Genomic DNA, 47,993 nt, shown 5'->3' with positions numbered 1-47,993 from the left:
TTCCGCGCGGAGCCGAGGCGTTTATCCTGGCCGTAAGTAATGGTTCAGTAATGGTTTGGTTGCTGCTGGGAGTAATAATTTGAAATATTGGTCGGTTTTCCGGTTTATGAAGATTGTCATATTCGGTAGGCGGAGAAGCGGTTATCGTTGAGGTGGCCTTAGCCCAAGCCAAAACTCGGCTTTCCCAAAGCTCAAATTGCGGGTCCTTGCCGGGATTTTTTGGCTCCGGGCCGCGGGGATCGTCTTTGTCAACATAATAAAGAAGGCAGTGGTCTTGTTTATAAATTTTTTCTTCAAGGAAGCTTTCCGGCGTGTAGACGGTGGCCAGCAGTCCGGAAGCCAGATCAATTTTTATTTTTTCCCCAATTTCTATTTCTCCGTCCAAAACCGGTTTTCCGGTTTTTACTATTTCCGGGCCCCTGAATTCTTCTACGGGCGTATCCCCCAAAACCTTTTTCATGAAATTATGCCAGATGGGCGCGGCCACCACGCTTCCGTCCGCGCCCCTTTTCATGGCCGCATTGTCGCTATTGCCCACCCAGACGCCAGTTACAATCGAGGGGGTGTAGCCGACCGTCCAGGCATCATGATAATCATTGGTGGTGCCGGTTTTGGCCCCTACTGGACGCGAACCAAGAGTAAGCCAGCTATTCTCGCCGAAAATATATGACCGGGCTCCATTGTCAGATAAAATATTATTGATCATCCTGGCGATTTTCGGGTCCAAAACTCTTTTTTCTTTTGGTTCTCCCAATTCTTCAATCACGTTTCCGTTTTTATCCTCTATTCTTAGGATAGCCGCAATCGGGTTAAATAGGCCTTCTCGGGCAAAAACACCATAAGCGTTTACATGTTCAAGTAGTTTTACTTCCCCTCCCCCCAAAACCAGAGAAAGGCCGAAGCGATCGCGGTCCGACAAAGAAGTATAGCCAAAATCGGCAGCTAAACTCAAAACATTATCTATGCCGGCCAAATAAATAGTTTTTACCGCCGGAATATTAAGGGATCCGGCTAAAGCTTTCCTTATTGTTACCGGCCCGTGTTCCCGGCTGTCATAGTTGCGGGGTTCATAAGGATTGGACGGATCAATTGAAAAATTAGTTACGACATCGTAAAGAATTGTGTCTGGCGTATAGCCCCTTAAGAAGGCGGCGGCGTAAACCAGGGGTTTTAGCGAGGAGCCGGGTTGGCGCAGGCTGGTGGCGACATTAACTTGGCCGTGAATTTCATCGTTGAAAAAATCGCGGGAACCGACCATGGCCAGAACCTGGCCCGTCTTGGGGTCCAAAGAAACCAAAGCGGCGTTGGCGGCATTGTAATTTTTTTCATTTTTTTCCGCCTGGGCGGTTACAACCTCTTCGGCTATTTTTTGTTTGTACAAATCAAGGGTGGTATAGATTTTTAAGCCTTCCTGTTCAATCATTTTTTCTCCATATTTTTCAGAAAGCATCTCCTTGATATACATAACGAAGTGGGGGGCTATTATGTTTTCTGTTTGTTTTTTAAATTCCAAAGAGAATCGTTTGGCGGCCTCGGCCTTAGCTTCGGGAATATAACCCTGTTCCTTCATTAAATCCAGGATATAGTGCTGGCGGTTTATTAAGAGGTTTAAATTGGAGCCATAGGGAGAATAGCGGCTGGGAGCTTGGGGAAGGGCGGCTAAAATCGCCGCTTCAGCTAAATTGATATCCCTTACGCTTTTGCCAAAATAGCGCTGGCTAGCCGCTTCCACGCCGTAGGCGGTTGAACCGTAGGGAATTTCATTAAAATACATTTGCAGAATTTCGTCCTTGGTGAATTTTTTTTCAATTCCATAAGAGAGAATCCACTCTCTTATTTTTCGCGTAACCGTCCTTTCCGAGGTGAGAATGGCATTTTTAACGAATTGTTGGGTCAAGGTTGATCCCCCTTGGGCCCGTTTTCCCCGCAAAGTCTGCCAAATCACGCCGCGGAAAATCCCCCAGATGCTGATGCCCCCGTGTTTATAAAAGTTTTTATCTTCAATGGCGATGGTGGCCCATTTTACATAGTCGGGAATTTCTTCCAGATTTACCATGGTCCTTTTTTCGTCGCCATGGATTTCGTAAAGGATAGTTTCGCCGGTGCGGTCATAAATTTTTGTGCTTTGCGCCACCTGCCTTTCCATTAGTTTATTTGGATCAGGCAGACCCCGCGAAATCCAGGCGACAAAAATCAATCCAAAAACCGCGATGGCCAGGAAAGAAACAACAAAAAATTTTAAAACCCGTTTATTCAAAAAGAAAGCCCAAAAAATTTCCCCAAAGCTTTTGCCCTTAAAGTTGAACTCTGGCTTTTTGTTGATTGAACCGATTTTAAAACCGCTCCCCCTTTTGGGGGAGATATAATACCTTTTTTTCTGGTTGCGCCATGACGGCCTATTTTTATTTGGGCGGGAGAGATGAGGAATGGGCATAGCTTAGTAAACCCCGCAAAAAAATGTGTTGCCCGTTCTGCGTCTATTGGAGAAAGTGTCTCGAATTTCAATAAGCGCGGGGCCGCGACAATTTATTACATCTCCGATTTTGTCAGAGATTTTTTTGCGCGAGGTAAAAAATTAAAAAGTTTAAAGTTCATAAAGTTATTGTTTTTATGTTGTTTACTTTATAACTTTATAAACTTTTAACTCCTTAGATATTTAGCGGCAGTTTCCGGAGAAACGGAGTTTATGACAATTCCGGAGCCAAGTTCCACACCGGCCCAGACACTATCTCGTGGCTGTATTTTCAAATAAAGATGCTGATTTTTATCAGGGGTGACATTATGAAGAAAATAATTGAAAGATAATCCAAGTCTCTGCATTTTAGTTAAGATTTTTTTAAGGATTTTGGCAAAGGATTTTAATTCATCGGGGTTCAGCAAAGCAATGTTGTCCAGGTGCCTTTTGGGGAAAATCCAGGCTTCATAGTGGTATTCGCTGGCATAAGGAGCGAAAGCGGCGATATGTTTATCGGCAAAAATTTTTCTTTTTCCCCTCATTTCCTTTTTAATAATATCGCAATAGGCGCAACGTCCGGTCTTGGTTTGGTAATTTTTTACGGCTTTTTCTTCTTCGGTTAATTCCGGCGGAATTATGGCTGTAGAAAAAATTTGCGAGTGGGCATGGACGATTGAAGCTCCCGCTTTTGAACCTTGATTTTTAAAGCATAAAATATATTTGATTTTTTTATTTTTTGCCATTGCTTTTGTGCGCCGTATATACATCTCAAAGACTTTTCCGATCTGGGCCTCGGTTAAGTCAGCCAATTCCTTTGCGTGGATCGGAGTTTCTATTATTACTTCTTGGGCGCCATAGGCTTTTTTGTTTTTTAATTCTACGGCCGGAAAGGCGTTTTTTACCGTTAAAACTTGCCAATTTTCGCTGCTGTTATTTGTCGGCAGCCAGTCGGTAATATTGGCTTGATTGATATTTTTTGGGCAAAAAGGACAGGATTCCATTTTTTTTATTACGGTTTTTTCTTTTATGTCTCGCGGCCTGCCGGCCCGGCCGGGAGTAATGATTACGTACTTATTTAATAAATAGGATTTCCTGATTTCCGATTTTGTTTTTATCATAGACTTAAAATAATTATTTATATTATCCATTATATCAAAAAAAGAAGATAATTTAAAGGTTCTTTTTTATTAAGGGAGGTTGCCAAAACGACAAACAGGGAATAGTTTTTAGCCCTTGCCTTTTTGTTTTTTTTCTGTTATATTATTATAGAGCTTTTAGCAGAGAGCTTTTTCTTGTTTTTTGGCGAAAATGTTATATTGATATTAGAAGTCGCGGGCGCATAATTTTTGCTCGCCAGGCGCCTACCATTGAATTAATGGCGGGTTGGCGATTGGCCAGAGCGCGTCCCTAGCTTGCCTACCAAAGCATGGGCAATTAGCTCAGTTGGTTAGAGCGCATCGCTGATAACGATGAGGTCGGAGGTTCGACTCCTCCATTGCCCACTATTCAGGCGGCGGGTCAGGCGGGATGAGGATCTGCGCATGCCCGCTAATTGGCAAATAACAAATAACTTCATAATTTTTATAACCGGCCAGTTCGACAGCAAGAGCCGGGGTTAATTGACGCGGGGTAGAGCAGCTGGCAGCTCGCCAGGCCCATAACCTGGAGGTCGTTGGTTCGAATCCAACCCCCGCAACAAACTTAGTTTATAAAGTTAGAAGTTAAAAAGTTTATAAAGATGGCTTGATGCGCTATTTTTGAATTTATGAACTTTTTAATTTTATAAACTGTGTGCGCCTGGGTAGCTCAGTGGTAGAGCAAAGGACTGAAAATCCTTGTGTCGTGAGTTCAATTCTCACCCCAGGCACCAGTATGAGGCTTTTTAGCTTTAAAAACGGAATTATAATTTTTACGGTTGCCATTATCACCATCCTTTGTTTTTATTGGTGCGATGGTTATAATAAGGCAAAAATTCAGGACGAAACCATTGGCTTCGGAGAATACGTGAAGTCCGATGTTGTAAAAATAAAAGAAGCCATAAAAGAAATACCCGATATTTTAAAAGAAAGCGCTGAAAGCGGGGATAAAGTAAAAATTGGTTCAATCAACAAGCTGGCTGAAGCCTTGGAAATTTACAACATGGAGCAGGGGCAATATCCAGGGGCGATAGAAGAAATTATAGGCGTCTATATAAACAGCGGGATTATTAAAGAAGAAAGCTTTTATTACAAACCTGAATTCGGGAATAGCGGCTACACGATGGGAATTGAACTGGGCAATGGCGAGACATATGAAGTGAGAAACTAAAACGGGGCGCTATGCCCGCCATTTACGGGGATTAGCGTAGTTGGTTATCGCGCATGCTTTGGGAGCATGAGGCCGCCAGTTCGAATCTGGCATCCCCGACAGGCTTTGGCAGGCGGGAGACACGAGATTGTGGGCTTAAATTTCATTTCCCGGCTTACCACATTAATTTTTTATTTTTTAATATTTTTATGCCAAACATTAAATCAGCCAAAAAAGAATTGCGCAAAAGCGGGAAAAAATCATCTTTCAACAAGAAAATTAAAGAAAATTTAAAAAGTTTGATCAAAAAAAGCCGTAAGGCGATAGAGGCTAAAGACGGTCAAGCTAAAGATTTTGTCTTTCAAGCCATGAAAGCTCTTGACAAAGCCGAGCAGAAAGGTATAATAAAGAAAAATACCTGCAATCGGAAGAAATCAAGATTAAACAAGCTGTTCAATCAAAAGATAAAATAGATTTTATCCATAACAAAAAATTAGGAATAACTTTTATCCCTAATTTTTTGTTTTTCAGTTGATTTTTTTTGTTCTTTTTTTAAAAAACTATAAGTAGTTTTGGAATCCCCCGCAAGGGGGATTTCTTTTTGCCTATATTTTTTGAATAAATAAATTAAGCAAGGTCTGGGTTTCGCCTTGGCCGGTTTTTACCAGATATTCTATTTCCACTAATTTGTTTAGGGCGCTTTTTAAGCTGATTAAATTGAAATTACGCACCTGGTTTATGCTTTTTTGCGCGACAAACGGATGGAGTTTGAGGGCTGTAATAATTTTTCGGCTGGAAAGCCTTGAATCCAGAGCCTGCCTTACTTGAAGTAAAATTTTGAATTGCCTGGTAATCATGTTTAGAAGATAACCGCTGGATAAACCCGCCTCATATTGCTCGTTGAGAAGCTGGCTGGCCAATTTTCGGTTACGATTGCTTAAGGCGTCTGTCAAAGCAAAAATATTTTCGTCAAATTTCCCCCTGACTAATTGTTTTATGGATTGTTCGCTGATTGTTTTTGGCTTTTTTTCTTGGCCCCGGGCCAGCAAGTTTATTTTTTGGCCCGCTTCAAAATTTACAAGTTTATCAATCTCATTGTTTATCTGCCATAAATTATTGCCGGTTAGGCTGATTAAAGTTTGGGCCGCTTGGTTCGTTATTACGGCGTTGCGGGCCTCCAATTCTTTTTTTATCCAGGCGGCTGTTTCCATATTGGAAAGAGGCTTGAATTCCTGAGCGTAGGGTTGCTTGGACAAAAAAACAAAAAGAGGCTCCAGAGTTTTGGGCAAGGGCTTTTCTTTTCCGGAGGGATCAAGCAAGAAAGTATTTTTTTTATTGTTGGCGGTTTTGGTTTTTACCGCCTCCTCCCAAAAGATGATAATATTGTCGTCTTTTTCCGCTTTTATTTTTTTGAGATAATCAGAAATTTCCTTCGGCGCAGTTCCGTTTTTATTCAGAAATAAATTTTCTATAATGGCCATTCGTTTTTTGGCCAGAAGCGAACGGGCGCCGAAGCAGTCAATAATTTCTCTGGCTTTGGCGGTTTTTCCGTCAAGGACCGCCAAACTGCTTTGGCTCGGGTCAATTTCGCGGATAAATTTGCCCTTTAGTTCTTTTAGTTTTTTTCGGCTCCTGAAAGTGTCTTCGCCGTAAATAAATATGATCATAGTCAAAATAATAAAATAATTTGAAAATAAAATAATATAAAAAATGGATTTACTTTTATCTTTATATTATTTTGTTATTTTATTTTTATGTTATTTTATTTACTTCTTTTTTAAATAATTCTCCACGCTCTTTGTAGTTTTTGAACATTCCGAAACTGGCGCAGGCCGGGGAAAGAAGAATGGTATCCCCTCTCTTCGCTTGGGTTTGGGCGATTTTTATCGCTCCTGCCATGCTTTTGGCCGGTTTTATTTTTTTTCGGGAAAATCCTAGTTTTAGCAAATTTTTTTTCAGCCGGGGAGTAGCCTGGCCGGAAAATAGGATTATAAATTTTACCTTCTTTTTTATAACTTTGGCCAAATTTTTAAAATCAGAACCCTTATCCGCCCCGCCGGCAAGAAGTATGAGGGGTTGGGAAAAGGACTTCAGGGCGGCGAGCGTGTTTTCCGGAGTCGTGGCAAAGCTGTCATTATAGAAGCTGACGCCCCCTATTTTTTTGACAAATTCCAGTCGGTGCGGCAGACCCTTGAATTTTGCCACCGCCTTTTTTATGGATTTTTCGTCTAAGCCGATAATTTTAGCCACGGCTATGGCGGCGGCAACATTTTCTTTGTTGTGTTCGCCCAATAGTCGGCTTTTCCAATTAGATTTGGCAAAATAGACAACTTTGCTTTTTAGCCGGTATTTTTTTATTTTTGTTTTCAATTTTTTATTGACCACCAGTTTATTGCCCATTTTTTGGTGTTTAAAAATATTGGCTTTGGCATTCCAATAAGAAGGCAAATTTTTGTGAAAATTAGGATTGGCCGGATCAACTGGCTTTAAATGTTCTTTGTAAAAATTGGTGATAACCGCTATTTTGGGGCTTGCCTCCGAGTCTTCCAGCTGAAAACTGGAAAGTTCCAGAATTATCCAGTCGTTTTTTTTGATTTTTTCCAGAAAAGAAAACATTGGCACGCCAATATTCCCCCCAAACCAGACTTGTCCGGACGCCCGCCTCAAGATGGCTTCTATCAGGCTGGCAGTTGTGCCTTTGCCCTTGGTGCCGGTTACGGCAATAATATTCTTGCTCGGGCAAGAGTCAAAAAATAATTTTACCGGGCTGGAAACTATCACGCCGGCTTTTTTCGCTTTTTTAATGGCCGGAGAAGACAGGGGATAGCCGGCAATGCGGGAAATTATGTCAAATTGGGAAAGGTTCTTATCGTAATTTTTGCCGAGATGCCAGGAGATATTGGGGGTTCGAACCCCAATTGAGGGTCGAACCCCCTGGTTGGCGTCGCAGATAGTAATGCGACAAGGAATTTTTTTCTTAATTAGAAGTTTAACCAGGGCTTGGTTTTCAATGCCATAGCCCAGGACGCAAATTTTTTTATTTCGCAGTTCTTTTAAATTCATAAGGATGTTTCGCTAGGGCCTGCTTTTGTAAATCCGCCAGGGGCGGACAGGCGCCAGCAAACAATCTGCCTGCTGGCAGGCAGGAGGTTTCGGGGACCTCCCGCCGCCACTGGCGCTTTGGCGGACAATCAATTCTCAAGCTATAAAAGGTTTTTTCTAAATTTTTAACTTTATAAACTTTCAACTTTCAACTTATTCATCTCTCCCCAATTATCCCCGGCGCTGGCTTCTACCAAAATCGGCACTTTTAGTTTCAAGACATTTTCCATAATATCTTTGATTTGGGGAACTATTTTTCTAATTTCTTTTTCCTCTATTTCAAAAATCAACTCATCATGGACCTGAAGAAGCATCTTAACATTTTCTTTTCCAGCGATCAAGTTATGGATTTTTATCATAGCAGCCTTTATCAAATCCGCGGCCGTACCCTGCAAGGGCGCGTTAATAGCCATTCGTTCCGCTCCTTTTTTGACCGGGATGACAGAAGAATTTATTTCCGGCAGATAACGCCGTCGGCCGAATAGAGTTTCCACATACCCGTTTTTTCTGGCGTTTTCAATGGTTTTGTCTATAAATTTTTGTATTTCTTTGTGGGCAATAAAATATTGGTCAATAAAATCTTTGGCTTGGCCATAGGGAATGCCGGCTGACTGGGAAAGTCCATGCGGGCCTTGGCCGTAAAGAATGCCGAAATTTATAGCCTTGGCTTCGCGGCGCATATTTTTGGTAACCGTTTCCGGGTTAACCCGGTTAATTTCCGCGGCTGTGGCCGTATGGATATCCGCCCCGTCCTTGAAGGCTTTAATCATTCTTTTGTCCCCAGACATGTGGGCGGCCAGGCGCAATTCAATTTGGGAATAATCAAAACTTACAATTTTTCCCCCCTTGTCCGCTATAAACGCTTTCCGGATTTCCCTGCCCAATTCCGTACGCACAGGGATATTTTGCAGATTTGGTTCCGTTGAAGAGAGACGGCCGGTAGCCGTGATCGTTTGGTTAAAACTCGTGTGCAGACGCCCGGTTTTTTTATTAATTAGGTTCGGTAAAGCATCTATGTAGGTTGTGGTTAATTTTGTAAGTTCACGGTATTCCTGGATTAAAGCGATAATCGGATGCAGGTCCTTCATTTTGTCAAGTTCATCCGCGGCCGTAGACAAGCCGGTTTTGTTTTTTTTAATGTTATCAATCGGAATAGCTAATTTGGAAAAAAGAATTTCGCGCAGCTGTTGGGTGGAATTAACGTTAAACTTGGCGCCGGCTTGTTTGTAGATTTTTTTCTCCAATTCTTCCAGTTTTTGCGAAACTTTTTCGCTCATTTTATTAAGCAAGTTTTTATCAATTAAGATTCCGTTATTTTCCATTTCCGCCAAAACGTCTATCAGGGGCATTTCAATTTTTTTGAAAAGGTCATCCAGCTTCTGTTTTTTGAGTTGCGTCCGCAGTTTGTTGACTAGGCGGTTGGTAAAATCCGCGTCTTCGCAGGAATAAATGGCCAGCTTTTCTTCCCCCACCTCCGAAAAAGTAATTTTTTCCCGACCGCGTCCCAAAAGATCGTCTTTGCTGATTTTTTCAAAACCTAATTCGGAAAAAGTTAAAGCGTCCAGATTGTGTTGGCGCGTTCCCGGGTTAAGAAGATAAGAAGCAACCATAGTATCAAAAGCTATGCCCCCTGTTTTTATTCCCTGGGCTTCAATGACTCGGGTATCAAATTTTATATTATGGCCATATTTTTTTATTTTATAATCGGCAAAAACTGGGGCAAGTTTGGTTAGCCAAGGATGGAGAGAGGTGTTGGGTGTTGGGTTATAGTTAAATAAATTTGTCTTTTTGTTATCTTGATTTTGTAAACTTCTAGTGCTGATGAAGCAGGACTCGCCTTCTTTCCAAGAAAAACTGACGCCCAAGAGCCGGGCGGTTAAGGGATCGAAAGAAGAAGTTTCGGTGTCAAAAGTGAAATATTTCTGTTTTTTTAGCTCTCTAAAAAATTTTTCAAAGCCTTTTTCTTCTTTAACTAAAATATATTTGAATTTTTTTCGGTTTCGTTCAAATTTATCCAAGATTTTTTCTTCCTTAACCTCTTTGGTTTCTTCGCTTTGGCCGGCCAAAGCGTGCAATCTGGGAAGTAAAGATTTAAACTCCAACTCACTGAAAAGTTTAACGACCCTTTCCTGGTCAAAGCCGGCAAAGCGGGTTTTTTCAAGGTCAAAATTCAGGTTAACGTCGCATTTTATCGTGGCTAAATTTTTTGATAAGTAGGCTTGTTTTTTTTGCTCTTTTAATAAACTTCTTGTCCGATCTTTAATTTTTTTTGATTCAATATTTTCGTAAACGCCGTCCAGGGTTTTGAAATTAGCCAAAAGTTCAATCGCGCCTTTTTCGCCTATGCCCCGTACTCCCGGGATATTGTCGCTCGGGTCGCCGCGCAAAGCCTTGAAGTCAATCATCTGTTCCGGCGTCAAGCCAAAGCGCGTTTTGACCGCCTCGGCATCGTAAATTACGCTGTCTGACAGGCCGCGGCTCATGGTATAGACCTTGGTGAGGCTATTAACCAGCTGTAAAGTGTCCATATCTCCGGTGACGATTATTTTTTCAACCCCGCCGTTAATTTTTTTAGCAATCGTGCCGATTAAATCATCGGCTTCAAATCCGTCTTTCTCAAAAATAGGAATGGAAAAACTCTCGGCGATTTCTTTAACCCGCGGTATCTGGGCGTAAAGATCGTCCGGGGCCTTAATCCGCGTGGCCTTGTATTCTTTGAATTGTTCGTGCCTGAAAGTTGGAGCTTTTCTATCCAAAGTCAAGACCACATACCGGGGTTTAAATTCCCGAATCGCTTTCAGGAGAACTGCGGTAAAGCCATAAACCGCATTAACTATTTCTCCGGCTTTGGTGGACATAGTTGGCGGCAAGGCGTGAAAACTGCGGTGGATAAGCGCATTGCCGTCTATAATTAATAATTTTGGATTAGCTTTTGCCATACTAATATTACACCATAGAAAACGGGGAAAATCAATTAAAAAAACGCCTTATCCCAAAGACAAAGCGTTTTGTCTGTTTTTTGTTTACCGCATTATTTTTTGGTTTTTAATAAATGATTTGCACTCTTCCGACTTCGCCGGTTTCCAGGCGCGCCTTTATTCCGCGAGGGTGGTTGGGAGAATTGGTTAAAATATCGGCCACAATGCCTTCGGTTAATTTTCCGCTTTGTTGGTCTTGCTTTTGCACGATAGCAACACGCAAACCCGGCTTAATATTGTTTCTGATAGTTCCGTCCATATTTGTTATTTTTTATCTTCTCTTGCGCCCATAATTACGGCGCCAACAGCAAGAATGACGAATATTACAATTATTATAATAATAGCCAAGTTTATCATAATTATTTCTTTTTCTTTATTATTTTTTTTGCCCCGATAGCTCCGGCGATCAAAGCGACGGCGCCGAGAAGGCCGGTCGTTATTTGTTTTTTGGTTTTGTCGTCTAGTTTGCCGTACCTCTTTTGCGCCCGACCGATAGTTTCTGTTAATTTGCCATAGGCTTGTTTTAATTCGTCTTTTACTGTTTCCGCAGTTTGTTTGCTTTCGTTTTTTTTCATAAAATTATAATTAAAATTTATTAGATAGAAGTGGACTGTAAGGGACTTGAACCCTTAACCTCCTGTATGCAAAACAGGTGCTCTAGCCAGTTGAGCTAACAGCCCGGATATTAACAGCTAATTTTTGATATTTAACAATTAACAAGAGTTTTTTTGTCAGAAGTTAACTGTTATCGCGGTTGACTGTATTTCAAGAGGGGCGACAGGAGCCACATCATAAAACCGCCAATCATGTTAGTCATAATAAGCAGCCCGATAAAGATTGTCAAGATGCCGATGATTTTATATCCCAGGCGCGAACCGCCTTCTAAACCAAGGTGTTTTTCAAAAAATCCGATGCGGCCGAAAGCGGAAAGAAAGGCCTCGGATTTTATAACGAGAGAGGCGCCAACGGCAATAATAACAGCGCCAAAAATAAAATGGCCCATAATATTATAAATTACAAATTACAAATTACAAATTTCAAATAAAATCTAAAATCTAAATGTTCAAAACTAGACCACTCTTATAGTTATTGAGATTTGGACATTATTTGGAATTTGGCGCTTCGGATTTGGAATTTTTGATTTAATCAGACCGCCCCTGGCCCCTTCTTATCTAAGGGGGGGGAACTGGGGCGGCAGGATTATCTAATGTAATTGAGCGGGTTATATTTGCGGTCGTTTATTATGACTTCAAAATGCAAATGCGATCCGGTTGACCAGCCGGTTGAACCCATGGCGGCGACTGATTCTCCTTTATCAACTTTTTGCCCTTTTTCAATATAGAATTTTGACAAATGACCATACAAGGTTTTTTTACCGCCGCCGTGATTAATAATAATCGTATTGCCGTAGCCGGTTTTCCATCCGGCGAATTCAATCGTTCCGGCATCAGCCGCATAAATCGGGGTGCCAAGCTTGTTGGCGATATCAACGCCGTAGTGGCGCCAGGAATAATATTGGGTGATTCGGGAGCCAACCGTAGGCCAGTTCATCATGTTGGCGGCCGGAGCCGCTGCCGGCGGAACAATCAAATCTTTGATAGCGGACAAACCAGAGTAAGTTGAAGCCGTGGAAACAGCATAAGTAATCTGGCGGCCGCCGGGAATAATCAATTTTTGGCCAGCAGCTAATTTATCAAGGCTGGCCAGGCTGTTAGCCTCCAAAATTTTAGTTTCTTCTATCCCGTATTTTTTGGCAATGGCTCCCAGATTTTCTCCTCTGGCGACTTTGTGGGTAACGCCGGTGGTTGGAAGAATCGCCAGGTTTTGGCCCGGTCGGATCAAAGAATAAGCGCTTAAATTATTTTCCCAAAGAATCGTATTTACGCTGATATCAAAATCCTCCGCGATAGTGGAGACGGAATCGCCAGGTTTGACGGCATAATAAATAATTTCAGAACGGGGTTTTTTGCTCCTCGCCGTGGAAGCCATTTCCGGCTTTATCAAAGCGGAGCCCTCCCGGGTGAGGGAAGAAATGTTTTCTTCCCGCTCGATTTCGTCTGGCGCTTTCATCATAGCCTGCGGTTCGCTTTTTAAAACAGCGGAACTGTCAATATAAGACTGTCCAATAGTTTCGGACGCTCCAATTTCATCGGCAAATTCTTCAATTAACTCCTCCGCCTCCAAGTCCCCAAATTCGCTTTGCACCAGGGAGGCCATAATGGTTTTACGGGCTTTTTCCGTCATTGCTCCGGCTTTAGTATGGCCGGCCAAGTTGATAAAAATGATTGTTAAAACTAACCCGGTTGTAAAAATTTGAGCAAGTTTTTTTGGCAAAAAAACCGCAAAAAAATTCTGGCCGCGTTTTGTCCAGCCCAATCTTTTCCCCAAAGAGAGATAAAAGCTGTAGATTCTCACTAAAACCTGATAGAAGACAAAACGGAGGATAGCTCGGGTTGGTTTGAAGGCAATAATAAAAAAAGCGGTTATCAACCTCTTTAGAAAGATCAGGAATTTAATGAGGAAGATCAGTAAATCCACTGATATTTTTTTTGCTTTTATCCCGTTTTTTCTGCGAATATGTTTTAGTTTTTAACTTAGCTAATTGCTTGCAATTTTTTTAGCATCTAAAATTATATTAACATTTTTGACTATTTTAGTCAATTGGATTGACTCCTTTTGAGATTATATTATAATGTAATTAGAAAAAGTTTATTTTTAAAGAAATAATATGGAAGGGACAATTCAAGAAATTTTAAATTTGGTAAAGAAGAAAATGAAAGAGCAGGGCGCTTATGACCGCGAGGCTTATAAGCAATTCATTGAAGAGACGATTGATTATTTTGAGGAAAAAGGCAAACTTACCGATGATGATAATTTAGAGTTTATAGAAGACCAATTATTGGATATGTGGGAGGAGGTAGAAGAAAAATTTGTTTCTTAAGTCAGAATTGATTTTAAATAAAAAAGACAGGAAATTCGCCCGTCTTTTTTATTTGAAGAAGAATTCTCCCGGCCTTTTTTGCCGGAAAGAAAGAGTGAGCCCCGCAAAAAAATGTGTCGCCTGCCCCGCATCTATCGGAGGGAGTATCTCGGATTTCAATAAGCGCGGGGCCTGTCGGCGGCATTAGGCCACCGACCGCGACAATTTATTACACCTCCGATTTCGTTCACCCTGTTAGATAATAGCTATTGGTTATCTAACGGGGTGAAGAGGCTTTTTTGTGCGGGGTAAATTAAACTTTTATTATTACGGGCAGGACCATGGGGCGGCGCTTGGTCTGGCTAAAGAGAAACTGGCTTATATCATTTCTGATTTTATTTTTTATGTATTCATCATTGGCCGGGGTGCGGCGATCATGGTCTTTGACCAGTTTTTTTACTTTCATTCGGGTTTTTTCTATAAGTTCGCGGTTTTCTTTCATGTAGACGAAGCCGCGGGAGATTATGTCCGGGTTTCCGATCGTATCGCCGGTTTTCGAGTCAATGGTGGCGATGACCACAATCATGCCATCAGCAGCCATCATGCGCCGGTCGCGCAGAACAATATTGGAAACATCGCCTACGCCCAAGCCGTCAACCATAACATAATCAGTCGGCACTTTTTCTTTGGTTAAAGTTCCCCGGATTTCCCCGCCTTCTTTTTTGAATTCCACAACCTGCCCGTTATCAGCCACCAGGATGTTGTTTTTGGCAAGACCCACTTGTTCGGCCAGTTGGGCATGGGCCTTTAACATATAATGGTTGCCCTCGATCGGCATGAGGTATTTCGGCTTTAAGAGCCGCATCATCAGCTTTAAATCTTCCTGTTTGGCATGGCCGCCGGCATGAATATCCATCATTTCGTAATTAATGACATTAGCTCCCTGTCTTACCATCATATCCCGCAGGTTCTGAATGGTTCTTTCATTCCCCGGAATAACCGAAGAAGAAAAAATTACCGTATCCCCCGACTTTAAACTGATAATCCGGTGCTCGCCGTTTACTACCCGAGAGAGAAAAGCATTACTCTCTCCTTGGGCGCCGGTGCCGATAATCAAAATTTTATTGTCAGGCAGATTTTTTAAATCTTTGTCGTTAATCAGGATTTTGGGGTTGAATTTAAGGTAGCCGATCTGGTGGGCAATTTCTACATTGTTGTTCATAGACCGCCCTTGCAGATAGATTTTTCGGTCATATTTTTCCGCCAGATCAAATATTTTTTGGACCCGGCTTAATTGTGAGGCAAAAGTGCCGATAATAATCCGGCCGCCAATTTTTTCAAAAATTTTACCCATTTCATCGCCGATTGAAGATTCTGACACCTGATAACCGGGGTGGGTTGAGTCAGTCGAATCTGACAGCAGGAGCAGGACGCCGCGTCCGCCTATTTGGGCGATTCTGTTTAAGTCCGCCGGCTTATCATTGACCGGGGAATAATCAATCTTGAAGTCTCCGGTATGGATAATAGCTCCCAATCGGGTCTCAACAATGACCGCAAAACAGTCGGGAATAGAATGGTTTATGCGCAGAAATTTGGCCCCGAATTCTTTGCCCAATTTTATTTCCGAATTTTCATTAATTCGGACGATGTTAAGTTTTGGCGCTTGGCGGAATTCTTCCTGGCGCTTGTTTATCAGGCCGGCAGTTAAGGCGCCGGTATAAATCGGCGGGTTACCCAGTTTTGCCATAAGATGGGGAATGGCGCCGATATGGTCATAGTGGCCATGGGTAATAATAATTCCCCTGATTTTGTCCTTTTTGCCTTCCAAATAGGAAATATTCGGGATAATATAATCTATTCCCGGCATATCTTCTTCCGGAAACTGCAAACCCATGTCAATAATAATGATGTCATTTCCGCTTTCCAGGACGGTCATATTCCGGCCGACTTCTTCCAGGCCGCCCAAGACTATGATTCTTAATTTTTCTTTTAAGCCCATTGGCCTGGCTTTGGCAAACCCGGGCTTAAATTTAACCAGGCCGCCAGACGGCGGAGTTTTTTTTCTCCTTGCTTCCCGCAGTTGGGACGTGGAAGAGAGATTTGATTTGTATTTTGTGATCATAATATTAATTAATTTTTTCCGCCCAAGGCGAATCCGCCCCTGGCGGAAATTTTGTAATTTAATTTTTAAACAATTTTAAATTACTAAATTTCTAGTTAGTTAATTTGTTAATTATAAAGAGAGGTTATATTTTATTGAGATCTAAAATTCCTGCCCGTCAATTTTAAATCTTTTAGCTAAAGGCTTCGTGCCAGAGGCAGACAGGCTCTCATACGCTCGGCAAACTTGCGATGGTGGGGATGGGGAGAGTCGAACTCCCACGATATCGCTACCACTAGCTCCTGAAGCTAGCGCGTCTACCAATTCCGCCACATCCCCGGATAAAAAATTGCTTTGTTGTAAAAAGGGGCGGGGCGAATCTACCAGTTCTCTGCCTACCGGCAGGCAGGCACCACTTCGGCCTTAAAAATTTAAAATTAAAAATGAATAATAAACAATGATTGAAAAAATTATTCATTTTTAGTTATTCATCATTAATTTGAGCGAGTTACCAAATCAGGCGTTTGCCGGTTTTTATGTACCAGTCGAAAATATTGGCGAAACGATGTCCGGGGATTGAGATATTTTTTACTTCAAACCCTTTTATTTTTTTGCTTTGGACATAAGTATAGTAAGGCGAATATAAGAATATGGCCGGGATATCTTCCGCTATAATCTCCTGGAATTTTTTGTATTTTTCAATTCTTTGCTCCCGATCCGAAGTAAGACGGGCGTCTTCCAGCAGCTGATCCACTTCCTTGTTTGTATAATTAGCTATATTCAGTCCTCCCTCGCCTATTTGCAGAGAATTCCAAAAAGCATAAACATCAGGGTCATCGCCGACAACCTGGCCATAAAGAAGGGCTTCAAAATTTTTCGGTTTTATAATCCCGGCCTGAATTTGGCTTATCGGGATTATGTTCAGGCTAGTTTTTATCCCAGCTTCTTCCCAGAAATTTTTTATTTTTTCGGCAATTTGAACATTATCTTCTTTTTCTACCGTGGTTAAAGTTATGGTCAGATAGGCGTTGTCCTTTTTGCGCCAGCTGCCGGCGCCCATGCTTAGCTTGGTTTCTACTTCCCTCCTCATTTTTTCATCGGTTTCTTCTTCATTGATTTCGGCCGCCGTTATTTCCTCCATGGTTATATCAGCCCTTGCCCAGCCGGCTTCGTCAAGAAGTTTATTGGCTTCCTCCGAATTATATTTGTATTTTTTCATTTCCTGGTGGTAAGCGAAATTATTCGGCAAAATCGGGCCGTCTATTATATAGGCGTCCTCTCCAAAAACAGAGGAAACAATTTCGTTTTTTTCCAAGGCCAAGCTAAGGGCCTGCCGGATTTTTTTATCAGCCAGGGCTTGGTTATTTTTTTGGTTAAAAAAGACGGCGGTAATATGCGGTTGGTTTAGCTTATGAAAATCCAGGGAGTCTTTGGAAATTATATTTGATTTCAGGTGGGCCGGCAGGTAGCTTAAGCCGTTTAAGCTGTTTTCATTTAAAGCCGCGATCGCTTCTTCAAAACTAGGGAAAAATTTAAAAGTTAAATTTTCTACATGAGGTTCGGGCCCGTAATAATCATTATTTACCGTTAAATTATAATTTCTAATGTTGCCTGACTTATCTTTTGTCAAAGATTTAAATTTGTAGGGACCGGAACCGATTGGCTTAATGTTGAGTTCGGCCAAAGCTGCTGCTTCCGGAGAAATCGGCAACCAGAGGTTTTGTGGAATAATGCCGAAAGTTAAAAGCTCCAAAAAGGCGGCATAGGGTTCGGCCAGAACGAACTTTATGGTTTTTTCATCTATTTTTTCCAGCTTGACTCCGGAAAAACCCGCTCGCAGGGGAGATTTATAGCTCAAATCGCTGATGGCATTGAAAGTGAAAATAATATCATCAACCGTGATTTTATCGCCATTGTGCCATTTCCCATCATCCCTGATGGTTAAAGAGTAAGTCCTGCCGTCTTCGCTCAAAGCGTATTCGGTTGCCAGGTCGTTAACCAACTCTCCGTTTTTATCGCGTCTGAAAAGAGAAGAAAAAACCAGCTGGCCAATGTCGCTGTCTACGTCATTGGCGCTGGCGTAGAGGGGATTGATATGTTTTGGCGCGCCCACCAAACCTTCTATATACTCACCGCCGGCAACCGGCACCAATTTGACGTGGCTTTTGTAATAATTATGCCCAAGGATGAAAAAATTAATAATAATAACAACCAAACAGAACCTCATCAGGAGGCGTTCTCGGCGGCTAAGAAATTTTTTTAAATATTTTATCTGCCTTAAGTTGGGGATTTTTGATTTAGACAGAGAGTAAATAAGTTTTTTATCAAGCTGGGTTTGCTTAGAGACAAAACCATTGCCATTTTTAGTTTTGAAGGAAAAACGAAAATTAGCTAGAAGAGTTTTAGCTTTTTGAAAATAATGGTTAATTTTATTTTTTTCTGAGTCCACTTATTTAAAGGTTTAGGAGATGGAGATAGCTAGAGGATTATAGCCAGAAGAGAGATCGCTAAGAATATTATGGAAATAATTATGGTAGCGATAAATAATTTTTTTTCAAAACCCCGTTTTGTCAGATAAACGTTGCCGCTTCCCCCGAAGACTCCCGAAAGACCCGCGCCCCGATTTTGCAGCAGGATCACGGCCATCAGGGCCACTGCGATAATAATTTGGATAATTTTCATCCTGTCCATAGGTTTATTTTAACTCTTTTATGATTTTTCCCAAAATTTTCGGGTTATTCTCCGCCAGGTCAGCCAAAATTTTTCGGTCCAACTCTATTTTGCCAGCCTTCAGTTTATTGATAAATTTTGAGTAAGACAGGTCTTGAATCCTGGTTGCGGAGTTTATTTTTATTTGCCACAGGCTTCGGCGGACCCTTTTTTCTTTTTTCCGGCCAATATAAGAATGAACTCCGGCTTTGGTAGCGGCAGTTTTGGCCAGGCGGAGCCAGTTTTTTCTTCCCCACTTGTATCCTTTTACTTTTTTCTTTAAGGTTTGGCGCTTTTTTACATGGCCGACACCTCTTTTTACTCTCGGCATATCTTAGTTAAAAGTTGTAAAGTTTTAAAGTTTATAAAGTCTGGATGTTTATAGCCCTGTTTTATCTGTATGGCAACAGTTTTTTAATGGTTTTAACATTAGTTAAATCGGCGGCAATATCCCGGCGTTTGTTCCTCTTGGTATTGCCCCTTTCCCGGGCATTAAAATGGTCTTGCCCGGCCTTTCTCCTTTTTATCTTATTTTTCGTTATTATAAAGCGTTTAGCGGTAGCTTTATGGGTTTTAATTTTCGGCATATAAATTAAGAGGGACAGGGGGCTCTGGAAGGCGCTTGGGGGAGATGATAAAATTTTCCGATCTACCCCGTCGCCCTTTTCCGCCTTCTTTCCCTTCTAACCTAAAATAAAAAACAGGTTTAATTAGCCTGATTTACGCTTTTAGTTATTTTTATTGACTAGTATTATATTAAACCTTCCGCCCTGTTTTGTCAAGCCCTGTTCGGCAAATACATTCAGCCCTTCTGTTTCTTCCAGTTTTTTCACAAAATCCATTATAACCTCTCGGGCTTTTTCCGGATGCTGTTTTTCCCGTCCTTTTAGCACCAAATCAATTTTTAGTTTATCGCCTTTGCCTAAAAATTTTTTGGCCTGGGCGAGGCGAAAGTCAAAATCATGCTGGCTGATTCTTATTGACAGCCTAATACCCTTGGTATCTATCTTTTTTTGCATAATTTTTTGTTTGTGTTCTTTTTTTTCCACCTCATATTTGAGCTGGCCCAAGTCCACAATTTTGGCCACCGGCGGGCTTAGCTTCGGGTTGACTTCAACTAAATCCAAACCGGCTTCCTCGGCCATGGCCAAAGCTTTGGCCGTGGAAACATTGCCAACGGTTTCGCCGTTTTCATCAATCAAAAAAACTTCCGGCACCCTGATTTGTCGATTGGCCCAGAATTTCTTTTTATCTTCTTTTGGTTTGGCTCTCTGCCATTTTCTGCGCATATTATAATCAATTATCAATTAACAATTATCCTGCCTCGCCGGTAGGCGGGCAATTACGAATTAATCTAAAATTAACAGGAAGTATAAAAATTGGCAAGCGTTATTTATGCATTAGAGTCAAACTCTCGGTACATTTCTTTAACAACATTTGTTAAAATTTCACGCAACGCCTGTCTTATTTTTTTCTGATAATCTAAAAATTCTTGTTTTTTATCTTCATCCTGCTGATGAATTTCTTTGCTTCTCGCCCAATTTTCCAGATCGGGATTAGCGTCGATAGATTCGGTGTAAAGTCCGCCGTATATGATTTTACTCGGTTTTAGATCGGGATGGGTTTCAAAATAATTTTCCCAATATTGTCTGCTTGAGATAGTTTTCTCCGGTTTTTTGAATTCACCTTTTTCGTCAATTACTGGCTTTCCATTTTTAATCACATATTGAGAACCGGTTTCCGGGTCAACTTGGGCATCCCCCGTAATACATAGGATTCCCGCATTGATTGGCACGCCTTCGCCAAAATTAAATATTTCAAAGTCGTTATATCGCTGCTCTATTCCTCCTCTATTGCGGTAATATCCTTGGCCGATAGTTATCTGGCTTTCTCTTGTGGAATGATAAAAATCATTTTGCAAAATATATTCCGCCGGATAGTAAAAATAAAATTTATAATTGTCTTCTCCGCCGTACATGCGGTTGAGATCTCTGCCATAAGAGAAATGGGTCGATTCCCTGTCTAAAAAATAAGGCGTGTCATAGGTTGCCATAAATTTTTCGACTACTTCGCCCGCAGATTTGCCTTTTTCTTTTTCTTCTCGCACGGTTTCTTCGTCCACAACAGAACGGGCGAATTCTCTGTTTGATATTATAGTCGCTGCGCAAGATTTTATACGGCCATCTTCAAGAAGCGGGGTAAAGCTATCCATAAATTCGCTTTTGCCTGTTTCATGCTCAAAAAATGTGTTTTCCCGTACGCCGTATCTCGTTACATGGTAAAAGGCCTCCCCGGACAATCTTTTTAAAAGAATAAGATAATCGTCCAAATTCATTTTTTCCATCGCTTCGGTGGACAAATATTTTTCTCTTTCTTCCGGAGTCAGGGGACAGTTTTTTAAAATTTTATTAAACTTTCTTTGGTAATCTTCTCTGGCCGTTTTAATATCATGCTTTTTTGCCGACTCTAATATTTCCATTAAAAGCAATTCTTTCTCGCGAAAACTTTCGGTTTTAAAAATTTTCCCAAAGATATTTCTTTTGATTTCTTCAATCCTTTCCCTTATATGTGGCGCTTCATACTCGGGAGGCATATTTTTTTCTTCTTGCAAATCTTTAAGCGTAGCGGGCCTTTTTCTGATCTCCCGCAGTCTATCGGCAGTTTCTTTTCTTAAACCTCCGGCCAATTCTTTTTCAAATTTTTTTTCTAAACTCATAAAATCGCTCAAAAATTGAAAAAATTTATAATCTAAGGTCCACAATCTAAAATTAGGATGGAACAGGCAACCCGCTTTCTCCGCCTGCTGGCGGATTCGGCGGGACAGGCGGGAATCTGAAACAATTTTACAATCTACAATCTGAAATTATTTGGGAGCGGGTAACGGGAATCGAACCCGTATCTCTACCTTGGCAAGGTAATATAATAACCATTATACGATACCCGCGCGTGATTTTAGATTTTAGATTGACGATGGCTGATTGCAGCATTTGGGTTTTTAGATTTAAATATACAATCTACAATCTTAAGTCTGAAATTATCAGGGGTGCCCGGGGCGGGACTCGCCCTCCTCTTTTACTGCTTAAAAGGGCGGGTTGCTCGCTCACACGCTCGCAAAACCCCACAAGCTCTTCAGATATTTTAACAACTTTTTATTAAGTCCCAATGTGCCCGGGGCGGGACTCGCCCTCCTCTTTTACTGCTTAAAAGGGCGGGTTGCTCGCTCACACGCTCGCAAAACCCTACAAGCTCTTCAGATATTTTAACAACTTTTTATTAAGTCCCAATGTGCCCGGGGCGGGACTCGAACCCGCACGGAGTATGAATCCAAGGGATTTTAAGTCCCTCGTGTATACCAGTTTCACCACCCGGGCGTGTCGGATGTCGGATTTCGGACTTCAGATATCGGATTTCGGATTCCTTGATTTGAAATAATAATTGAGATACAGCGATTAATTTGCTTTGATTCAATTTTGTAGTATTTAATCAGCGCTTCGCAAGTTTCTTTCTTAATATTGGGGAAATTAATAATCTCAATTTCCCTTAAATGCGTTATTACTTCGTCGCTTGAACCCAGGGCCATTAATAAAAATCTTTTAAATTCATTTTGCGATCTCTTTTTAGCAAACCCTTCGGCGATTAGGGGAGCGATTGATTTCTCTGCTTCCCAGGTCTGGCTTCTTAATTTAAATTCTTTTTCGGGTAATAAATTAACCAATCTATATATTGGTTTTAACAAATTCAAAGCGTTTTTATAAATAATTAAATCGCTGACATCTCGCATAAATTTATTATACCAAATAATCCGACATCCGAAATCCGGTCTGTGGAGATGGTGGGAATCGAACCCACGTCTAATAAGTTCTTCTTTGGTACTTTACGGAAGTAGCTTAATTTATTTATTCATTATTATTGTAAAAATTAAGCAAAATCAATAATAATTAGTTTTCTTTAATTTTAGTTTATAAGCGAAAACAATTTATAAACCTATCTTCATAAATGACACCCGGTACCAGCTATGAAGACTCGTCTGGCCGGATGGCTGTCGCTAAAATTAAGCAACAGCGGGAGCAAAAGCCAAATTGGCAAAAGCCGTTTTGACTTTGCTTACAAATGTATTGACATTTGATGTTTGCGGACCAGTTTTGCGTGAATAGCCCGCGGCCACGTCCCGAATACTAAAGAAAGAATTCTTATTATCGATGCCTGGCATCCCCGTTGTCTGTGGGATTCTTCGGACTCTTGGGATCTTTAGGATTTTTGGGATATTTACGAATCCCCAAAAATCATCATCCCAAGAATCTTAAGAATCGCCATAATCCCAAGAATCTTACCGTCTACCGTCGTTTTGTTAAAGTGCGGATTTTGCGGTCTACCTCTCTTTTCTTGATTGTCTCGCGTTTGTCGTACTTCTTTTTGCCCCTGCCTAAGCCGAATTCCAGTTTTACAAAACTATGTTTAGTATATATTTTTAAAGGCACTAATGTCAATCCTTGCTCCTGCCGCTTGCCAACGAGATGTTTTATTTCTTTTTTGTTAAGCAAGAGCTGGCGCGGCCGGGTCGAGTCATAATCAGCGATAGTTCCGGCGTGCTTGTATAAAGGGATATGGGCGTTAATCAGGTATACCTGCGGCTGTTTGTTTTTTTGCGTTTGTTTTAAAGTAACATAGCTTCCCTTTAAGCTTATATGCCCGGTTTTTACTGATTTTACTTCATGTCCAGCTAAAATTATTCCGGCTTCGTACTTGTCGCCGATATTATAGTCAAAGCTGGCTCGTTTGTTTACCGCTAAAATAGGCATAATGATAATCCGAATCTACGAATAATCCGAATGCTCCGAATTATCAGAAAAGGCATTCGGAGCATTCGGATAAAAATTCGGATTAATTCGGATTATTATATTATTTCTCCGTATTCCACTCTTTCAGTTTTTCCACCACTTTGTTGTTAATCAAGGAATTGTGAAGGTAGAGTCTGTAATTTGGTTCTTTAACCCGTTCCTCAACTTTTTCGTAGCCCTTGTATTGCCTTAGGAGCTCTTCGATTTTTTCATCAATTTCTTTTTCGCTCACAGTAAATTTTTCTTCAACCGCAATTTGCCTGATGGCCAAAGCGCTTTTTACTCTTTTAACGGCATTGGGCAGGAGATCAAGTATAAGCTGGTCCCGGGTTTTTCCTAAACTGGAAAGATAATCGGAAAATTTTCCGCCGCGGCTTTCTATGGTGTGCTCCAACTCATGAAGCATGGCTTCGGTTTCGTGGTTAATTAAAATTTCCGGAATGTCGCCAAACTTGGTTTTTTCTAAAATTTTATCAATAATTTTTATTTCCAATTCCTGCTCGGCTTCCCGCTTTCTTTCCTCTTCCAAATTATGCCTGATATTTTTTTCCAATTCTTCAACCGACTTGGCGCCAAAAGCCTTGGCTGTCTCGTTATTTATTTCCGGCACCTGCCGCTCAAAGATTTCTTTTGCCTTGACTTTGAACTGGACTAATTTTCCGGCCAGATTTTTGTCATAATGGTCAGCCGGATAAGGCAGGTCAAATTCTCTTGCCTCATCTTTTTTTATTCCGACTAATTTCGCGTCAAAGCCCGGAATAAGATAATCCTTACCCAAAATAACAGCTGTGCCTTTGCCTTGGCCGGCTTCCAGGGGCACGTTATCCCGAAACATTTCCAAATCAACAATAACCTTATCGCCTTCTTTGGCGGCTCGCTCAACGATTACTTCTTTGGCGCGCATTTCCCTTAGATTATCCAATATTTTTTTTACTTCCTCGTTTTTTACCTCTTTCTTTCCTCTTTTTACTTTGGCGTTTTTATAATCAAACAGCTTTACTTCCGGCAGGGCTGACAAGGTAATTTTAAAAACCAAAGGATTTTCCGGGGCCAGTTTTATGATATCAACCCGGGGCTGGCCGATTATTTGCTTATCCGTGTTTTCTTCCAAGATTTTTGGAAGCGTTTTATTAATGGCAATATTGGCCGCTTCTTCCAAAATCGTCATTTCCCCGATTTTTTGCTTTAAAACAGCAAACGGGACTTTGCCCGGCCGAAAGCCCTCAATCTTAACTTCCTCGCTTACCTTTTTCACGCCTTTTTCTATGTAGGGCTTAAATTCGGCCAAAGATAATTCCACCGTCAGTTCAATTTGCGATTTGACTAAGTCTTTTTTGGTGATGTCCATAATATAATTGTTACAAATTATAAGTTTTTTTGCCGTCGCCTCTGTTAATGACTGCAACTGAAATTTATATAATTACAATCGCAGGTTTCATCCAAACACGACCTCCGGCTTTTTTCTTTCCGGCGCTTCGGGAAAACTATCGGTTTTGCCAAGACAAAAAGAAAGAAAAATTTTCCAATCAGCCGGAATGCCCAATTCTTTTTTTACTTCTGGCATATCTTCTAACATAGTAGCTTGCCCAACCGCAACTGTTCCTAAGTTTAATTCGCGGGCTTGGAGCAGGCAGTTCTGGCAGGCAAAAGCGACGTCGGCTAAATTATACCTATTTTTTGGTTCGCTAATGCAGAGAAAAATTACAACCGGTGCTTGGTAGAAAAGCGGGTCTGGAAGTTCTGCCCGCCAAAGACTTTGTCCGGCTTTCAATCTTGCCTCCTTTATCTTATCCGAGGCCAGTTTTATTTTTTCCGGGTCTTCTAAAACAAAAAACTTTACGGGCTGGAGATTCATAGCGCTGGGCGCCCAGATGCCGGCTTCTATTATTTTTTTAATCTGCTCTCTGGGAATTTTCTCTTGCTTGTACTGCCTGACGCTGCGCCTAGATTTTGCTAAAGCTAAGAAGCCTTTCATATTTTTTAATCCCCCTCGCCCTCTTTATCAAGGGGGTATTTTGTTATTGCACTCCTTTTTTTGTCATTCCCGCGAAAGCGGGAATCCAGGATTAGTCCGTAGGAAGTTTGGTCTATTAAAATTATGGAGAAATAAAATGTTCGTGCCACTGCACCCTGGATCCCGGGTCAAGCCCGGGATGACAAAAAGAGAGGAGGCCGAAATGACAAAAGAGGAAATGGGCTTGCGATGACAGGAAAAATCCTCCGCCCCCTTAATCCCCCTTAGTCCCCCTTTAACGAAAGGGGGTTAAAAGGGAATTACAGAATTAAGAGCGGAGCGATGATAAGGGAGACTATGGACATTAACTTGATCAAGATATTTAAGCTCGGGCCGGAGGTATCCTTGAACGGATCGCCGACCGTGTCGCCCACGACCGCGGCCTTGTGAGTGTCCGAACCCTTGCCTTCCAGATTGCCGGCTTCAATGTATTTTTTGGCATTATCCCAGGCCCCGCCGGCATTAGCCATTATAACGGCGAGCAAGAAACCGACGACCAAAGCGCCGGCCAGAAGTCCGACTAAGGCTTCGGGTCCTAAAATAAAACCGACCACGACCGGAGCGGCCACGGTTATCAAGCCCGGAGCAATCATTTTTTTCAGGGCGGCTTCGGTTGAGATATCAATGCAGCGCTTGTAATCCGGCTTGCCGGTTCCTTCCATAATTCCCGGAATTTCTTTGAATTGGCGCCTTACTTCTGCGACCATATCGGCCGCGGCTTCGCCCACAGCTTTCATGGAAAGGGAAGAGAAAATACAAGGCAATAAGCCGCCGATGAATAAGCCGATTAAAACTTTTTCATCAAGTAAATTGACTATTTGCAGATTAACGGCTTGGCCAAAACTTACGAGCAGAACCAACGCGGTTAAAGCGGCCGAGCCAATGGCAAAACCTTTGCCGATGGCGGCCGTGGTGTTGCCGACCGCGTCCAGTTCTTCCGCCCTTTTTCTGGCTTCCGGGCCCATGCCCGCCATTTCCGCAATACCGGCGGCATTATCCGCAACCGGACCGTAAGTGTCGGTGGCCAGAGTAATGCCCAGAGTAGAAAGCATGCCGACCGCGGCAATGGCAATGCCGAACAGTCCGGCCAGTTTAAAGGATAAAAAGATAGCCAGGCAAACAACCAAGACCGGCACAATCGTGCTCATCATACCCAGCGCCAGGCCGGCGATAATATTGGTGGCGGCTCCGCTTTTGGCCGCATTGGCCACGCCTTGGGCCGGTTTGTTTTTATCCGAAGTGTAGTATTCCGTTATTAAGCCGATAGCGATGCCGGAAATTAAACCGGTAAGAAGCGCCCAATAAACGCCTATTTTTCCCACAGTATAAAAAATTACCGGATAAGCGCCGATAGCCATCAAGATCGCGGCCGAGAAAATTCCCCGGTTTAGAACCGCTTGCGGCTTGCTGTTTTTGGATAATTTGACGATGAAGTTTCCCAAAATAGCCGCAATGATTCCGGTAGCGGCCAGTAGCAAGGGCAGAACCACGGCTTTGGGCCCGAAAGTGGCGACAGTCAAAACTCCAAAGGCCATGGCCGCGATAATGGAATCAACATAACTTTCAAAAAGGTCAGCGCCCATGCCGGCTACGTCGCCGACATTATCACCGACATTGTCGGCGATTGTGGCCGGATTTCTCGGATCATCTTCCGGAATGCCGGCCTCAACTTTTCCGACCAGGTCCGCGCCCACATCCGCGGCCTTGGTATAAATGCCGCCGCCAACGCGGGCAAAAAGCGCGACTGAAGAAGCGCCGAAACCGAAACCGTAAATTACGTTTGGATCCCGAAAAATATAATAAGCCAAACTCACGCCTAAAAGCCCCAGGCCGACCACGGTTAAACCCATAACGCTGCCGGAAGAAAAGGCCACTCCCAAGCCCTTGTCCAAACTCTCTTTGGCCGCTTCAGCTGTTTTTACGTTGGCGGTCGTGGCGATGCGCATGCCGATATTGCCGGCCAGGATTGAAAGAATCGCTCCGGCCAAAAAACAGATGGCGGTTTGGTAGCTTAGGCCCGGAGTAAACCAAATGATAGCAGCTACCACGATGACAAAAATGCCCAAAATCTTGTATTCCTTATTAAGGAAAGCCATGGCGCCTTCGTGAATATAACCGGAAATTTCTCCGGCTTTTTCATCAGAAACAGCCTGCTTTTTAAGCTGGTGAGCCAGCCAACCGGCAAAGGCCAGGCCGGCTAGAGCGATAATCGCGGTTAAAAGTTCTAGTTGCATAGGTTTTTTGTTTTTTAAATTATTAAATTAATCCTAATTAATCCGAATTATTATCCGAATGCTCCGAATGCTGTGATTTAAAAATTCGGAGCATTCGGATTAATTCGTAGATTCGGATTATTACATTTTTTCTTCTATTGCCTTTTCTTTTTCTGTTTCTGCTTTTTTTTCTTTTTTCTCAATTTTTTCCTTGGTTTCTTTTTTCTCCTTGTCTTTCTTATCTTCTTTTTCTTCACCCTCTTCTGCCTTTTTATCCTTAGTTTCGTCTTTTGTTTTCTTCGTTTTCTTTTTATTATTTTTCTCATTTTTCTTTTCGCCGTTTTTCTCCGCTTTTTTCCCTTCTCCTCCCTCTTTGCCCTCTTCTGCCTTTTCGGTTTTTTCAATTTTGGCTTCGCCAATGTCTATTTTCCAGCCGGTCAAACGGGCGGCCAGGCGCGCGTTCTGGCCGTTTTTTCCAATTGCCAAAGACAACTGTTCAGCCACAACTTTTACAAAAGCCTTCTTTTCTTTTTCATCTAATTTTATGGAAACAATTTTGGCAGGAGACAGAGCGTTGGCAATGAACTTGGAAGGATTTTCATCATACTGGATGATATCAATTTTTTCTCCGCCCAGTTCGGAAATTATAGTCTGGATGCGGGAGCCGCGTTGGCCCACGCAGGATCCTATCGGGTCAACGTTTTCCGAATCGGTCGAAACAGCCACTTTTGCGCGCGAACCGGCTTCCCGGGCGACGGCTTTTAAATCCACCAAGCCATTGGAAATTTCCGGAATTTCCAGATAAAAAACTTTTTTCAATATTTCCTCGGATGTCCGGGACAAAATGATTTCCGGACCCTTAGAGCCCAATCGCACTTCTTTAATATAAACTTTTATTCTTTCGCCCGGATTATAGTTTTCCCCGAAAATTTGCTCCTCGGTCGGCAGATAGCCCACGGTTTTGCCCAGGTCAACCAAGACAAACCGGCCTTCCCGCCTTTGGACCATGCCGCTAACGACCTCTTTTTCTTTATCCTTGAATTCGCCAAAAACCATTTCTCTCTCCGCTTCCCGCAGCCGTTGGACTATAACCTGTTTGGCGGTTTGGGCTGCCATTCGTCCGTAAGCGGCTGGCACCTCCAATTTTGTTTTTATTTCGTCTCCGACCTTGGCGGTTTTTTTGATTAGCTTGGCGTCGCTTATTTGAATTTCGGTTTTGGGGTTAAATTTTTTTTCTTCCACAACGGGGGTTTCCTCTTCGGACTGGCCAGTTGTCCCCACATCAGATGTCTCTGCATCAGACGCAAGATTTTGCGTCTCTACGTCCTTTTTTTTGGTCTTTTTCGTTTTTTTTGGCGCATCAATAGGGGACGCAAGATTTTCAGACGCAAGATTTTGCGTCTCTACGTTCTCTTCGATTTCTTCTGGCGGCAGATCTTCAACTACGGTTTTCACGTCAAAAACCTTTGACTTGCCGGTTTCCGTGTCAAATTCCACTTTTATGTTCTGGTTTTTTTCGCCAAAATCTTTGCGATAAGCCGCGGCCAAAGCCGATTCAATCGTAGCGACAACCGACTTCTCATCCAGGCCTTTTTCCTCGCAGATTTGTTTGATGGCGTTTGATAGTTCGGACATATATTTTTGTAATTAGTAATTAGTAAATAGAAATTAGGATTACAAATACACAAATATCATCACGAATAACACAAATAAAAACAAGATGTTTATATAAAATTTGTGAATTTGTGTTTTGATTTGTGAATTTGTAATATTTAGTAAAGAAAAAGGCTAATTGTCATATTGAACAACTAGCCTTTATATAAGGAATGATAGCATAAAGGTGATTGCGTGTCAAACAAGGCGAAAGGAGTTAGCTATTTTACTAGCAGAGCCGCGCCGATGGCGCCGGCATTTTGGCCGAGTTTGCCCTTGAGGATTTTAATTTTTTTGGCTTCCGGATGCATAATGTAGCCGCGCATGATTTTTTTGATTTTGGAAAAAAACAGCTCGCTTGACTCAGCAACGCTGCCTCCGACAATAATTACTTCCGGGTCAATCAAATTAACAATATTGGCGAAAGCTATCCCTAGGCAGTGGCCAACTTCTTCATAAGCTTTTTTGGCCAAAGTGTCGCCGCGAAAAGCTTCCTCCGCCAAATTGGCCGGGTTGTTTTGCGTCAATTTTTGGTAGGCTTTTTCCAGCTCTATATTATTTTCCAAATCAATAATCATTTGGCCTGGTTCGCCGGCCCCGCGGTGGCTGCCCTGATAAATTTCATCATTTATCCACCAAGCGCCGCCAATGCCGGTGCCGATGATAATTCCGTAAACATTTTTATATTTTTTTCCGGCGCCCAACTTTATTTCGGCGCGCAAAAAGCAATTGGTGTCGTTATCTATTGAAATCGGTAATCCGGTCTTTTTTTCCAGGGAGTTATTCAGCTTTATGCCGTTTAGAATCGTTATATTGGGCGAGTCTATTATTTTTTTATCTTTATCATCCATAATGCCGGCTACCCCCAATCCGATGCCTTTAACTTTTGCTTTGTCTTGTTTCGCCTTTTTTAATAGCGGTTCGGCCAAAGCGTAAAGCATGATGATAAAGTGGCTCAAGTTGTCTTTTGGAGTGGCCAGGAGATAATCGGCAATGACTTTTTCTCCGTCAAAAAGCACGGCTTTCATATTGGTGCCGCCGATGTCAATGCCGATCGTGTATGCTTTTTCTGTTTTGTCCATATATGGTTATAAATTCTAAGCACTAAATCCTAAACTCTAAACAAATCCAAAATTCAAATTATCAAAATTCAAAACGTTAGTTTAAAACATTTGGGTTTAGTTAATTTGGGTTTGTTTAGGATTTAGATATTAGGATTTAGAATTTAATTAAAATATTTTTTACCCTTTAATATTGACGAGAGAATAGTCTTTTCGCCTCGTTCCAGAGCGCCGGGTTGTTATTGGCCTCTTTTTCCCAATACCACCATTCTCCTCCCCAGAGATAAAATTCCCTAAAGCCGGCGAGGCGGCCGAATTCCAGAATCTCCCTGAATTTTTGCAGATCCATGGTTTTGCTTTTTTCTTCTTCAACCATTTCCTGATAAGGAACCGGTCCCCAGGGTTCGGCCTGAAGTTCAATCACTATCCAGTCTTTGGGACGGGCAAAGAGACGGACGATGTTTTTTTTGAAATGAAAAAATCCCGGGTTGATCGGATAATGGATATATCTATCTAAAAATTTAGAGTAAGTATCGCGATAAAGGGTGGTGCCGAAAATATCCGCCCGCCGGGCCGCTCCCAGCCAAAGAGACAGTTCGCCGGAATCGGTTATTATAACCGGCCGGTCGTCAAGTTGCCTGACCAAAGCGATTTCGGCATCCAAAAATTTTTTATCCAATTTCGGGCAGTCCCCGAAGTGGGAAAGGAAAGGCTCGTTTTCCACCTGCCAAGCGATAATTTTTTCGTTGTCCTTGTACCTGTTTACAACTTTTCTTATATATTCTAATATTTTTTCATCCCTTTCTTTCTTTGGGAGATCGTCTGCCCAGTCCGGAAAATGGCATTCGGGCCAGCGAGGCAGGCGGCCGCCAACCGCGATAATAATTTCCGCTTCTCTTTTAGTTGTTTCCTCAACCAGCCAATCCATTTCTTCCCATCGGAATTCGTTATCGCTGGTTTCAATTTCATTCCAATAAGCCGGCAGTCTCAATTTTTTTACGCCCAGGTCATCTAGAATTGAAAGATAAACCAGTCGCCAGTCAAAACCCAAGCTTTCCGCTTGCTTTTTTGAAAAAGTCAGTCCGTATTCCAGCTCATTTTTATTATAATTTCGCCCCTGGCTCAAGACGATCAGTAGAAATAAAAAAATTATTAAAATGAAAAGAATTTTTTTTGTTCTTTTTATAATTCTAAACATAGAGAAAATAACCGCAAAACCAAGTTTTAGTAAGTATAATCTCTATTGCACATCCAGACAGAGTCTCTTCCTCGGTTAGTTATTTCAAAGACGCAGTCAGTAAGGTAAGAAGTGACAGCGTAGGAAGTGAGGATTATTATCAGGCCGATTACGCCGGTTTTAATTTGGTTTAGGGCTTCGGTTATTTTTTCCTCATTGCCCGCAGACGTCATGTATTTAAAGCCGGCCGAGATTATCAGAACCAAAAAAATTATTCCCAAAAATCCCAGAAAAACTTTTATGATTAAAACGGCTATTTCCCTCACGTCTTTCGGAGTTTCGCTGCCAAAAGCTTGGCTGCCGATTTGGCCTATTCCGGATTGTTTTTGCATATTCCACAATTTGCTTTCCGCAGCCTGCGCCATCGGCATGGAAGAAAATTGGGCCAGGATTACCTGGAATAGAAGGATGGCGGATAATAAAAGAGCGGAGAAAAAGCATTTTTTAATTTTAGTGATTTTCATATAGTTTGTGTTATAATTTAAATATCTACAAATTACAAATCTTTTACAAATTTACAAATACTAAATAGATTATTTATTATATTTAAATTATACCTAAAAATACGAAATTATTCAATTATATTCACCCCGTTAGAAATTTCTAGAAACAAGGGATTGGAAGCGGGGCTTAAGATTTATGCAGGGTTTTACGAAAATTCCTAACGGAGTAAATTTATCAGCTAAGGTTTTTTACAATACCATAATTCAGATAATAAGCAAGGTTATCGCCACGATTTTCGGTTTGGCGGCAGTAGCGATTATAACCCGTTATTTAGGGACAGTAGGTTTTGGCGAATATACCACCATCATCACTTTTTTATCGGTTTTTGGAATCTTGTCCGATCTGGGCCTGACTTTAGTCACGACGCAGATGATCAGCCAGCCCGGAGCGGATGAAGAAAAAATTTTAAATAATCTCTTTACTTTGCGTTTGATTTCAGCCTTGTTTTTTTTGGCCCTGGCTCCGCTCACCATATTTTTTTTCCCTTATAGCCGGGACGTAAAAATAGGAGTGGCTGTGGCGGTTTTTTCTTTTCTTTTCGTGGCTTTAAACCAAATTTTTGTCGGTTTGTTCCAAAAAAAGCTAAGAATGGACAAGGTTTCCATAGCGGAAATTCTGGGTCGGTTAGTTCTGGTTATCGGCGCTATTTTGGCGGTTAAGCTTAATCTCGGCCTTTTGGGAGTTATTTTTATTACGGTTCTGGCCTCGGCGGTTAACTTTTTGGTTTTATTTATATTTTCCTCGGGATTTTTTCGCTTAAAAATCAGATTTGACTACCCGGTTTGGAAAGAAATTATCGCCAAAACCTGGCCGTTGGCTATTACTATCGCCTTTAATCTGATTTACCTTAAAGCCGACACTTTGATCTTATCCCTGATAAAGGAGCCGGCCGAAGTCGGAATTTACGGCGCCGCCTACAAGGTGATTGACGTTTTAATTACCATTCCTTTTATGTTTGCCGGAATCATTCTGCCTATTTTAACTATGAACTGGGCGGAAAGGAATATTGAGGCTTTCAAAAGGGTTTTACAAAAATCTTTTGATTTTATGATGATTTTAGGCGTGCCTTTGGCGGTGGGGGCCCAATTTTTGGCCAAAGAAATTATGGTTGTCGTCGCCGGGGGGGATTTTGCGGCCGCCGGTTCCGTTCTTAAAATTTTAGTTCTGGCCTCCTTGGCCATATTCTTCGGCTGTATTTTTTCCCACGCTATCATCGCCCTGGATAAGCAGAAAAAAATCATAGGCGCTTATTTTTTTACGAGCTTTACGGCTCTGGCCGGTTATCTTATTTTCATTCCCCGTTTTTCTTATTTGGGCGCGGCCTGGGTAACGGTTTACAGCGAATTTTTTATCGCCTTGGTCGCCTTCTATCTTGTTCACAAATACGCCGGCTTCTTTTTTAATATTAGAATTTTATTCAAATCGGTTTTGGCATCAGCCGTTATGGCCGCCTTTCTCTTTTTTCTTCCCGGTTGGTATTATGGGAGCGCGGGCGGTTTGTTTTTAACTTTAGTTTTTTCCGCCGGAATTTATTTTGCGGCCCTGTATCTTTTTAAGGGTGTAACAAAAAAAGAAATTTTGGTCTTGCTAAATAAAGGTTAGAGTTAAATATTCAGCATAAAGAGATGGTTACAAAATTATTTCTACTACAATTTGTTATTTTCAGCCGATACTTCGTCAAGCTGGCGCCCCGCAAATGCGGGGCTGGCTTTCCTAATCTCGGCTGAAAATATCTAAATTTAGTCACAAAATAGTTTTGTAACCATCTCAAAGTATTTAGGATTTTTAAACATTTTTAATATGGCAAACATAGCAGTCGCCAATTCTTTGAAAGAAATTCCTTCGTTTTTTTTAGACCTTTTTGATGAACTTGAAAAAAGGGGACATTTTTTTTATTTTCTTTCGACGTGCCTTAATTCAGGGCCAAAGGACTGCGGGAAAGCGAGAAAAGCGTATTTTGGCCCGGAGGCTAGAAGTAATTTAAGTTTTGCCTTTTTTCTTTTGGCTTATCCGTTTTTGTTTTTTTTCTTTTCTTTTTCTTTTGTTTTTTTGAAATATAATAAAAACGTGAAAACCTTTGTCTGTTTGGGCGGGAACGAAAAAATTATTCTCACCCCCTTAGCGTCTTTATTGAGAATAAAAGTTGTTTGGTTGGAATTGCCGGAGATTGATTATCGGAAAATGCCGGCCGGTTTTTTGTTTTTGTACCGTTTTTATTCCCGTCGGGCGATTTTAGTTTCCTCTATCAGCTTGACAGAGGCGCGCCTTGGGAGTTTTGGCATTACGGCTGATCGGATAAAAAAAATTTCTCCCGGCATCAAGCCAAATCAGCCCGGCCGCCAGCAAAACATTTTTTCCAATTTAGCCAAGGCGGAGAAATCAAATTTTTCCCGCAAGTATTTCACTTTGGGCGTGATAACCGATTTTTCCCAGCCTCACCAAATTGAAAATTTATTTCAGGCGGTTAAAATCTGTTTGGCGGTTATTCCCAACTTGCAGCTTATCATTGTCGGCGAATGCCGAGTGGGGCCAAAAGACGAAGGCGAGAAAAAATTGTCCTGGCTCGCCAAGAAATTAGGGATTGATAATTTGGTTTGGTTTGTAAGCGAGCGGGGGAATCTAAAAAAATGGTCAGACAGCTTTGACGCCTTTATCGCTGTTAACGAAACTCCAAGGCTAGCCAACCTGGCTACGGTTTTAAGAATTATGTCAGAAGGGTTGCCCGTAATTGGTTTTTGCAATCGCGGTTTTGAGGATTTGATTTTAGAAGAAAAGGCGGGGATTTTGGTTGAAACCGGCAACAGTGAAGTTTTGGCCCAAAAAATTATAGAGCTGTATAAAAATAAAATTCGGTCCCGGCGTTTCGGGGAGAAAGCCAAAAGTTTGGTTGAAGCTGATTTTACGCTTGAGAAAGCGGTGGCAGCGATGGGGAAAATATTAATCTAGAATATGGAATATAGAATTTATCACCGCCTTAGCGGGATCCCGCCCTCTATAAATTTATATAAGTGGCGGGAGAATATAGACTTATGGATTCATTAAAAATAAAAAATGAACAAAGCGGGCAGCGGCTGGATAAATTTTTGGCGGAAAATTTAAGTGATTTTTCCCGCAGCCAGATTCAAAAGCTGGTAAAGCGGGGCGGGATTACCGCAAATGGCAGGGTGGTTTCTTCTCATTATAGTTTAAAAGAAGGCGATGAGATTAAAATTGCTTTAACTCCGGTCGTCGAGACCGAAATCAATGTTTCAAGAGAGAAAAAGCAAAATTTTTCTTTTCCGGAAATTATTGCCGAAACCGATGAATATTTGGTAATAAACAAACCGGCAGGCTTAATAATGCATGGAGCGAATTCTTTTAAAGGGGAAAGTTTGGCGGAAATGCTGGTGAAAAAATATCCGGGAATAAAAAAAATCGGGGAAGATCCGGAGCGCCCGGGAATCGTCCACCGCCTGGATAAGGAAGCGAGCGGTCTGGTGGTTATCGCCAAACAACAAAATTCTTTTGATAATTTGAAAAAACAGTTTCAAGAAAGGACGATAAAAAAAGAATACACGGCTTTGGTTTTTGGCCGGATTGAAAAAGACGAGGATAAAATTTTATTTCCGATAAAACGTTCAAGCGACGGCGCCAAAATGGCCGCTCTGCCCATAACCGACGGGGAAGAGGAAAATGTCAATAAGCCCGGAGCCAGAAGCGCCGTTACCGGATTTAAAATTATAAAAAAATTTATCAATTATACTTTATTGAAAGTTAAAATCAAAACCGGCCGCACGCACCAGATAAGAGTCCACATGCTTTCTTATGGGCATCCGCTTGTGGGGGATGATTTGTACAGCACAAAAAAAACCAGGGAGAAAAATAAAAAATTAAATTTAGGCCGGATTTTTTTAGTGGCGGATAAACTGTCGTTTTATGACTTGGCCGGGGAGAAACAGACTTTTACGATCGGGCTGCCGGGGGAGCTGGAAGAGGTTTTGGATAAAGTTAAATAATTTAATTTTTGTTATTTTTTACAAAAAAATCCCGGCAAACTTTCAGAAGAATGCCGGGGATAGAATGATATCATGCGGATCGCTTAATATTCATTACAGTTGCCTCCAGTAGTTTGCAGAACGCCGCCATGCTGAACCTTAGCATGACTTTTGCCATCTTGGCTGGTAATTATTACTTCGGTTGGATTAGTTAGGGCAATGCAGCAAAAAACATTACCATCTTTCTGGATGCTAGCAGAAAGAAAACGTTTTTTGTGTTTTTTCTGCCAGCTCTACATACACTCATAAAGCTTGCGCATGGATTTACCCTTGAAGTAGAGTATATTCCGCTTGTTTTTTTTAGACATGATGCCCCCTCTTTTATTGGTTTTTGAATAAGCATTTATAGCCGAAATCGCTTATACCCCCCTTAAATTAATGTGTCTTTTTGTTAAAGATCTTGACTATTAAGATAGCTTATTTTTAGAATAAAATCAATAGCTAGTATGGTTTGTGCGGCTCTCCCCTGGATTCCCGCTTTCGCGGGAATGACAAAGAGAAAAGGCCGTGGTCTCGCGACAATCTCTGTTTCTCTTCCGTCATCCCGGCCCGCGAGCCGGGATCCAGGGGTGCGTGATTCCAATTTTCTTTTTTGCAAAATCTTAGTGCGTGCGGCTCTCTCCTGGATCCTGAATCAAGTTCAGGATGACAAGGAAGGAAAAGCCGAGTTTTAAATTTTAAATCAAATAGATTATTATGAAAAACCAAGGAGGCCTGCTTGCAAAGGCAGGAAAAGTTTTTTTAATCTTGTTATTTATAGCAGGATTTTTTTATTTAGGAGAAAATTGTTGGGCGGCCGAGCATATAGTTATTAGCGAAATACAGATTACTGGTGGCGCTGGCAAAACAGAAAATGATTTTATTGAGCTTTATAATCCAACCGACGCTAGCATTAATTTAAAAGGCTATCGTTTAGTTAAAAGAACCAAAACTGGGACAAGCGACACGAGTATAAAATCTTGGACAAGTGATATTTATATCTCGGCGAACGGGTACTATCTCTGGGCTAATAGCAACTATATGGATATTCCAGTTGTTCCTAATGCCACCACCACCGGAACAATTAGTTCGGATAATGGGGTTGCTCTTCGTTTTGGAGCGGCAAATACCGGAGAGATAGTAGATAGTATCGGGTGGGGAGAAGCTCAAAATGTTTTTGTTGAAACTGCAGCTTTTCAAATCACTGATCAAAATGTATATCAAAGCATTGAGCGAAAATTTCAAGATAATAATTATATCGACACTAATAACAATAATGCCGATTTTTTTATCCAAGAAAATCCTAATCCGCAGAATTCCGGCGAGTCTGTCGCTCCACCTCCTCCACCCCCAGCCGAAGAGCCGGAAAATCCCCTTGACCCCCTTTATCAAGGGGAAGAAACGGCGACTTCAACATCCCCCGCCCCCCCCATCTCCCCTTTGCAAGGGGGGCAAAAAATAAATCTTGGCGACGTGGTGATTAATGAATTTGTGTCTGACCCGGCGGACGGAGAAGTGGAATGGATTGAATTGTATAATGCGACTGGAGAAGATATTGATTTGGTCGGCTGGACCATAGAAGAGGGTAGCGGGGCCAAAACAAGCTTATCCGGAGCCCTGGCCGGAAGCGGGAAAGAAAAATTTTTTATCGTAGAAAAACCCAAGGGCAATTTAAACAACAATGGAGACATAATTATTTTGCGCGATAAAGATAAAAATTTAATAGACCAAGTAACTTACGGAAATTGGGATGACGGCGATTTGGCCAATAATGCCCCAGCCACCTCTGATCCGGATTCTTTAGCTAGAAAATTTGATGGCTATAACACTTTTAACAATCTGAATGATTTTGCCGTTACCACCACTCCGACCAAAGGAACGGGCAATATTATAACGGCCGTGGCTGACGAAGAAGAAGAAATAAGCGCGGTTGAAAAAGCTTTGTATGATTTTAGCGATGATATAATTATTTCCGAAATTTTTCCTGATCCGATTGGCAGGGATAATGAAACCGAATTTATTGAATTATATAATAAAGGTGAAATAGAGGTGAATTTGCTGGGGTGGGGGCTGGGAGATGACAGCAAGACAAGATTTAAATTTAAAGAAAATATTCTTATAAAAGGCGGGCAGTATTTGGCGATTTTTCGCCCGGAAACTAAAATCGCTTTGAATAACGGGGGCGACAGCGCAAAGCTTTTTCAGCCTTTAAAAGACGAGCCCTGCCAAACAATAAAATATGAAAAAGCGATTGAGGGGTGGAGTTATAATTTTGCCACCTCTACCCGGAAATGGATTTGGAGCGAAGTTGTTACCCCGGCGGAAGCCAATATTATAAAAACCATAAATCACCCGCCGCTTGTTTCTTTTTCCCATCCGGAAGAAATAATAGCTGGCCAACCAATTATTTTTGACAGTTCTGACACAGTTGATGAAGACGGCGATGAATTAAAATTCAGCTGGGATTTTGGCGACGGCATAAAACTGGATTTGGCTTCGCCCGAACACACTTATTTGGCAGAAGGCAGTTTTTTGGTGAAGCTGGCGGTAAGCGACGGGACCAATGAGGTTAGCAAAGAAGAAATTATAAGAGTGGTTTCTCTGGCTGGCCTGTCAGGGCAGGCGAGCGAGCCAGGCAGTCTGGCATCGGTTATAATCAATGAAATTCTCCCTGATCCGGAAGGAGCGGATGCGGAGGGAGAGTGGATAGAGTTAAAAAATACAGGCGATGGCAGAATTAATTTGTTAAATTGGCAAATAGATGATGCGGAAGGCGGTAGCCGGCCGTATAAAATCAGTTCTGACTTATGGCTTTTCCCGGGCGATTTTTATTTATTGGAGAGAAGCGAAAGCGGTTTGGCTCTGAATAATACGAATGATTCGGCCCGTTTATTTAATAATCTGGAAGAATTGGTTGATGAAGTTAGCTATGAGAAATCTTTTGTTGGCGAATCCTATGCCCGGGCGGAAAACGGGAAATGGTTCTGGACAACGATTTTAACGCCTGGTGAGGAAAATGTAATTTCCGTGGCGGGCAGCAAAAGCGTCGGCCAAACAAGCGTTTTGGGAGTCTCGGTTAAGCCTTCGGAGTCGGGGCCAGGCGGGTATATTGTTACTTCCTTAGAAAAAATCAAAGAATTTGAATCCGGCGATCTGGTGAGAGCGGAAGGGACTGTGGCGGTTCTGCCCGGGATTTTGGGCGCCCAATATTTTTATATTGTCGGCTCGCCCGGAATCCAGGTTTATAATTACAATAAGGATTTCCCCAATTTGAAAATTGGCGACTATTTGGAGGTGAGCGGGGAGATATCGATTTCCGGCGGAGAGCAGAGGATAAAAACCAAAACTAAAGAGGATATGAAGATAATAGAAAATCGCGGGGCTCCGGCGCCGGCGGAATTAGCGATTGAAAAAATTACTGAAGAATATGTCGGCAGCTTGGTTTCCATAACCGGAGAGGTTGTTGACAGAAAAAGTTCAATTGTTTATTTGGACGACGGCACGGAAGAAACAAGGGTTTATATAAAAGGGACCACCGGGATAAATATTAAGGAAATAAAAGAGGGCGAAATTTTGACCATTGCCGGCATAGTGAGCCGGACCGAATCGGGCTTAAGGATTATGCCGCGCTCGCCCGACGATATAATAAGGAAAGACATAGAAAGCCAAAGCCGGGGGGAGGCCGGGCAGGTTTTGGGCGAAGTGGCGGCTAGCAACGAATGGGCAATAGCGGCCCGCGATAAGAAACTGGAATTATTTAAATATTTGCTGGTTTTAGCCGGTGGGATAATTATAGTTCTGGGCGGGTTATTGATCAAGGAGTTGAGGAGAGAAAGATTATAGATAACTTCATTTGACTTATTTTTCCCCCTTTGTTAAAATAAAATAACAATTTAAATAATAGAACTCACGTGCGTCTAATTTATTATCTTAAAATTAGACAATAATCAGCCGTGGGTTTATTAATCTGTAGGTTCCCACAAATCTACAAATCAGCTACAAATCTGCAAATATTAGTATTAAGTTAAGGTTTATTTGTATATTTGTGAAAAGATTTGTAATTTGTAGGGTATAAAACTATGAACATGAAAAAAATAGTTATTGTTTTGATTATCTTGGTGGCTTTGGGCGGAGCCAGCTATAAAATTTTTGGCAATAAAAGCGCCAAAATCATTTTGTCGCCGGAGGAAGCCAAGGCCAAGGCGGAAAAGTTTATTAATGAAAACCTGGTGCAAGCCGGCACAGAAGCAAACATAAAAGATATTCTTTCCGAAGAGGGGCTTTATAAGATCGTAGTTAATGTCGGAGGGCAGGATTTTGATTCTTATTTGACTAAAGACGGAGAGAAGTTTTTCCCCAGTGTTTTAGATATGAATTTTGTCATGTCGGAGAATGAAGATCTTGAGGTAACTTTGCCGGCCAGCGAGGTGGCGGTAAAATCCGATAAGCCGGTGGTAGAACTCTTTGTTATGAGCCATTGCCCCTACGGCACCCAGATTGAGAAAGGTGTTTTGCCGGTTATTACCACCCTGGGCAATAAGATTGATTTTACTTTGAAGTTTTGCGATTACGCCATGCACGGGGAGGTAGAATTAAAAGAGCAGTTGAACCAATATTGCATTCAAAAGGAAGAGCCGGAAAAGCTAGTGGCTTATTTAAATTGTTTTCTTGAAGCGGGCGACAGCAATGATTGCATAACGAGGTCGGGAGTGGATAAAACAAAATTAACCGCCTGCGTTTCCGCAACCGACAAAGAATATAAAGTGATGGAGAAATTTAATGACAAAACCACCTGGTCTGGCGGTGTTTATCCGGTTTTTGACATTCATAAAATTGAAAACGAGATTTACGGAGTGCAGGGTTCCCCGACTTTGGTCATAAATGGCGCGCAGATTTCTTCGGCCCGCGATTCCGCCAGTTTGCTGGCGACTATTTGTTCCGCCTTTAATAACCAGCCGGAAGAATGCGACAGGGAATTGTCTTCCGCTCCTCCTTCGGCCGGGTTTGGTTTTGACGCGAGCGGTTCCGCTTCCGACGCCAGTTGCAATTAAAATAACAAAAACAACAAGATAACATATTATAACGTAGAGACGGAAAATTTTCCGCCTCTACTTTTTATTTGACGATTGGGCCGCAAAAAGATAAACTTATAACAGTTAATTATAAAAAATTATAATCTATGAAAAAATTAATTTTTATTTTGGTTGGCATATTGCTCGCGCCAATTATCGCTTATATCGTTTCTTTAGTTACCGAAGCGCGTTTAGGCACTTTTGTTTCCGCTAAAATCTTATTAATAATGGTGATTATTGCTGTTGCCGCGGTGGTTATTTTGCATTTTGCCATTCGTTTGCCAAAATTTTGGGCAGGCGCTATTGTGATAGGAATTTTAATTTCACCCTATTTCCAATTTTTATTCGGCAAGATTAATATTTTCTTGACTGACCCGCCGAATTTAAGGGCTTCGGTAAGCGTGCCGGAAATAAGGGTTGAGATGGGCGATTTGATTTTTATAAACAATGAAGGCGGGGAGGTTGTGGCTTTGGCCGGCGGAGGCGTGAATACTCTTTATCCCGGAAAGAATATAGTTAATTTGGGCCAGCTGAATCTGCCGGCCGGAAATTATAAATCCGGCCGAATCAGCATAAAAAATGTGGAAGTTGATATCGGCGTTGATTTGGCCAAAGAGGTTAATTTGGTTTATGGAGAGCTGGCTGATATTTTAAGCATGATACCCTCGGATATTCCGGCCGAAGCGGCCGTTCTGATTCCCGGCGAAGCTGATATGAAAAAAAGAATAGCGGAAGAGATGGAAAAAATAATTAGCAAGGAAATGATTATTCCCTATTTGCCCTCATTTGTCCGGCTCAAATCCTTTGATAGATCCGGGAACAGCATCGCCATTGTGATTCAGGCGCAAATTGCGGATATAGCGATCCCGGCGGCTTTTCCTTATCCGACCGGAGCCGGCGGGCCAGATATTATTCTTGATATTACTTTAAATGAAATAGGCCTTCCCACCGGAATCGCGCCGATTATAAAACTGCCGCCCGGAGCTCCGGCTATTACTATTCCTGATTTAGCCCCTGATTTTGGCGGCATGGGCATCCCGACTGACTTTGGCATTCCGGAAAGCGTCCTGGAGCAAATTAAATCAGAAATTCGGGCCGGCATCAGCCAGGGCCAGGCCCTAAAGGCGGCCGCAGAGGGAGTCCAATAAGTAAAATATAAATTGGATTAGTTAAAATAAAATGTGTGTTTGATCAAATTCTAAGCACCAAATCCTAAATTCTAAACAAATCACAATTACCAAAATTCAAAGCCCCCAAACAATGATTAAAGAATTTGGTAATTTGAATTTTGAATTTGTTTAGGATTTAGATATTAGGATTTAGAATTTATGTAAAATATGTCTTTAATTTTTGACATTGAAACAATCGGGGAAGATTGGGAAAATATTGACGAAGCGACGCAGAGCAGCTTGACGCGCTGGATTAAGCGTGAAGCCGGAGAAGAAGAAAAAAAATATAATGTGATGCTGAAAGATTTGAAAGAGGGGCTGGGTTTTTCTCCTTTGACCGGAGAAATTGTGGCGATCGGAATTTATGATAATGAAAAAGATGAGGGAGCCATATATTTCCAATCTCCGCGGGAGGAGGCGCGGGAATACGCAAAAGAAAATTTTACCTTTAAGCCAAAGACGGAAAAGGAGATGCTGTTGGATTTTTGGGCCGGAGCTAAAAATTATAAGGAATTTGTGAGTTTTAACGGCCGGTCTTTTGATGTGCCTTTTTTGTTAATAAGGTCAGCGGTCCATAAAATCAAGCCGACCGTGAATTTAATGTCCAATCGTTATTTGAGCAGCCAATACGGAGTCAGGCATATTGATTTATTGGACCAGCTGTCTTTTTATGGAGCGGTCCGGCGCAAAGGAAATCTGCATTTGTATTGCCGGGCGTTCGGCGTTAAGAGCCCCAAGGGCGCCGGCATTACCGGAGATGATGTCGGCCGGTTATTTAAGGATGGAGAATATAAAAAGATTGCCGAGTATAATAGCTGGGATTTAACTGCCACGGCCGAGCTGTATAATATTTGGAAAGAATTTATACAATAACCCTATGAATTACAAATCAGTACGAATTTACGAATTTCAGAAATAACGTTTTATTTAGTATTCGTAAATTTGTGAAACATTTGTAATTTGTAGGAATAAAATATGTATTATCGTTTAAAGTACGGAAAATATTATTTAGTAAAGATTGCCATTTTGGTTTTAGTCGCAGTTGCGGGCGAATTGATTATTTGGTGGGCGTTAGTCAGAGAGGAAAGCGTGGAGTGGATTACCGGCCAGTTGGTCCACAATCCTTCGGTTTACGCCATCACCCAGTTGGATGACGGCCGAACAATCATTGGCAATGTCCTGGACGGTTTTGAAATAATTTTGCCAGAAGGCTGGCAGGCGAAGGAATTGAGATCCCCCAATTTTTATTTCAATGAAAACGGGAATTTGTTGTGCGAGATTAAAAGCAAAGTTGAAAGAAGGGGGGAAGACGTTAATGTCCCCCTTCTGCTCAAAGAGCAAGAGGGTTTTGTCCGGGTTTCCGCCGGCTTGACGCCGGCCGTCAAAAAAGAGCAGACGACTAAGGCTGGGGATTTTATTTACGAATTGCAAATACCGCTCGCCCAAAGCATTATTAGATATACAATGTCGTCCGGAGGGGCTGACAGAAGTAAATGCCGGCCGTATTTTGAGCAGATAAGAAAAAGTTTTTTGTATTATTAGTTCCTATAAATTACAAACTTTTTACAAATATTTTTTGGTTATTTTGTTTTCGCTTTTAAACTTGACATTTTTTTAAGGGCGGTATATATTAATAGAAACTAAATAAACACCTATAATAAAACCTTTGGTTCCGCTCCCCCGCCTGGCGGGTAGTGGAAGGTGGCCAAAGGGCTTCCCGAAAAATGGGAGGTTAAATAATCTTTTTTTATTTAAGGGAACTTGGATATCGCGATTTATTAATTTGAGATTAAATTTTAAAGTTGGCGATGTTAGTCGAGTTAAAAAGATTACAAATCCACAAATATTATCGCAAATAACACAAATAAATTTAAAGATGTTTATATAATATTTGTGAATTTGTGTTTTGATTTGTAATTTGTAGAATAAAAAAATATGGAAGAAGACAAAAAAATTCTTGATGAAAAAGGCAAGGATTTCCAAGAATTATTAGAAAAAGACAATTTAAAAATCCCCCAGGCCGGGGATACGGTTAGGGGAACAGTAATTTCCGCCTCTCGGGCCGAGGTAAGGCTTGATATTGCCGGTATTTTGATCGGCGTAATTCGCGGTCCGGAACTTTATGAGGAAGCGGAAGAATATGCCGGTTTGAAATCCGGGGATGAAGTTGAGGCCACTGTGATTGAAGAAGAAAATGAAGATGGCGAATTGGAGTTATCCTTCCGGCACGCCGGCCAGAAAAAGGCCTGGGAAGTTTTAAGAAAGGCGGCGAAAAGCAAAGAGACCATTAAGGTAAAAGTAATTGACGCTAACAAGGGCGGGCTTCTGGTTCGCTATTGCCAGATTCAGGGATTTTTGCCGGTTTCCCAATTGGCGCCGGAAAATTATCCGCGGGTAAGCGGCGGGGATAAAAGTAAAATTCTTGAAAAGCTCAAATCTTTTGTCGGCCAGGAGTTTGAGGTTACAGTTATGACTTTGGACGAAAAAGAAGATAAGATTATTTTCAGCGAAAAAGATGTTTGGAGCGAAAAGCAAAAGGACACTATCGCCAAATACAAGGTTGGCACAATCGTTGAGGGGGTTATTACCGCGGTTACGGATTTTGGGGTTTTTATCAGTTTTGGCGAAAATATGGAGGGCCTTATTCATATCTCGGAATTGGCCTGGCAGAGGATTGATTCTCCGGCAGATCTTTTTAAAGTCGGGGATAAAATAAAAGCCGAAGTTATAAGCGTGGCCGGGGCAAAAATATTTTTGTCCGCCAGAAAACTCTTGAAAGATCCCTGGGAAGAAGCCAGCGCGAAATATAAGGTCGGCCAAACAGTAGCCGGGACAATTTTAAAAATTAATCCTTTCGGCCTGTTTGTAAAGTTAGACGAAGATATCCACGGTTTGGCCCACGCCAGCCAGTTGGGTTTGGCCCAAAACCAAAAAATAAATGAGTTGTTTAAGCTGGGCGAGAAAGCCAGCTTTGAAGTAATGTCTTTGGAGCCGAAAGAGCATCGTCTGGGATTAAAACTGGCCAAAGAAGCTGGAACAAAAAAAGAAAAAACAAGCGCCAAAGAAACAAAAGAGAAGGAGATAAAAGAAGAAGAGGCGGTTTCTGAAAAAGCCAAGCCGGCCAAAGAAAAGAAGAAAAAGACGGCCGGAAAGACACCGGAAGCCAAATCGGAAAAGAAAGAAATTAGCAAAAATAAAAAATAATTTATATTGTAGAGACGCATAATTATGCGTCTCTACAATTATTTGTTTTGTTTGCCAAAAAGGACTCTGTATTATATAATAAATTTTGTAGTCTCTAATAAAATTAACAATTTATGAAAAATTTGGTTAAGAATTTTTTAATCTTCTTTCTGGTTTTTTTAATAATTGCCAGCCTTTTTTCTATTTTAAGCGATGGGAGCAAAACGGAAACAGTCGGTTTGGAAACCTTAATAAGCCAGATTAACGAGGAAAAGGTTTCGCAGATAGAAGTAAGGGGCGCGGAAATGAAAATTACTCTGGCTGACGGCGCGGAAGAGATCGTTAAGAAAGAAAGCGGAGAGTCATTATCGGAGTTGTTAAGAAATTTCGGCGTGGAAGCGGATAAGATTTCAAAGATTAAAATTCAGGTGAAAGAAAACGAAGGATTAAATTTTTGGCTGTCGGCCATTCTGCCGTTTCTTATTCCTTTTCTCCTGATAGGCGTTTTTATCTATTTTATGATGCGAAGTGTGGCCGGAGCCAATTCCAAAGCCATGATGTTTGGCCAGTCGCAAGCCAGGGAGTCCGTCAAAGATTTAAAAAATAAGGTTACTTTTAAGGATGTGGCCGGAGCTAAGGAGGCCAAAGAGGAATTAAAGGAAGTGGTTGAATTTTTGAAGCATCCCAAGAAATTTTACGAATTAGGCGCTCGCATTCCGCGTGGAGTTTTGCTTTTGGGCAGCCCGGGCACGGGAAAAACTTTGATGGCTCGGGCTGTGGCCGGAGAGGCTGATGTTCCCTTTTTTCATATTTCCGGTTCGGAATTTGTGGAGATGTTCGTTGGAGTTGGCGCTTCCAGGGTTAGGGATTTATTCAAACGAGCCAAGAAAAATTCTCCTTGCATATTATTCATTGATGAAATTGATGCTGTTGGCCGCCGGAGAGGAGCCGGACTCGGCGGTTCCCATGATGAGCGCGAGCAGACTTTAAATCAGATTTTGGTGGAGATGGACGGCTTTGAAACTCATACTAATGTGATAGTTATCGCCGCTACCAATCGGCCCGATGTTTTGGATCCGGCCCTGCTTCGGCCCGGACGTTTTGACCGCCGGGTGGTAATTGACGAGCCGGACATAAAAGACCGGGAGGAAATTTTAAAGGTTCATGCCCGGCAAAAGCCTTTGTCTAAAGAAGTGAGCCTGCGCCGGATTGCTGAACGGACTCCTGGTTTTTCCGGAGCTGATTTAGCGAATCTTCTTAATGAAGCGGCGATCCTTTCCGCCCGGCGGAACAAAAAAATGATTGAGATGGACGAATTATTTGAATCAATTGAAAAGGTTATGATGGGGCCGGAGAGAAGGAGCCGGGTGATTACAGAGAAAGAGAAAAAAATTACCGCTTACCACGAAGCCGGGCACGCGATCGTCGCCCACTTTCTTCCCCATACTGATCCGGTGCAAAAAATTTCCATTATTGCCCGGGGCCAGGCAGGCGGTTACACCCTCAAACTCCCGACCGAAGATAAGCATATGCACGCCAAATCGGAGTTTGTGGAAGAATTAGCCGTGCTCTTGGCCGGCCATGCTACCGAGAAAGAAATTTTCGGCGAAGTGACCACCGGCGCCACTTCTGATTTGCGCCGGGCCACGGCCTTGGCTCGCCAGCTTATAACCGATTATGGCATGTCGGACGATTTGGGCCCGCGCACTTACGGTGAAAAAGAAGAGATGATATTTTTGGGCCGGGAAATCCATGAGCAGAGGGATTATAGTGAAAAAGTGGCGGAACAGATTGACAAAGAGATTTCCCGCTTTATTGAGCAAGCCGCTAAACAGGCAAAAGAGATTATAAAAACCGAAAAAGAAAAGCTTGATAAAGTGGTTGAAGCTTTGCTAAAAAAAGAAACTTTGGAGCGGGAAGAGTTTGAAAAAATTGTCGGGAAAAAAGAAGGAAAAGAATAGGGTGTTTTTGGCAGGGGCGCTTCGGAAGGAGTTGACTAATGGGTGTTTTGGGTTATAATAATAATATAAATAAAATAATACCTGCCTGCCGCCTGCCTGTCCGGTAGGCAGGGCAGGCAAGAAATAACAAAATAACAAAATAAGACTCTATTTATTTTTTATCCCGCCACTTTATTTTATTAATAGTGGGCGGGATCCCGCCTCGGCGGTGATATTATTTTGTTTTTATGTTATTTTCATATTTAACTTATGTCAGTACCAGCCAAAAGAAGGTCTCGCTCGAAAGTCAGGCGCAATCGGGCTCACTATGCTTTAAAAAAAATGGCTTTAAACAAATGCCCCAAGTGCGGCCAGCCGAAGCGGCCGCATCAGGCTTGTTCTTTTTGCGGATCTTATCGGGGCCGGGAGATAGTAAGGATTAAAGTTAAGACCAAGAAAGAAAAAAAATAATCCGAATTTAATAATTAAATAAATTATTCCGTAAATCGCGTTTATCCGAACGTTTTAATTTAAAAATTCGGAAT

The 47,993-nt window shown here is 41.8% G+C and carries 39 protein-coding genes, 8 tRNA genes and 1 other RNA gene; 18 read left to right on the top strand and 30 right to left on the bottom strand.

What is annotated here, in order from left to right; genetic code table 11:
- On the bottom strand, positions 1 to 2,434 hold a 2,434-nt coding region (locus PHQ42_00805), incomplete at its 3' end, for a transglycosylase domain-containing protein (GenBank protein MDD5071259.1).
- Positions 2,435 to 2,640: 206 nt separating this feature from the next.
- Positions 2,641 to 3,573 (bottom strand): DUF4931 domain-containing protein, encoded by a 933-nt coding sequence (locus PHQ42_00800; GenBank protein ID MDD5071258.1) that lies wholly within the window; start codon positions 3,571 to 3,573, stop codon positions 2,641 to 2,643.
- A gap of 310 nt (positions 3,574 to 3,883) precedes the next feature.
- Between PHQ42_00800 and PHQ42_00795 the strand changes: the two genes are divergently transcribed.
- The 6 genes from PHQ42_00795 to rpsT all read left to right on the top strand — a co-directional run bounded on the left by PHQ42_00795 (position 3,884) and on the right by rpsT (position 5,214).
- Positions 3,884 to 3,957, top strand: a tRNA-Ile gene (locus PHQ42_00795).
- 121 nt (positions 3,958 to 4,078) lie between these two features.
- Positions 4,079 to 4,151 (top strand) — tRNA-Met (locus PHQ42_00790).
- 99 nt (positions 4,152 to 4,250) lie between these two features.
- Positions 4,251 to 4,325 (top strand) — tRNA-Phe (locus tag PHQ42_00785).
- Between the two features lie 2 nt (positions 4,326 to 4,327).
- Positions 4,328 to 4,762 (top strand): hypothetical protein, encoded by a 435-nt coding sequence (locus tag PHQ42_00780; GenBank protein ID MDD5071257.1) that lies wholly within the window; start codon positions 4,328 to 4,330, stop codon positions 4,760 to 4,762.
- Positions 4,763 to 4,787: 25 nt separating this feature from the next.
- Positions 4,788 to 4,861 (top strand) — tRNA-Pro (locus PHQ42_00775).
- Between the two features lie 89 nt (positions 4,862 to 4,950).
- On the top strand, positions 4,951 to 5,214 hold the full coding sequence (gene rpsT, locus PHQ42_00770) for a 30S ribosomal protein S20 (protein ID MDD5071256.1): 264 nt from the start codon (positions 4,951 to 4,953) through the stop codon (positions 5,212 to 5,214).
- A 132-nt stretch (positions 5,215 to 5,346) separates the two neighbouring features.
- Here rpsT and holA read toward each other — a convergent pair whose 3' ends face one another.
- The 8 genes from holA to PHQ42_00730 all read right to left on the bottom strand — a co-directional run bounded on the left by holA (position 5,347) and on the right by PHQ42_00730 (position 13,359).
- The gene (gene holA, locus PHQ42_00765) at positions 5,347 to 6,408 is read right to left on the bottom strand and encodes a DNA polymerase III subunit delta (GenBank protein ID MDD5071255.1); all 1,062 of its coding nucleotides are present in this window, start codon (positions 6,406 to 6,408) and stop codon (positions 5,347 to 5,349) included.
- An 85-nt stretch (positions 6,409 to 6,493) separates the two neighbouring features.
- Positions 6,494 to 7,804: a UDP-N-acetylmuramoyl-L-alanine--D-glutamate ligase gene (murD, locus tag PHQ42_00760; GenBank protein MDD5071254.1), complete on the bottom strand. Its 1,311-nt coding sequence runs from the start codon at positions 7,802 to 7,804 to the stop codon at positions 6,494 to 6,496.
- Positions 7,805 to 7,974: 170 nt separating this feature from the next.
- Complete coding sequence (gene polA, locus PHQ42_00755) at positions 7,975 to 10,782, bottom strand: DNA polymerase I (GenBank protein ID MDD5071253.1); 2,808 nt, start codon at positions 10,780 to 10,782, stop codon at positions 7,975 to 7,977.
- A 106-nt stretch (positions 10,783 to 10,888) separates the two neighbouring features.
- Positions 10,889 to 11,080 (bottom strand): YwbE family protein, encoded by a 192-nt coding sequence (locus tag PHQ42_00750; GenBank protein ID MDD5071252.1) that lies wholly within the window; start codon positions 11,078 to 11,080, stop codon positions 10,889 to 10,891.
- A gap of 100 nt (positions 11,081 to 11,180) precedes the next feature.
- On the bottom strand, positions 11,181 to 11,396 hold the full coding sequence (locus PHQ42_00745) for a hypothetical protein (GenBank protein ID MDD5071251.1): 216 nt from the start codon (positions 11,394 to 11,396) through the stop codon (positions 11,181 to 11,183).
- A gap of 31 nt (positions 11,397 to 11,427) precedes the next feature.
- Positions 11,428 to 11,501, bottom strand: a tRNA-Ala gene (locus PHQ42_00740).
- Between the two features lie 65 nt (positions 11,502 to 11,566).
- Entirely contained in the window at positions 11,567 to 11,824 is a 258-nt protein-coding gene (locus PHQ42_00735) for a hypothetical protein (GenBank protein ID MDD5071250.1), read from the bottom strand.
- Between the two features lie 197 nt (positions 11,825 to 12,021).
- Positions 12,022 to 13,359 (bottom strand): peptidoglycan DD-metalloendopeptidase family protein, encoded by a 1,338-nt coding sequence (locus tag PHQ42_00730; protein MDD5071249.1) that lies wholly within the window; start codon positions 13,357 to 13,359, stop codon positions 12,022 to 12,024.
- 190 nt (positions 13,360 to 13,549) lie between these two features.
- On the opposite strand from PHQ42_00730, the gene PHQ42_00725 reads away from it, so the two are divergent.
- Positions 13,550 to 13,762: a hypothetical protein gene (locus PHQ42_00725; protein MDD5071248.1), complete on the top strand. Its 213-nt coding sequence runs from the start codon at positions 13,550 to 13,552 to the stop codon at positions 13,760 to 13,762.
- Positions 13,763 to 14,054: 292 nt separating this feature from the next.
- On the opposite strand, the gene PHQ42_00720 is transcribed toward PHQ42_00725, so the two are convergent.
- The 20 genes from PHQ42_00720 to PHQ42_00625 all read right to left on the bottom strand — a co-directional run bounded on the left by PHQ42_00720 (position 14,055) and on the right by PHQ42_00625 (position 32,031).
- On the bottom strand, positions 14,055 to 15,863 hold the full coding sequence (locus tag PHQ42_00720; protein ID MDD5071247.1) for a ribonuclease J: 1,809 nt from the start codon (positions 15,861 to 15,863) through the stop codon (positions 14,055 to 14,057).
- A 231-nt stretch (positions 15,864 to 16,094) separates the two neighbouring features.
- Positions 16,095 to 16,181: transfer RNA gene (locus tag PHQ42_00715), tRNA-Leu, on the bottom strand.
- Between the two features lie 169 nt (positions 16,182 to 16,350).
- Complete coding sequence (locus PHQ42_00710; GenBank protein MDD5071246.1) at positions 16,351 to 18,291, bottom strand: ABC transporter substrate-binding protein; 1,941 nt, start codon at positions 18,289 to 18,291, stop codon at positions 16,351 to 16,353.
- 29 nt (positions 18,292 to 18,320) lie between these two features.
- Positions 18,321 to 18,533 (bottom strand): preprotein translocase subunit SecG, encoded by a 213-nt coding sequence (gene secG, locus PHQ42_00705; GenBank protein ID MDD5071245.1) that lies wholly within the window; start codon positions 18,531 to 18,533, stop codon positions 18,321 to 18,323.
- 4 nt (positions 18,534 to 18,537) lie between these two features.
- A complete protein-coding gene (rplT, locus tag PHQ42_00700) occupies positions 18,538 to 18,882 on the bottom strand; it encodes a 50S ribosomal protein L20 (protein ID MDD5071244.1) in 345 nt (114 codons plus the stop codon).
- Positions 18,883 to 18,943: 61 nt separating this feature from the next.
- On the bottom strand, positions 18,944 to 19,138 hold the full coding sequence (rpmI, locus tag PHQ42_00695) for a 50S ribosomal protein L35 (protein ID MDD5071243.1): 195 nt from the start codon (positions 19,136 to 19,138) through the stop codon (positions 18,944 to 18,946).
- Between the two features lie 141 nt (positions 19,139 to 19,279).
- A complete protein-coding gene (gene infC / locus PHQ42_00690) occupies positions 19,280 to 19,840 on the bottom strand; it encodes a translation initiation factor IF-3 (protein MDD5071242.1) in 561 nt (186 codons plus the stop codon).
- A 104-nt stretch (positions 19,841 to 19,944) separates the two neighbouring features.
- Entirely contained in the window at positions 19,945 to 21,267 is a 1,323-nt protein-coding gene (locus PHQ42_00685; protein ID MDD5071241.1) for a hypothetical protein, read from the bottom strand.
- 156 nt (positions 21,268 to 21,423) lie between these two features.
- A tRNA-Gly gene (locus PHQ42_00680) sits at positions 21,424 to 21,495 on the bottom strand.
- 342 nt (positions 21,496 to 21,837) lie between these two features.
- Positions 21,838 to 21,922: transfer RNA gene (locus tag PHQ42_00675), tRNA-Leu, on the bottom strand.
- Positions 21,910 to 22,332, bottom strand: coding sequence for a four helix bundle protein (locus PHQ42_00670; GenBank protein ID MDD5071240.1), 423 nt, complete (start codon positions 22,330 to 22,332; stop codon positions 21,910 to 21,912). The genes PHQ42_00675 and PHQ42_00670 overlap by 13 nt, the downstream gene beginning before the upstream one ends.
- Before the next feature lie 40 nt (positions 22,333 to 22,372).
- Positions 22,373 to 22,765: a transfer-messenger RNA gene (gene ssrA, locus PHQ42_00665) on the bottom strand.
- 120 nt (positions 22,766 to 22,885) lie between these two features.
- Positions 22,886 to 23,350 carry an SsrA-binding protein SmpB gene (smpB, locus tag PHQ42_00660; GenBank protein MDD5071239.1) on the bottom strand — a complete coding sequence of 155 codons (465 nt, stop codon included), beginning with the start codon at positions 23,348 to 23,350 and terminating at the stop codon, positions 22,886 to 22,888.
- A 100-nt stretch (positions 23,351 to 23,450) separates the two neighbouring features.
- Positions 23,451 to 24,737 carry a trigger factor gene (gene tig, locus PHQ42_00655; GenBank protein ID MDD5071238.1) on the bottom strand — a complete coding sequence of 429 codons (1,287 nt, stop codon included), beginning with the start codon at positions 24,735 to 24,737 and terminating at the stop codon, positions 23,451 to 23,453.
- Between the two features lie 87 nt (positions 24,738 to 24,824).
- A complete protein-coding gene (locus PHQ42_00650) occupies positions 24,825 to 25,364 on the bottom strand; it encodes a nitroreductase family protein (GenBank protein ID MDD5071237.1) in 540 nt (179 codons plus the stop codon).
- Between the two features lie 299 nt (positions 25,365 to 25,663).
- Positions 25,664 to 27,637 (bottom strand): sodium-translocating pyrophosphatase, encoded by a 1,974-nt coding sequence (locus PHQ42_00645; GenBank protein MDD5071236.1) that lies wholly within the window; start codon positions 27,635 to 27,637, stop codon positions 25,664 to 25,666.
- 120 nt (positions 27,638 to 27,757) lie between these two features.
- Positions 27,758 to 29,251, bottom strand: a complete 1,494-nt coding sequence (gene nusA, locus PHQ42_00640; GenBank protein MDD5071235.1) for a transcription termination factor NusA — start codon at positions 29,249 to 29,251, stop codon at positions 27,758 to 27,760.
- A 239-nt stretch (positions 29,252 to 29,490) separates the two neighbouring features.
- Positions 29,491 to 30,351, bottom strand: coding sequence for an ROK family protein (locus tag PHQ42_00635; GenBank protein ID MDD5071234.1), 861 nt, complete (start codon positions 30,349 to 30,351; stop codon positions 29,491 to 29,493).
- 166 nt (positions 30,352 to 30,517) lie between these two features.
- Complete coding sequence (locus PHQ42_00630; protein ID MDD5071233.1) at positions 30,518 to 31,528, bottom strand: cellulase family glycosylhydrolase; 1,011 nt, start codon at positions 31,526 to 31,528, stop codon at positions 30,518 to 30,520.
- Between the two features lie 26 nt (positions 31,529 to 31,554).
- Positions 31,555 to 32,031, bottom strand: coding sequence for a pilin (locus PHQ42_00625; GenBank protein ID MDD5071232.1), 477 nt, complete (start codon positions 32,029 to 32,031; stop codon positions 31,555 to 31,557).
- A gap of 175 nt (positions 32,032 to 32,206) precedes the next feature.
- Between PHQ42_00625 and PHQ42_00620 the strand changes: the two genes are divergently transcribed.
- The 11 genes from PHQ42_00620 to rpmF all read left to right on the top strand — a co-directional run bounded on the left by PHQ42_00620 (position 32,207) and on the right by rpmF (position 47,919).
- Positions 32,207 to 33,673 carry a flippase gene (locus PHQ42_00620; GenBank protein ID MDD5071231.1) on the top strand — a complete coding sequence of 489 codons (1,467 nt, stop codon included), beginning with the start codon at positions 32,207 to 32,209 and terminating at the stop codon, positions 33,671 to 33,673.
- A gap of 198 nt (positions 33,674 to 33,871) precedes the next feature.
- A complete protein-coding gene (locus tag PHQ42_00615; GenBank protein ID MDD5071230.1) occupies positions 33,872 to 35,017 on the top strand; it encodes a glycosyltransferase in 1,146 nt (381 codons plus the stop codon).
- An 83-nt stretch (positions 35,018 to 35,100) separates the two neighbouring features.
- A complete protein-coding gene (locus PHQ42_00610) occupies positions 35,101 to 36,066 on the top strand; it encodes an RluA family pseudouridine synthase (GenBank protein MDD5071229.1) in 966 nt (321 codons plus the stop codon).
- Between the two features lie 735 nt (positions 36,067 to 36,801).
- Positions 36,802 to 39,927 carry a lamin tail domain-containing protein gene (locus PHQ42_00605; GenBank protein MDD5071228.1) on the top strand — a complete coding sequence of 1,042 codons (3,126 nt, stop codon included), beginning with the start codon at positions 36,802 to 36,804 and terminating at the stop codon, positions 39,925 to 39,927.
- A 236-nt stretch (positions 39,928 to 40,163) separates the two neighbouring features.
- Entirely contained in the window at positions 40,164 to 41,135 is a 972-nt protein-coding gene (locus PHQ42_00600; GenBank protein ID MDD5071227.1) for a hypothetical protein, read from the top strand.
- 128 nt (positions 41,136 to 41,263) lie between these two features.
- Positions 41,264 to 42,304, top strand: a complete 1,041-nt coding sequence (locus tag PHQ42_00595; protein MDD5071226.1) for a hypothetical protein — start codon at positions 41,264 to 41,266, stop codon at positions 42,302 to 42,304.
- A 189-nt stretch (positions 42,305 to 42,493) separates the two neighbouring features.
- The gene (locus tag PHQ42_00590; GenBank protein MDD5071225.1) at positions 42,494 to 43,198 is read left to right on the top strand and encodes a ribonuclease H-like domain-containing protein; all 705 of its coding nucleotides are present in this window, start codon (positions 42,494 to 42,496) and stop codon (positions 43,196 to 43,198) included.
- Positions 43,199 to 43,300: 102 nt separating this feature from the next.
- Positions 43,301 to 43,867 (top strand): hypothetical protein, encoded by a 567-nt coding sequence (locus PHQ42_00585; protein ID MDD5071224.1) that lies wholly within the window; start codon positions 43,301 to 43,303, stop codon positions 43,865 to 43,867.
- A 393-nt stretch (positions 43,868 to 44,260) separates the two neighbouring features.
- The gene (locus tag PHQ42_00580; GenBank protein ID MDD5071223.1) at positions 44,261 to 45,529 is read left to right on the top strand and encodes a S1 RNA-binding domain-containing protein; all 1,269 of its coding nucleotides are present in this window, start codon (positions 44,261 to 44,263) and stop codon (positions 45,527 to 45,529) included.
- A 113-nt stretch (positions 45,530 to 45,642) separates the two neighbouring features.
- Complete coding sequence (gene ftsH / locus PHQ42_00575) at positions 45,643 to 47,469, top strand: ATP-dependent zinc metalloprotease FtsH (GenBank protein MDD5071222.1); 1,827 nt, start codon at positions 45,643 to 45,645, stop codon at positions 47,467 to 47,469.
- Positions 47,470 to 47,718: 249 nt separating this feature from the next.
- On the top strand, positions 47,719 to 47,919 hold the full coding sequence (gene rpmF, locus PHQ42_00570) for a 50S ribosomal protein L32 (protein MDD5071221.1): 201 nt from the start codon (positions 47,719 to 47,721) through the stop codon (positions 47,917 to 47,919).
- Positions 47,920 to 47,993: the final 74 nt, after the last annotated feature.

The organism is Patescibacteria group bacterium (genome assembly GCA_028711655.1).
GTDB lineage: Bacteria > Patescibacteriota > Patescibacteriia > Patescibacteriales > JAQTRU01 > JAQTRU01.
Note: the sequence above shows the minus strand (reverse complement) of the source record. Positions and strands in the feature narration are given on the sequence as shown.

Bases quoted from the DNA above. Each gene is read 5' to 3' on its own strand.
- infC (MDD5071242.1), bottom strand. From the start codon at position 19,840: ATGCGCAGAAAATGGCAGAGAGCCAAACCAAAAGAAGATAAAAAGAAA.
- PHQ42_00635 (MDD5071234.1), bottom strand. From the start codon at position 30,351: ATGGACAAAACAGAAAAAGCATACACGATCGGCATTGACATCGGCGGC.
- PHQ42_00585 (MDD5071224.1), top strand. From the start codon at position 43,301: ATGTATTATCGTTTAAAGTACGGAAAATATTATTTAGTAAAGATTGCC.
- rpsT (MDD5071256.1), top strand. From the start codon at position 4,951: ATGCCAAACATTAAATCAGCCAAAAAAGAATTGCGCAAAAGCGGGAAA.
- PHQ42_00580 (MDD5071223.1), top strand. From the start codon at position 44,261: ATGGAAGAAGACAAAAAAATTCTTGATGAAAAAGGCAAGGATTTCCAA.
- smpB (MDD5071239.1), bottom strand. From the start codon at position 23,350: ATGCCTATTTTAGCGGTAAACAAACGAGCCAGCTTTGACTATAATATC.
- PHQ42_00650 (MDD5071237.1), bottom strand. From the start codon at position 25,364: ATGAAAGGCTTCTTAGCTTTAGCAAAATCTAGGCGCAGCGTCAGGCAG.
- rpmI (MDD5071243.1), bottom strand. From the start codon at position 19,138: ATGCCGAAAATTAAAACCCATAAAGCTACCGCTAAACGCTTTATAATA.
- PHQ42_00600 (MDD5071227.1), top strand. From the start codon at position 40,164: ATGAACATGAAAAAAATAGTTATTGTTTTGATTATCTTGGTGGCTTTG.
- PHQ42_00630 (MDD5071233.1), bottom strand. From the start codon at position 31,528: ATGTTTAGAATTATAAAAAGAACAAAAAAAATTCTTTTCATTTTAATA.
- PHQ42_00595 (MDD5071226.1), top strand. From the start codon at position 41,264: ATGAAAAAATTAATTTTTATTTTGGTTGGCATATTGCTCGCGCCAATT.
- rpmF (MDD5071221.1), top strand. From the start codon at position 47,719: ATGTCAGTACCAGCCAAAAGAAGGTCTCGCTCGAAAGTCAGGCGCAAT.
- PHQ42_00590 (MDD5071225.1), top strand. From the start codon at position 42,494: ATGTCTTTAATTTTTGACATTGAAACAATCGGGGAAGATTGGGAAAAT.
- rplT (MDD5071244.1), bottom strand. From the start codon at position 18,882: ATGCCGAGAGTAAAAAGAGGTGTCGGCCATGTAAAAAAGCGCCAAACC.
- PHQ42_00780 (MDD5071257.1), top strand. From the start codon at position 4,328: ATGAGGCTTTTTAGCTTTAAAAACGGAATTATAATTTTTACGGTTGCC.
- murD (MDD5071254.1), bottom strand. From the start codon at position 7,804: ATGAATTTAAAAGAACTGCGAAATAAAAAAATTTGCGTCCTGGGCTAT.
- holA (MDD5071255.1), bottom strand. From the start codon at position 6,408: ATGATCATATTTATTTACGGCGAAGACACTTTCAGGAGCCGAAAAAAA.
- tig (MDD5071238.1), bottom strand. From the start codon at position 24,737: ATGGACATCACCAAAAAAGACTTAGTCAAATCGCAAATTGAACTGACG.
- PHQ42_00750 (MDD5071252.1), bottom strand. From the start codon at position 11,080: ATGGACGGAACTATCAGAAACAATATTAAGCCGGGTTTGCGTGTTGCT.
- secG (MDD5071245.1), bottom strand. From the start codon at position 18,533: ATGGACAGGATGAAAATTATCCAAATTATTATCGCAGTGGCCCTGATG.
- nusA (MDD5071235.1), bottom strand. From the start codon at position 29,251: ATGTCCGAACTATCAAACGCCATCAAACAAATCTGCGAGGAAAAAGGC.
- PHQ42_00745 (MDD5071251.1), bottom strand. From the start codon at position 11,396: ATGAAAAAAAACGAAAGCAAACAAACTGCGGAAACAGTAAAAGACGAA.
- PHQ42_00645 (MDD5071236.1), bottom strand. From the start codon at position 27,637: ATGCAACTAGAACTTTTAACCGCGATTATCGCTCTAGCCGGCCTGGCC.
- PHQ42_00620 (MDD5071231.1), top strand. From the start codon at position 32,207: ATGCAGGGTTTTACGAAAATTCCTAACGGAGTAAATTTATCAGCTAAG.
- polA (MDD5071253.1), bottom strand. From the start codon at position 10,782: ATGGCAAAAGCTAATCCAAAATTATTAATTATAGACGGCAATGCGCTT.
- PHQ42_00735 (MDD5071250.1), bottom strand. From the start codon at position 11,824: ATGGGCCATTTTATTTTTGGCGCTGTTATTATTGCCGTTGGCGCCTCT.
- PHQ42_00670 (MDD5071240.1), bottom strand. From the start codon at position 22,332: ATGCGAGATGTCAGCGATTTAATTATTTATAAAAACGCTTTGAATTTG.
- PHQ42_00605 (MDD5071228.1), top strand. From the start codon at position 36,802: ATGAAAAACCAAGGAGGCCTGCTTGCAAAGGCAGGAAAAGTTTTTTTA.
- PHQ42_00800 (MDD5071258.1), bottom strand. From the start codon at position 3,573: ATGATAAAAACAAAATCGGAAATCAGGAAATCCTATTTATTAAATAAG.
- PHQ42_00725 (MDD5071248.1), top strand. From the start codon at position 13,550: ATGGAAGGGACAATTCAAGAAATTTTAAATTTGGTAAAGAAGAAAATG.
- PHQ42_00720 (MDD5071247.1), bottom strand. From the start codon at position 15,863: ATGATCACAAAATACAAATCAAATCTCTCTTCCACGTCCCAACTGCGG.
- PHQ42_00625 (MDD5071232.1), bottom strand. From the start codon at position 32,031: ATGAAAATCACTAAAATTAAAAAATGCTTTTTCTCCGCTCTTTTATTA.
- PHQ42_00615 (MDD5071230.1), top strand. From the start codon at position 33,872: ATGGCAAACATAGCAGTCGCCAATTCTTTGAAAGAAATTCCTTCGTTT.
- PHQ42_00610 (MDD5071229.1), top strand. From the start codon at position 35,101: ATGGATTCATTAAAAATAAAAAATGAACAAAGCGGGCAGCGGCTGGAT.
- ftsH (MDD5071222.1), top strand. From the start codon at position 45,643: ATGAAAAATTTGGTTAAGAATTTTTTAATCTTCTTTCTGGTTTTTTTA.
- PHQ42_00685 (MDD5071241.1), bottom strand. From the start codon at position 21,267: ATGAGTTTAGAAAAAAAATTTGAAAAAGAATTGGCCGGAGGTTTAAGA.